Source organism: Desulfatiferula olefinivorans (assembly GCF_054657895.1).
The window spans coordinates 1-57,671 of sequence record NZ_BAAHXV010000026.1 but is presented as its reverse complement, the minus strand read 5'-3'; the positions used below and the strand labels follow the sequence as shown (position 1 = coordinate 57,671).

At 56.3% G+C, this 57,671-nt stretch carries 41 protein-coding genes (1 of these 41 running past the window's edge); 10 read left to right on the top strand and 31 right to left on the bottom strand.

The window, feature by feature from the left end; translation table 11 throughout:
* From ACYQ11_RS16275 to bamJ, 4 genes are all read right to left on the bottom strand, one after another.
* On the bottom strand, positions 1–845 hold the 5' portion of the coding sequence (locus tag ACYQ11_RS16275; RefSeq protein ID WP_459924869.1) for an MFS transporter. It extends 325 nt beyond the left edge of the window; 845 of the gene's 1,170 nt are visible here — the first part of the coding sequence; its start codon is at positions 843–845; its stop codon lies off the left edge, out of view.
* Between the two features lie 15 nt (positions 846–860).
* Positions 861–1,328: an N-acetyltransferase gene (locus ACYQ11_RS16270; protein WP_459924868.1), complete on the bottom strand. Its 468-nt coding sequence runs from the start codon at positions 1,326–1,328 to the stop codon at positions 861–863.
* A gap of 284 nt (positions 1,329–1,612) precedes the next feature.
* Positions 1,613–1,951: a hypothetical protein gene (locus ACYQ11_RS16265; protein WP_459924867.1), complete on the bottom strand. Its 339-nt coding sequence runs from the start codon at positions 1,949–1,951 to the stop codon at positions 1,613–1,615.
* A 175-nt stretch (positions 1,952–2,126) separates the two neighbouring features.
* On the bottom strand, positions 2,127–2,741 hold the full coding sequence (gene bamJ, locus ACYQ11_RS16260; RefSeq protein ID WP_459924866.1) for a BamJ family beta-barrel-assembly machinery protein: 615 nt from the start codon (positions 2,739–2,741) through the stop codon (positions 2,127–2,129).
* 455 nt (positions 2,742–3,196) lie between these two features.
* Between bamJ and ACYQ11_RS16255 the strand changes: the two genes are divergently transcribed.
* Complete coding sequence (locus tag ACYQ11_RS16255) at positions 3,197–4,951, top strand: ABC transporter substrate-binding protein (RefSeq protein WP_459924865.1); 1,755 nt, start codon at positions 3,197–3,199, stop codon at positions 4,949–4,951.
* Between the two features lie 71 nt (positions 4,952–5,022).
* Positions 5,023–5,799 carry a substrate-binding periplasmic protein gene (locus ACYQ11_RS16250; protein WP_459924864.1) on the top strand — a complete coding sequence of 259 codons (777 nt, stop codon included), beginning with the start codon at positions 5,023–5,025 and terminating at the stop codon, positions 5,797–5,799.
* Positions 5,800–5,823: 24 nt separating this feature from the next.
* Here ACYQ11_RS16250 and ACYQ11_RS16245 read toward each other — a convergent pair whose 3' ends face one another.
* The 3 genes from ACYQ11_RS16245 to ACYQ11_RS16235 all read right to left on the bottom strand — a co-directional run bounded on the left by ACYQ11_RS16245 (position 5,824) and on the right by ACYQ11_RS16235 (position 12,544).
* Positions 5,824–9,096, bottom strand: a complete 3,273-nt coding sequence (locus ACYQ11_RS16245) for a PAS domain S-box protein (protein ID WP_459924863.1) — start codon at positions 9,094–9,096, stop codon at positions 5,824–5,826.
* A 110-nt stretch (positions 9,097–9,206) separates the two neighbouring features.
* The gene (locus ACYQ11_RS16240) at positions 9,207–10,916 is read right to left on the bottom strand and encodes a methyl-accepting chemotaxis protein (protein ID WP_459924862.1); all 1,710 of its coding nucleotides are present in this window, start codon (positions 10,914–10,916) and stop codon (positions 9,207–9,209) included.
* A 542-nt stretch (positions 10,917–11,458) separates the two neighbouring features.
* Positions 11,459–12,544 carry a murein transglycosylase domain-containing protein gene (locus tag ACYQ11_RS16235; RefSeq protein WP_459924861.1) on the bottom strand — a complete coding sequence of 362 codons (1,086 nt, stop codon included), beginning with the start codon at positions 12,542–12,544 and terminating at the stop codon, positions 11,459–11,461.
* 411 nt (positions 12,545–12,955) lie between these two features.
* Here ACYQ11_RS16235 and ACYQ11_RS16230 point away from each other — a divergent pair, with 411 nt between their 5' ends.
* The 3 genes from ACYQ11_RS16230 to ACYQ11_RS16220 all read left to right on the top strand — a co-directional run bounded on the left by ACYQ11_RS16230 (position 12,956) and on the right by ACYQ11_RS16220 (position 16,670).
* Positions 12,956–13,789: a hypothetical protein gene (locus tag ACYQ11_RS16230; RefSeq protein WP_459924860.1), complete on the top strand. Its 834-nt coding sequence runs from the start codon at positions 12,956–12,958 to the stop codon at positions 13,787–13,789.
* Between the two features lie 30 nt (positions 13,790–13,819).
* Positions 13,820–14,209 carry a YajD family HNH nuclease gene (locus tag ACYQ11_RS16225; protein WP_459924859.1) on the top strand — a complete coding sequence of 130 codons (390 nt, stop codon included), beginning with the start codon at positions 13,820–13,822 and terminating at the stop codon, positions 14,207–14,209.
* A 283-nt stretch (positions 14,210–14,492) separates the two neighbouring features.
* Positions 14,493–16,670, top strand: a complete 2,178-nt coding sequence (locus ACYQ11_RS16220; protein ID WP_459924858.1) for a hypothetical protein — start codon at positions 14,493–14,495, stop codon at positions 16,668–16,670.
* A gap of 204 nt (positions 16,671–16,874) precedes the next feature.
* On the opposite strand, the gene ACYQ11_RS16215 is transcribed toward ACYQ11_RS16220, so the two are convergent.
* The 5 genes from ACYQ11_RS16215 to ACYQ11_RS16195 form a co-directional block, all read right to left on the bottom strand.
* Positions 16,875–17,753 carry a radical SAM protein gene (locus ACYQ11_RS16215; RefSeq protein ID WP_459924857.1) on the bottom strand — a complete coding sequence of 293 codons (879 nt, stop codon included), beginning with the start codon at positions 17,751–17,753 and terminating at the stop codon, positions 16,875–16,877.
* A gap of 205 nt (positions 17,754–17,958) precedes the next feature.
* Positions 17,959–18,324, bottom strand: coding sequence for a heavy-metal-associated domain-containing protein (locus tag ACYQ11_RS16210; RefSeq protein WP_459924856.1), 366 nt, complete (start codon positions 18,322–18,324; stop codon positions 17,959–17,961).
* A 181-nt stretch (positions 18,325–18,505) separates the two neighbouring features.
* A complete protein-coding gene (locus tag ACYQ11_RS16205) occupies positions 18,506–20,293 on the bottom strand; it encodes an efflux RND transporter periplasmic adaptor subunit (protein ID WP_459924855.1) in 1,788 nt (595 codons plus the stop codon).
* The gene (locus tag ACYQ11_RS16200; RefSeq protein WP_459924854.1) at positions 20,277–21,521 is read right to left on the bottom strand and encodes a TolC family protein; all 1,245 of its coding nucleotides are present in this window, start codon (positions 21,519–21,521) and stop codon (positions 20,277–20,279) included. The genes ACYQ11_RS16205 and ACYQ11_RS16200 overlap by 17 nt, the downstream gene beginning before the upstream one ends.
* Complete coding sequence (locus tag ACYQ11_RS16195) at positions 21,518–25,342, bottom strand: efflux RND transporter permease subunit (RefSeq protein WP_459924853.1); 3,825 nt, start codon at positions 25,340–25,342, stop codon at positions 21,518–21,520. Before ACYQ11_RS16195 ends, ACYQ11_RS16200 begins: the two co-directional genes overlap by 4 nt.
* A gap of 402 nt (positions 25,343–25,744) precedes the next feature.
* On the opposite strand from ACYQ11_RS16195, the gene ACYQ11_RS16190 reads away from it, so the two are divergent.
* Positions 25,745–26,353: an L-threonylcarbamoyladenylate synthase gene (locus tag ACYQ11_RS16190; protein ID WP_459924852.1), complete on the top strand. Its 609-nt coding sequence runs from the start codon at positions 25,745–25,747 to the stop codon at positions 26,351–26,353.
* Between the two features lie 151 nt (positions 26,354–26,504).
* Here ACYQ11_RS16190 and ACYQ11_RS16185 read toward each other — a convergent pair whose 3' ends face one another.
* The 13 genes from ACYQ11_RS16185 to ACYQ11_RS16125 form a co-directional block, all read right to left on the bottom strand.
* Positions 26,505–28,841, bottom strand: coding sequence for a hypothetical protein (locus ACYQ11_RS16185; protein WP_459924851.1), 2,337 nt, complete (start codon positions 28,839–28,841; stop codon positions 26,505–26,507).
* A 41-nt stretch (positions 28,842–28,882) separates the two neighbouring features.
* A complete protein-coding gene (locus ACYQ11_RS16180; RefSeq protein WP_459924850.1) occupies positions 28,883–30,481 on the bottom strand; it encodes a vWA domain-containing protein in 1,599 nt (532 codons plus the stop codon).
* A complete protein-coding gene (locus ACYQ11_RS16175; protein ID WP_459924849.1) occupies positions 30,474–31,289 on the bottom strand; it encodes a thrombospondin type 3 repeat-containing protein in 816 nt (271 codons plus the stop codon). The genes ACYQ11_RS16180 and ACYQ11_RS16175 overlap by 8 nt, the downstream gene beginning before the upstream one ends.
* A gap of 66 nt (positions 31,290–31,355) precedes the next feature.
* Complete coding sequence (locus ACYQ11_RS16170; RefSeq protein ID WP_459924848.1) at positions 31,356–32,855, bottom strand: hypothetical protein; 1,500 nt, start codon at positions 32,853–32,855, stop codon at positions 31,356–31,358.
* Between the two features lie 49 nt (positions 32,856–32,904).
* Positions 32,905–36,411 (bottom strand): hypothetical protein, encoded by a 3,507-nt coding sequence (locus ACYQ11_RS16165; RefSeq protein ID WP_459924847.1) that lies wholly within the window; start codon positions 36,409–36,411, stop codon positions 32,905–32,907.
* Positions 36,408–37,988, bottom strand: a complete 1,581-nt coding sequence (locus ACYQ11_RS16160; protein ID WP_459924846.1) for a tetratricopeptide repeat protein — start codon at positions 37,986–37,988, stop codon at positions 36,408–36,410. Before ACYQ11_RS16160 ends, ACYQ11_RS16165 begins: the two co-directional genes overlap by 4 nt.
* Positions 37,989–37,991: 3 nt before the next feature.
* Complete coding sequence (locus ACYQ11_RS16155; protein ID WP_459924845.1) at positions 37,992–38,702, bottom strand: porin family protein; 711 nt, start codon at positions 38,700–38,702, stop codon at positions 37,992–37,994.
* Positions 38,703–38,718: 16 nt separating this feature from the next.
* Entirely contained in the window at positions 38,719–41,064 is a 2,346-nt protein-coding gene (locus ACYQ11_RS16150) for an AgmX/PglI C-terminal domain-containing protein (RefSeq protein ID WP_459924844.1), read from the bottom strand.
* Between the two features lie 35 nt (positions 41,065–41,099).
* A complete protein-coding gene (locus tag ACYQ11_RS16145; protein ID WP_459924843.1) occupies positions 41,100–41,402 on the bottom strand; it encodes a hypothetical protein in 303 nt (100 codons plus the stop codon).
* A gap of 5 nt (positions 41,403–41,407) precedes the next feature.
* Positions 41,408–41,887 carry an ExbD/TolR family protein gene (locus ACYQ11_RS16140; RefSeq protein WP_459924842.1) on the bottom strand — a complete coding sequence of 160 codons (480 nt, stop codon included), beginning with the start codon at positions 41,885–41,887 and terminating at the stop codon, positions 41,408–41,410.
* Between the two features lie 8 nt (positions 41,888–41,895).
* The gene (locus ACYQ11_RS16135) at positions 41,896–42,411 is read right to left on the bottom strand and encodes an ExbD/TolR family protein (RefSeq protein WP_459924841.1); all 516 of its coding nucleotides are present in this window, start codon (positions 42,409–42,411) and stop codon (positions 41,896–41,898) included.
* A 4-nt stretch (positions 42,412–42,415) separates the two neighbouring features.
* Entirely contained in the window at positions 42,416–43,045 is a 630-nt protein-coding gene (locus ACYQ11_RS16130) for a MotA/TolQ/ExbB proton channel family protein (protein WP_459924840.1), read from the bottom strand.
* A 283-nt stretch (positions 43,046–43,328) separates the two neighbouring features.
* Positions 43,329–44,612: a nickel pincer cofactor-dependent isomerase, group 22 gene (locus ACYQ11_RS16125; RefSeq protein ID WP_459924839.1), complete on the bottom strand. Its 1,284-nt coding sequence runs from the start codon at positions 44,610–44,612 to the stop codon at positions 43,329–43,331.
* A gap of 262 nt (positions 44,613–44,874) precedes the next feature.
* Here ACYQ11_RS16125 and ACYQ11_RS16120 point away from each other — a divergent pair, with 262 nt between their 5' ends.
* From ACYQ11_RS16120 to ACYQ11_RS16105, 4 genes are all read left to right on the top strand, one after another.
* Positions 44,875–46,356: a hypothetical protein gene (locus ACYQ11_RS16120; RefSeq protein WP_459924838.1), complete on the top strand. Its 1,482-nt coding sequence runs from the start codon at positions 44,875–44,877 to the stop codon at positions 46,354–46,356.
* A gap of 136 nt (positions 46,357–46,492) precedes the next feature.
* Positions 46,493–47,374, top strand: coding sequence for a hypothetical protein (locus ACYQ11_RS16115; protein ID WP_459924837.1), 882 nt, complete (start codon positions 46,493–46,495; stop codon positions 47,372–47,374).
* Positions 47,375–47,516: 142 nt separating this feature from the next.
* A complete protein-coding gene (locus ACYQ11_RS16110; RefSeq protein WP_459924836.1) occupies positions 47,517–48,818 on the top strand; it encodes a helix-turn-helix domain-containing protein in 1,302 nt (433 codons plus the stop codon).
* A gap of 169 nt (positions 48,819–48,987) precedes the next feature.
* Positions 48,988–50,922, top strand: a complete 1,935-nt coding sequence (locus ACYQ11_RS16105; RefSeq protein WP_459924835.1) for an aminotransferase class V-fold PLP-dependent enzyme — start codon at positions 48,988–48,990, stop codon at positions 50,920–50,922.
* A 63-nt stretch (positions 50,923–50,985) separates the two neighbouring features.
* On the opposite strand, the gene ACYQ11_RS16100 is transcribed toward ACYQ11_RS16105, so the two are convergent.
* The 6 genes from ACYQ11_RS16100 to ACYQ11_RS16075 all read right to left on the bottom strand — a co-directional run.
* Positions 50,986–51,783 (bottom strand): ABC transporter ATP-binding protein, encoded by a 798-nt coding sequence (locus ACYQ11_RS16100; protein WP_459924834.1) that lies wholly within the window; start codon positions 51,781–51,783, stop codon positions 50,986–50,988.
* Complete coding sequence (locus ACYQ11_RS16095; RefSeq protein ID WP_459924833.1) at positions 51,774–52,667, bottom strand: ABC transporter ATP-binding protein; 894 nt, start codon at positions 52,665–52,667, stop codon at positions 51,774–51,776. Before ACYQ11_RS16095 ends, ACYQ11_RS16100 begins: the two co-directional genes overlap by 10 nt.
* On the bottom strand, positions 52,636–53,472 hold the full coding sequence (gene nikC, locus ACYQ11_RS16090; RefSeq protein ID WP_459924832.1) for a nickel ABC transporter permease subunit NikC: 837 nt from the start codon (positions 53,470–53,472) through the stop codon (positions 52,636–52,638). Before nikC ends, ACYQ11_RS16095 begins: the two co-directional genes overlap by 32 nt.
* On the bottom strand, positions 53,469–54,416 hold the full coding sequence (nikB, locus tag ACYQ11_RS16085) for a nickel ABC transporter permease subunit NikB (protein WP_459924831.1): 948 nt from the start codon (positions 54,414–54,416) through the stop codon (positions 53,469–53,471). Before nikB ends, nikC begins: the two co-directional genes overlap by 4 nt.
* Entirely contained in the window at positions 54,413–56,017 is a 1,605-nt protein-coding gene (nikA, locus tag ACYQ11_RS16080; RefSeq protein WP_459924830.1) for a nickel ABC transporter substrate-binding protein, read from the bottom strand. The genes nikB and nikA overlap by 4 nt, the downstream gene beginning before the upstream one ends.
* A 73-nt stretch (positions 56,018–56,090) precedes the next feature.
* Positions 56,091–57,671, bottom strand: a 1,581-nt coding sequence (locus ACYQ11_RS16075) for a TonB-dependent receptor (protein WP_459924829.1), incomplete at its 5' end; no start/stop codon positions are given.

Sequence of the window (57,671 nt, the reverse complement as noted above, 5' to 3'; positions counted from 1 at the left end):
ATGATTCCGCCCCCGATGACCAGAAGGGGCTTGTTCATCCGGTCTGCCAGATATCCCATGGGCGTGTGGAATATCCCGCCGATCAGAACCATGAGCATGACCAGTGTCCCCGTGGCGGAACTGTCCAACTGAAATTCCGTGGCGGCGAACAGGGGAAGAAAACACCAGATCACCCCCACACAGGTGGTGTACACAAACCGGAATGAAAAAAGGCCGAGCATCACGCGGTCGGACAGAATGACCGACCAGGATTCGGCTTTACGGGGGGTCGTCGACACATGTTCCAGATGCACAGGAGGAAGAAAAATAAAACTGAACAAAAAGGCGACGCCGGCCAGAATTCCCATGCCGAGGAAGGCGGCGTCCAGCCCGAATCGGGAATGAATCACGCCGCCCATGAAAGGCCCCAGACTGAGACTTAAAAACATGGCCATGCTGAACAGGCCCATGTAGAACCCTTCTTTGCCTTCGGGGGTGATGTCACCCACATATGCCTGGGCCACGGGCATGATCATGGCCGATGCGATGCCTTGAAAGAATCTCAGAAAAATCAGGGTGTCTACACTGGATGCCATGATAAATCCCAGTGAAACCACGGCGTAACAGAACAGGCCGAAAACAATGTAGGGTTTTCGCCCCCGCCGGTCGGACATGCGTCCGAAATACGGCAGAAGGAAGGTGCGTGAGATGGAAAAGGAGCCGAAAATCAGGCTGATGTAAAGACCGCTGGCGCCAAGGTCATGGGCGTACACCGGCAGAAGCGGAATCACGATCCCCACACCGGTCACGGCGGAGAAGATCGAAAAAAACAACACGCTGAATATTCTGAGTTCCTTTCGTCCCATACCGTCAGCCTGAGATCAGGAATGGGGATCGAGGGACAGCATCATGGCCGTCTCATCGCAGTCCGGAAATTTGACGCAGGAAATGCAGTCGGACCAGATTTTCAGGGGCAGCTCGGCACGATCGATCACGCTGAACTGAAATTTTTTGAAAAAATCCGGGCGGTAGGTCAGGGTGAACAGTTGTTTGATTCCATATGCCCGGGCTTCGGCGATGACCGATTCGACCAGATAACGCCCGATGTTTCGGCCCTGGAATTCCTTTCTGACCGCCAGGGACCTTATCTCCGCCAGGTCTTCCCAGCAGAATTGCAAGGCCCCGCACCCGCCTACGCCGCCCGTTTCGGGAATTTCGAAGACAAAAAAGTCTCTCACATGGTCGTAGAGCTGACTGAGAGGACGGGACAGCAGAACCCCCCTTTCGCCGTAATCGGAAAGAAGGGCGTGAATGGCCTTGATATCCTTGATGGTTGCCTTGCGTATCATGGAGGATCCGTTTCACCTTGTTGTTTGACGGCTTCCTAAAAAGTCCGATTTCTGCGCTTTCGCTTCATCCCTCGTCACTGCGGCGTACCCTAAGTACGCCTCATTCCTTACGGATTCGCGACGCCGTAAGCTCGAACTTTTTTCTTTGCCGTCCTTTGATGACTTTTTACGAGTTCATCATTGTTTCGTGGATGCCAAATTAAAAACGCCCCCCCGGAGGGGGACGTCGACCTGACGCTATAAATGGTAAGTTCATGGACGGACCCATGAACGGTCTTTCCGGATCAGATCTCATCGAGGAAATCGATTTGATCGTCATCCACCGTCTTTTTCGAAACCGAATCATCGATGGACCGGTAAATCGTACCGTTGACCTTGAAGACGGTAATGTTCAGTTCTTGTTTTCCGGGGACAAGGGGCTCCATTTTCACGGCGAAGCTGTCATCGTCGTCACTGATCAGGATCTGATAGTCATCGGCCAGAGCCCCCAGTCCTGCCGTCAGATCCGTGCCATCGTCAAATCGCCCCTTTTCCTTGAGGACGGCATCGATCTGGGCGAGTGACGCATCGCGTTTCACCTGGTTTCCGATATACTTGACATTTCTGTTCTGCTCGTCGGTCACGGATCACCTCCCGGTTTCACATCCCATGTCACGAGAACGGCTGCGGTCTGTTTCGACACCATCCCCCTGCCCCATCCTGATTTGAAATGACATGTCACTGATCTTATACACCATCTCAAATCGGTCAACAACCTCTTTTCCCCAGGGCTTCCCCAGCCTGAGGAAAACAGGCATCCTACATCACATTGATCAGTTCAACGGTGAAGACCAGGGTGGCGTTGGGCTCGATAGCCCCGCCGCTGCCTTCACTGCCGTAAGCCAGGTCGGAGGGGATGAACAGTTCGTATTTGGAACCCTCGCTCATCAGTTGAAGGGCTTCGGTCCAGCCCTTGATCACCCCGTTCAGGGGGAAGGTGGCCGTCTGCCCCCGGCGGTAGGAGCTGTCAAAAATCTCGCCGTCCAGGGTTTTGCCTTCGTAATGGGTCTCAACCGTATCATCGGCGTTGGGTTTTTTACCGGTCCCTTCTTTGATCACCCGGTACTGGAGGCCGCTTTCGGTTTCCACGACCCCCTCCCGACCTTTGTTCTCCGCGAGAAAGGCCTTGCCCTGTTCAAGGTTGGCGTTCGCGGCCGCCTGACCGGCCGCCTGTTGTTTTTCCCGCATGGAGGCCTGAAACTGCTGGATGATCAGCTGCATCTCGCCCACAGACATGGTGGGTTTCTGCCCCTCAAAGGCTTCTTTGAACGAACGGCAGAACACATCCGCGTCCACGTCGAACCCCTGCCGTCTGAAATCACCGCCGATGCTTTGTCCGAGAACATAGCCGATCTTTTCACTGTCGTTTTTCATACTCCCTCCATGTGGGTGTTTAAGATTTAAAAAGTCCGGCCTTTATACACCAGGTGTTATCGAATTGCATGGAAAAAATCCGAAATGTCCTCCTGAACGGAAGGCCTGAACATCGCGACGCGATAAAATCGCAAGGATCAGGCGCCGCACCGTGTTTCCGCTTGACAATGATCCATTTCGTGGTAACTTAGAAAGCATAAATTCCAACCGTTTCATTCGTTTCAGAACCTTATTCTCATTATCGACAGACGTTATTCATTGTAAAACAGGATTCCCCCTGTTTTCCGAGCCCCTGACTTAAAAAGGGTCCCTGTATTGCTTTACCCGCATCGATCCTGCGGCCACTCGGACGTGGACCTGGCCGCCGTCCCCGGTTGCGCTTGACCTGCCGATCCCACCCATGGCGACGGCCGGTTATCGCAACCCTACCCTTACCCGTTTGAATGGAGGTATGTATGAAACACCCGCGTCTGATCAAACCTGCTGACAGTCTGGGCCGATGGGCCGCTGCCCTTGCTGCCCTTGCCCTGCTGGTCCCGGCCCAGGGATTTTGTGATTACAAGGCTTCTGCACAGAAATGGGTCGACAGCGAATTCCAGCCGTCGACCCTGGGTGCGAACGAGCAGATGAACGAAATGGAATGGTTCATCAAAGCATCTGAACCGTTTCGCGGCATGTCCATCAAAGTGGTTTCAGAAACCATCGCCACCCATGAGTATGAGGCCAAGACCCTGGCCAAGGCCTTCTCTGAAATCACCGGCATCAACCTGACCCACGAGCTGATCCAGGAAGGGGAAGTCATCGACAAGCTCCAGACCCAGATGCAGTCCGGTCGGAATATCTACGACGCCTACATCAATGATTCGGACCTGATCGGAACCCATTTCCGATACGGCAAGGTCGAGGCCCTCAGCGATTTCATGGCAGGCGAAGGCAAAAGCGTGACCCTGCCTTCCCTGGACCTCGATGACTTCATCGGCAAATCCTTTACCACGGGCCCGGACGGAAAACTCTACCAGCTTCCGGACCAGCAGTTCGCCAATCTCTACTGGTTCCGTTACGACTGGTTCAAGCGGCCCGATCTCCGGAAGAAATTCAAGGACATTTACGGCTATGAACTCGGGGTCCCCCTGAACTGGTCGGCCTATGAAGACATCGCGGATTTTTTCACCAACAAGGTGGGAACCATCGACGGGGTGCGTGTGTTCGGTCACATGGATTACGGCAAGAAGGACCCGTCCCTTGGCTGGCGGTTCACCGATGCCTGGCTGTCCATGGCCGGAACGGGTGATCCGGGTTTCCCCAACGGCAAGCCTGTCGATGAATGGGGCATTCGCGTGGACGGATGTCGTCCGGTGGCATCAAGCGTGGAACGCGGAGGAGCCACCAACGGACCGGCCGCCGTCTACGCCCTGACCAAATACATCGACTGGATGAAAGCCTTCGCTCCGCCCGAAGCCATGCAGATGACCTTTTCCGACGCCGGTCCCGTTCCGGCCCAGGGCAACATCGCCCAGCAGATTTTCTGGTACACGGCCTTTACCGCAGACATGACCAAACCGGGTATCCCGGTCATGAACGCGGACGGCACACCCAAATGGAGAATGGCGCCCTCCCCCCATGGCCCCTATTGGCACGAGGGCATGAAACTCGGGTACCAGGACTGCGGTTCCTGGACTCTGATGAAAAGTACGCCTCTCAAGCAACGTCAGGCGGCCTGGCTGTATGCCCAGTTCACCGTCTGCAAAACCGTCAGCCTCAAGAAAACCCTGGTCGGACTGACACCCATCCGTGAGTCGGATCTCAATTCCCAGACCATGACCGACATCGCTCCCAAACTGGGCGGCCTGGTCGAATTTTTCCGCAGCCCGGCCAGGGAAGCCTGGTCCCCCACGGGGACCAACGTTCCCGACTACCCCAAATTATCCCAGCTCTGGTGGCAGAATGTGGCGGAAGCGGTGACCGGTGAGAAAACGCCCCAGGAAGCCCTGGACCGTCTGGCCGAGCAGCAGGACCGGATCCTGATGCGTCTTGAAAAAAGCGCAAGCCAGGGAGACTGCGGACCGAAAATCAACGAGGCCAAAGGAGCCGACTACTGGCTGAGCAGGCCCGGATCACCCAAACCCAGGCTTGCCAACGAAAAACCCAAAGGGGAAACCATTGATTACGATAAGCTCATCCAGGCATGGAAAGAAGGTCGGGTGAAATAAGGAGCACGTGAAAATCATACGTCCGTCCCCGGGGGCGGACGTATGATCATCCTTAAAACATGAGGTGCAGCATGAAAATCAGATTGTTTTCTCTTGGATTGGCAATTTCATTTTTTACGTTCTTGAATCATTCGTTTGCAGAATCAAGAACCATTACGATTGGTGCGGATGTCTGGTATCCATTTAACGGCATCGCTCAAACGAGCGACCTTGGGTTTATGATTGACATTGCTGTCGAAGTCTTTGGGGAAAAAGGCTATGTCATTGAATATACGAACAAGCCCTGGAATCGCGCCATCTCGGAATGCCGCGAAGGGAAAATAGATGCCATTGTCGGCGCGTTCGTAGCCGATGTGCCTGATTTTGTTTTTCCTGAGATTGAACAGGGCGTCTCCAGAACGTTATTCTGGGTAAAAAAAGGGAGTCAGTGGAAATATGACGGCATCAATTCTCTTGGCAATTTTCCGATAGGGGTTATTGCCGATTATTCATACGGTGAGGAGTTTGACAACTATGTCAAAAAGTATAAGAACGACTGCAAACACGTACAGGTTGTTTTTGGCGACAGTGCTCTCACATCCAACATCAACAAACTGATGAAAGGACGGATTGAGGCCTTTGTTGAAGACATGATGGTCTGCCGCATTGAATTAAAAAAGATGACATTATCAGATGAGGTTCAACCGGCGGGACTATTGACCGAGAACAACGTGTATATCGCCTTTTCACCCATATTGGAAACCTCACCGGCCTATGCAAAAATTCTCACGGAAGGAATGACAACCCTTCGAGAAACAGGAAAATTGAAAACGATATTGGACAAATATGGCTTGTCGGATTGGAAGTAGGATGGTGTGAAGGAAGGATAGGCCTCAGGTTCGATCGAGGGATTCCCGGACTTTGGCGGCCAGTTCTTTTTTGGTGAACGGCTTCTGGAGGAAATTCAGCCCATCGTCCAGGATGCGCCGATCGGCGATCACGCTGGCGGTGTAGCCCGACATGAACAGCACCGTCACTTCCGGTTTGATGCTTCTGATCTGATCGGCCAGTTCACGGCCGTTCATCCCGGGCATGATCACGTCGGTGATCAGAAGAGGGATCATCCCGTCATGTCCGCGGGCAAGGCCAATCGCTTCGTCGGGCGTGGATGCCTTGAGCAGAAGGTATCCCTGACGTTCGAGCATCATCGAGGTCATGCGAAGCAGCGCAGGATCATCTTCGACCAGAAGCAGGGTTTCACTGCCCCCGGACTCTTTCTCGGCCTTCCTTGCTTTCAGTGCCTTATCCTCGTGCGCCTTGTTTCGCGGCAGATAGATCCTGAAAACGGTTCCCTGCCCCGGTTCACTGTAAATGGTTATAAATCCTCTGTTCTGTTTGACGATTCCGTAAACCGTGGCGAGACCGAGGCCTGTTCCCTTTCCGGCGGCTTTGGTGGTGTAAAAAGGCTCGAACACCATGTCACGGGTACCGCCGTCCATGCCGCATCCGTCGTCACTGACGGCCAGGACCACATAGTCGCCGGGAAGAACATCCGCATGCTGGGCGCAGTATGCGGCATCAAAGGACATGGAGGCCGTTTCAATGACGATCCGGCCAACGTCGTCAATGGCGTCCCGGGCATTCACGCACAGGTTGACCAGGATCTGGTCAACCTGGATGGGGTCCATGTAAACCGGAAAGAGCCGGGGGCCGGGCCGCCAGACCAGATCGATATCTTCTCCAATCAGCCGCCTCAACATTTTAAGCATGCTTTCCACGGTATCGTTCAGATCAAGCCTTTGCGGTGCAATGGGTTGCTGTCGTGAAAACGCCAGAAGCTGTCGCGTGATGTCCGCCGACCGCCGCGCCGCCATGAAAATTTCATTCAGATCCTCACGGAGTTCGCTGTCCGGCTCCAGTTTATCGAGAAGCAGCTCCGTATACCCGATGATGACCCCCAGCATGTTGTTGTAATCATGGGCCACCCCGCCGGCCAGACGCCCGACGGACTCCATTTTCTGTGCCTGGAGCAATTGGGTTTCCAGCTTTTTCCTCTCGGTGATGATTTCAATATAAAGAATGATGCCGCCAATGGCCCCGTCGGCTTCGAACCAGGGGCGGCATTCCCACTGACTCCAGTCCACCGTGCCGTCCGGTCGATCCAGCCGGTCTTCCTGACCCTGTTCCACATTTCCTGCGAGCACGCGCCGGTGAGCGTCTTTCCATTTTTGGGGCAGATCCGGAAACACGTCGTAATGATGCCTGCCCACGATCGATTCGTCCGTGATCCGGAAATCGGAAAGATATCGCTGGCTGACGTAAATATACCGGAGATCCTTGTCGAACACGGCGATGGCGCTCCGGTTGTGCTCGATGATGTAGCGCATCAGGTCATGGGTGTGTGCCAGGGCCTGTTCGGACCGTTTGTGATCGGTGGCATCCATAATAATCCCGTGCCAGAGGGTGCTTCCATCGGGCAGACGCTCGGGGTGGCCCTGGGACCACCGCCAGCGAAGGCCCTGGGTCGGCAGAATGACCCTGAACTCACACTGGAAGTGCCCGAGGGTTTCGGCCGAGGCCTTTATATCCGCCACCACGCGATCGTGGTCTTCGGGGTGGATGCGTCCGTAGGCCGGTGTGGCGTCTTCCCTGACATCGTCGGGAAACAGTTCGTAAATATCATAGATACCCGGACTGGCATAGGGAAAGGCCGAGCGACCGTCCGGATAAAGGCGGAACTGGTAAATCACGCCCGGTACCATCCTCGCCAGGTTCGTCAACAGGTCCAGGCTTTCGGCCCGGTGCTCCTCTGCACGACGCCTCTCGGTGATGTCCATGATGTTGCCCACCACTCGCTCAATCCGTCCCTCGTTCCACAGGGCCCTGGCCGTGGTCCGCACCCAGAGCCGGCGGCCGGCGACGGTGGTGAACGGCAGTTCGAAGTCGTATGGCTCCCCGTGGTTGGCGCAGCGGTCAAAGGCCTTCCGGATACGATCACGATCATCCGGATCATAGCATTCCAGGCTTTTGGCGATATGCTCGGGCGATTTGGGGTCGAATTGGTCAGGGTCGAGGTCGTGGATGCGGTAGACCTCGTCGGTCCAGCTCATTGCCCCGTCGGCCTTCTTCCATTCCCAACCGCCGATTTTGGCCAGGCTCTGGGTCAGGTTCAGCACGGCCTGCCTGCTCTGAAGCTCCCGCTCGGCCCGCTTGCGATCGGTGATGTCATGAATGATGGAATGGAGGACCTCCCTGCCGTCAACGGTGACGGGACTGCTATAGACCTCCACATCGCGGAGCGACCCGTCGGAAAGGCGGTGGATAAATTCGAAATAGGTCCGACCGTCTAAACGGGCTTTGACCATCATCTCCTTTATCCGGTCTTTGGAAAGGGTGTTGATCTCCTTGATGTTCATGGAGCGAAGCTGGTCGACCGGCCAACCGTAAAATATTTCTGCCGCGTTGTTGGCCTCGATGATTCTCCCCGTTTCAGGATCCACCAGAAGTTTGACCGCGGAATGATTTTCGAACAGATGACGGAACACCTGTTCGCTTTTCAGAAGTTCGGAAGACGCCCGGCGATGCTTCCACCGGTTGACCATCAGTGTTCCCAGGGCGGACGTTGCCAGTGGATAAATAATCATGACCGGCAGGCTGATGCGTGAAAGGACCCCCATGGCCACATCCCGGGGCAGGGTCAGCATCCAGGCCAGCATGACGGCGTGAACCGCCAGACCCATCAGGTATAGTTCCTGTGAGGAGGTCTGGTGGCGACGGACACGGCGGACATGCCCCCAGATCAGCCCGATTGCCCCCGACGACAAAATCACCGCCACCCCGGTCCAGGCTCCGGCGCCGCCCTGGCTCAGTCGAAAAGCTCCGGTCATCGCCATGGCCACAGCCGACGGCAGAAGACCGAAAAAGAATCCCCCGACGCACAAAAGGACCGATCGGGTGTCAAACACCACGCCCTGGCCGAAATCCCAGGGATTCAGCATGATCGCCATGCCGATAAGGCCAAGAACAACCCCGACCGAGAGTCGTTTTAAAAAGCCCTGCTCATCATGACGGTCCGGGCGCGACATATCGTACAAAAGTCCCAGAGCCAGCAGCAAAGCGGCGTTGTTGATGAGACCGATCATGCTTGATGAATCAAGTCCTGTCATGGAGGAACCCTGCGGGGATGCCGACACGTCTCAAGAAATCAGACGGATCGGCTGCAGCCCCTGGGAATCGATGTGATACCCCAAGGGCCGGAAATAAACGGTTAAGAGGGTCAGAACCGGTATTGTCCCACTTGTGTGCTGAGTGTGACCGAAAGGTCGGACAGTTTCTCGGCACTTTCATTGACTTTCATGCAGCTTGCAGACATATCGGTGGCCGCTGAATTCACCTCGGCGATATCTGACGCGATGTCCGAGGCGACCTTCGAACTCTCGGCCATGCTGTGATGGACATTCTGAATTCCCAGAGCGGCCTGTTCGGTATTTCGGGCGATTTCATTGGTCGCCACATCCTGCTCCTTGACGGCGCTGACGATGACGGACACGATGTGATTCACCGAATCGATCACCTGACTGATATCGCCGATCTCGCTGACCGTCCCGTCTGTGGAGGCCTGGATGCCTTCGATTTTCTTCTTGATGTCCTGGGTGGCCTCGGCGGTCTGCTTGGCCAGTTCCTTGATCTCGTTGGCTACCACGGCAAACCCCTTGCCCGCTTCACCGGCCCGGGCCGCCTCGATGGTGGCGTTCAGGGCCAGCAGATTGGTCTGTTCGGAAATTTCCGTGATCACCTCGGTGACTTTGCTGATGTCGGCTGCGGCCTTGCCCAGTTCATTGACTTTTTCCGACGCACTTTTCGCTTTTTGTACCGCATCGCCGGTAACGGCAACGGCTTTTTCAGAATTGGTGGATATTTCCGTAAACGTGGCGTTCATCTCCTCGGTGGCCGCCGCGACCATCGACACGTTGGAGGTGGCGTTCTCACTGGCCTGGGCCACCTGGGACATATTCGAACTCATCTCCTCGGTGGCCGCAGCCACGGACCGGGACTTTTCCGAGACGCCGCGCGCATGGCCCGTCATGGTTTCGGCCACGTCGGTCAAGGTCATGGACGAGGTGTTCAGAACCTCGACATTTTCCGAAAACCCTTTGATCAGGGTCTGCATCCGCTCGATGAACCGGTTGAACCAGTCTGCCAGTTCGCCGATCTCGTCCTTGGTTTCGATACGTAGCCGTTTGGTCAGATCCCCCTTGCCCTGGACCAGATCGATAACCATATCCATCAGATGACGCATGGGACGGCCCATGATAACCCTGAGGCTGATGGTGACGGCGCAGACCAGAACGAGCACCACGCAGAAAAGTATCCCCACCTGAATCAGGGTGGCGCGTCCCGACTGGGCGTCCACGGTTTTGCGGAAGCTCGCCACGGTTTTGGCGGCATGGTCCTTTTTCGCGGCGATCTGCGTGATAATGTCCGCTTCCGAATAATAGGTCCGAACCGAACCGATCTTGTTGTTTTCGTAAATTGAATCAATGGCGTAGGAAAATTCTTTGTCAAGGACGACGGACTCCGGAATGATTCTGCCGTTACTGAGGTCCTTCCCCTTTCGCCAGATGGCCAGAAAAGGTTCGTTGTTTTCGTCAAACACCTCGATGGCGATCAGGCCGTCGAAATCCATGTACGACATCAGAACCTGCTCCAGCGCCTTGGTGTCGATGTTGTAAAGGAAGGTCGACGATGCACTGGCGCAAACCCGTGAGATGATCGCGATCCTGTTTTTCAGGGCGATTTTCAATTCATCCCCCTGGTTGTCCAGGGTGCGTTCGACCTGGCCGACATACTCGGTAAAAATCGACGAGACCAGCCCTGCGGTGATGCGATTGACAATCACCGTATTCAGCGAAAGAATCAGCAGAACGATAACACCGCAGATGATCGATATTTTGGCCGACACACTGAGTTTTAACCGATTCAACATCGCACCTCCATGTTCGTTAGCAAAATGACGAAAAGAAACTTATCTCGGCTCGTGGATACAACGTCCGATTGCCCACCCGGCAGCAGGTAAGGGAGGATGTGATCAAAACGGCTCGAGGCTCGCAAGAACACGCCTGCTCCGGAATATCAACTCAGGTTGTTCGTTTAAAAATAGTACCAGGCAAATGATAGTTTTATTTATAGCCTTCCACGGGCCATTCTGTCCAGAATTTTATCAAAATCGGCGGACGTTTTCCGGATGGTAAAAAAAGAGCGTCCGACATGGCCCCCGGCGTTCGTCGCCGCGAAGCGATATCACGACGATGAACGCCGGGGGGCAGATTTATTCGACAATCAGTATTGATGGTCTCGTAAAAAGTCGAATTTCAGACGGCTTCGTAAAATGTTCGAGATCCCCCTGAAGGGGATTTACGCTCCGCTCCAACAAGCTTTGCGAATCCGTCAGGAATGAGGCGTACTTAGGGTACGCCTCAGTGACGAGGGATGACGCGTAACGCAGATATCGGACGTTTTACGGAGCCGTCAGTATTCGTAGTGCTTCATGCGATCGGTAACGCGGGCCAGATAGTTCCGGGTTTCTTCATGGGGCAGTTTTTCGATGAGCGTGGCATACACCTGGTCGGGTTTCATTTTGTTGATCACCTCGGCTGCTTCACTCATGCCCACTTTTCCGATGAAGGCCCTGGCCACATTGCCCGTGCCGGTGTTGTAAGCGGCAATGGCGCAGTAAGTGCGGCTCTCTTCGTTTTCAACGGCCCGAAGGTACCGGCTGGTCAGCACCTTGAGGTAGGCCGTGCCCATCATGATATTGTTTTCAGGGTCGAACAAAAAGGACGGCGCGAGAATCTTGGGCGTGCCGTACACGAATTTGGTCGCGTCCTTGCCGGCACTCCGGGGGACGATCTGCATCAGGCCGTAGGCAGGCACGTAAGACTTGGCCAGGGGATTGAAATGACTTTCGGTGTGCATGATGGCGAACACCAGCGAGGGGTCGAGTTCCCGCTCGCTCGAGTATTTCCTGACGTTGTCGACGTGCTGCAGGGCCTTGATCTGAAGTTTTTCGTCGGGAATCCTGATGGTGATCGTCACGATGGTGTCGTCGTCGCCCTTGCCGGGACGTTCATCGATCACCGCCTGGGCACGGAGTTCCTTGACGGTTTTATTCACCTGGGTCTCCGTGGGGGTAGCCGTTCCGGTGAGCACATCGGTCACGATGGGCGCCACGGCCATGCTGTCGGAACGCTTTACATCATCCACGGCGGCAACCAGACGTTCTTCGACCCTCTGGGCCAGGACGTCCCGCTGAAAGGCGGTCCGGTTGGTTTCGGTGATAAGGTCCTTCAGTTCCCGGGTCATCGCCTCATCCGGACGCCCGTCGTTTTTTTTGCGGATCATCTGAATGTTGATGGTTCCCTTTTCAAAATCCACGATTTTTCGGGTTTTGAAATCTGCGGAATATTCCACCCACCGGGAGGTCCCGGCCATTTCTCCATCGGCCCAATGACGGGTGATTTCGTCTTTGTAGCGCGAAAATTCTTCATGGACGATATGGCGATAGGTCTCGAATTCATCGGTCACCTGTTTCTTGTACCGGCTGAACTCATCCATGTAAGCTTCTTTGAACGCTTCGCTTCCGGACGGATCTCCGATTGAACGGGACGAAAAAGGGCCCAGGGCCAAAAGGACAATCACGATCAATACAAAAGCATTCGGTTTCATAACCATACCATCACATTCCGGTGAGTTTAACGCATTGAAATCGAGCCGATGTCCTCGTCCCGATATCCCCCCTGTCAAAAACCTCCTCTGCGAAAAAAGGCAGAACGATCACGATCTATATTTTTACAAAATCCCGGAGAATTCAAGTCCTAAATAGATGCCCGGATCTGTGAGGGAACCTGAGAAAGGGGTTTTCCCGATGATTGCCCGTTGGCTTGGGGAAACATCCATTTGAAATTGCAGTCGGCCCGGGGACTATGGTATGGTACTTTTTTGTTTACGGTCACAGGAGACAAAACGGTGGTACAGAGCGAAACACAAACTCCCGGCGGTGTGTATCTTTGCCAGGTTGACGAAAGCATTTCCTGCGGAGCCTGCTGCGGCCTCTACAACGTGGCGGACCCGTCCTTCGAGGGCCTGACCGCCCTGCTCGAGCGCCGGACCGACCTGTTCGAGAAAACCCCTCGGGATTTCGACTCGCTGGAGCGATTCGCAAGAACAGTCGAATCCATGGAAAACCCGGAACGGCCCTACCCCGAATTTCACCACTGCCCCTACCTGGGCCTGATCGGCGAGAAAAAAAGCAGGCCCGGCTGCCTGCTCCATCCCCTGGGACATGGGAACAACGGCGTTGACCACCGTGGACTGAGCCACTGGGGAGGCATGGCCTGTGCCGGTTATTTCTGCCCGACCTGCCACGATCTTCCGGCGCGATACAAAACCCTGCTCCGGGGATGTTCGGGGAACTGGCATATTTTTGGGCTGATGGCGACGGAGTCCAACGCCCTCTCCTCGTTTTTCGGCCTGATCGAGGCCCGGACCGGAGCGTTGATCAGACCCGCTGAGGCGCTCAACCGTCCCGATTTCATCCGGGCCGTCAACGATTTCTTCGAACTGAAAATCACCTGGCCCCATCGGCCGGCCCCTTTCAACCGGCTGGGAAACTATTTTTTCAAGGACGATCTCTATCCTCGTCCGGTGCTGGATTATCAGACTCTGGGCCTTTCCGTTCCGGCTGTCGATGCCATATTAAGGTCACTTCATACCGCCTGCAACACCCGGACGGAGGCCAAGCGCGCCATTAACATCATCGAAACAATCATTGAAAGGGCGGCTTTCGCCCTTTCGGCATAAATCAAACCCACTCATGCAAGGACACATGACATGGCACTGATCAAAAAAGCATCCACATCCGGCAAGCTGGATCAACTGCTTGCCGAATCCCGGGAAAAAGAAAAAGGATACAGGGAGAGGGCCTTGAAACTGTTCCCCTGGATCTGCGCCAAGTGCGGCCGGGAGTTTGACGGCAAACGGCTCAAGGAACTGACCGTTCACCACAAGGACCACAACCACGACAACAATCCGCCCGACGGCAGCAACTGGGAGCTGCTCTGCCTTTATTGCCATGACAACGAACATGCCCGTGACCAGGTGGCGGACTGGTACGACGGCGCGGAACGGGAGCCGGACCACCGGGACGCGTCCTTCGGGAACAAGCCCTTTGCCGCGCTCGAAGCCCTGCTCAAAAAAGACGCAAAACCCAAAAAAGACTGACTCCTTCTGGAGCCGCACCGGAGCCCCGTGATCCGGTGCGGCTTCTTCATACCCCCGCCATATTCCCTCTAAGGTAAAAATCGCATTGACATCCCCCTGAAGCCTCTGGTATAGCATCGTTACCTTTAAGAAACATTTTAGTCTCACATATTTATTTTTTTCACCAACAAATACGGACACACCATCTGCCGATGATATCGGAATCATGTTACGTCATAATTGATGACGAGACACAGATTCAGATCATCGGCGTCACCCACCAACCATGAAAGGAGATCGAAAAATGACGATTTCCATGCAGGGATCATGGACCGTATCGGTCCACAGCAAACAGGCCTCCTGGGCACAGAGGTACGTCATTCAAGGGTCTGCCAACAGCGTCGACGGCGAATACTATGACACCAGCCCCCCCTTGTTCGTATCGGGCAATGAGTGGGGCATCACCATTCAACACAATCCCAGCGGTCCCGTCAGCTGGATTCAGAGCCGAACCCGGATGGTCCGTCACCGGGTATCCGCAGGACAGTTTCTCTTTGACATCGAATCCAACGACACGGGAGGGGATGAGGATTTCAACGATCTGATCCTGACCTGCGCCATGACTCTGTCCCCAGCCGACTATGTGGTTTACGGCACGGTGCGAAGTTACAGCGGCCTTTGTCCGTTCAATCCCTGTTTCCCCAGGGATTTCCATGTCATCGACACGCCGTTTCAGCTTTCGGAACTGCTCAAGCACAAAAAAACCCGGGCCATCCTTGAAAAAATCTACCCGGAACGGGTCAGGGAATTCGAGGCTGTCAAACCCTTTCCAAACCCCGATCCCCCGCCCTTTGTCCCTCTGATGATTCCAAGCGGCCTCGGTGACAACACAGGGTATGCCGTCTCACACGACGCAGCGATCGGCGATGAAAACCGTAAGACCATTGTTAGCCGTGCCCAACCCCTTACCGTCGCTTCGGGCAAAACCATCGTCAATATCAAAGAAACCGCTGCCGACACCCTTTTGACTCAAGACGACCGGCTGATGCTCGGACGCATCCGGGACGCCTTCAGGGTCAAGCCCTGCACGGTGGATGACGTTTCACAGACCCTGCTCAGGTTCATGGAATACGATCGGACCGATTCGGAAAAACTGGGCGGGCCCTATACCGGAGAGGGGCATCGGCATGCCCTGGGCATCAGCGCCACCGATGAGTTCGGATCCTTTCTGTTCCGCTTTACCCAGTCTTATGAGCAGCTTGCCCAGGAAAACGAGGATATCGCCGCCGGTGAGTCCCTGGAAACCGAGCTTCGCCCCGATGTGATGATTCAGCTTCTAAACGAACTGCCCGCCGGAATCATGTACGAAACCGCGCCCTACTACAACATTTCCAATATCAAGCGCATCAACCTTTGTATCCCGTCACGCGAACTGGAAGCGCCGAAAACGTCCTGTCAGGGAGGACGGGCCATCCAGGCCCTGGGCAACCTGTCCATCATCACCGACGGTACAACCCTCCACAGCGACGGCACCGTCTCCAACACCAGCAGCACCGGCCCCCTGGTCAGCCGCGCCGCCTGGTACGGAACCCTTGATCTGTACGCCTGCTTCCTGGATACGGACCCCCGGGTTACCCATTACACCCTCAGGTATCGAAGCCATGACGGCCTTTCCTGGAGCGGATGGAATTATGTCAGTGAAGAATACCGTCATCCCCGGCAGCAGACCGACGGAACATGGCGAAACGAACGCATCGGTCCGGACCCCCTGGCCCTTCGGGTCAACGGCCCCTCCCAGCCCAAGGTGGTGGTGGGCGCCTATGTGAACATCGAGGATCAAGCCGTGAATGTGGACTGGCAGAACTGGAACCGTGATCGAAAGCTTCAGATTCATACGTCATTGTATCAGTCCGCCTCGGGTCAGGTTGAATTCCGGATCGACGGGTTCGACGCATCGGGGGAGAAGGTCGCTGCGGCCCAGGATACCATCCGCCTGTTCATTGACAACACCTGGACAGAGGGCGATATCGATACCATTCAAATGGGCTCGGCCGATCCTGGCGAATGCGCGTTCTTCGACCTGCCCACCCCCGGACAGCCCCTCTCGGTCAGATACCGGGCCACAGACCCCGAGGGGTTCATGGACCAATACACCCTTTGTGTGTATCGGGGATCGAACACCTTCGTTTCAACCAAAAACCCTGTAACCGATGCACCGGTAAATTTCTCCTATCAGCCGGTCCACCCGTTCCGGTTCCACGGGACGCTCGATGAAACCCTGGACCCGTCCGGGTACGTCGAAATCACCCTGGTTCCCTCCGGAACGGACAACAGCTGGCTGTCGACAGGCGTAGGGTTCTGTGCGTTTTCCTTTGAACTGTCGGCCCGGGACCGGAAAACCAACGGCTACAGCACACCGTCGAACCGTATTTTGTGGCGCGAACTGGTGGGCATGTCTTACGACTGGTCCGAGTCGTCCTGACCGGCCTGAAACGAAAGGACCTGTGGACATCATCCGTCCACAGGTCCTTTCACCGTTGATGAACCCGTTAAAAGCATCAAGGGGCGGCAAAGAAAAACGTTCGGGTTCAAGGCGTCGCGAATCCGTAAGGAATGGGGTGTACTACGGCTACGCCGTAGTGACGGGAACTGACGGGTAACTCAGAGATCGGACGTTTTCGAAGCCCTAAAGCCCCCGCATGGCATCCTGGCGCAGGGCACCCATATCCCGGGAGACCAGAATCCGGTTGACGGTGTCGATCATGGCGGTTTTGTCTTTCTGGAGCTTCCCGCTGACGGGCAGGTAGTTGGAGGCATGGGAGCCGATGAAGGTCAGGTTGTCGATCTCGATGTTCTCGAACATCACCTTCATTTCTTCCAAGGTTTCGAAGGGATCGGGCAGCACGAATTCACCGGCCTCGACTTTCCTGAACAGGGCGGTCCGGGGAACCGGTGTGTAGGTCAGGGCCGCCAGATACCGGGGTTTCATCAAGTTGGTGATCTCGGCGGTGAGAATCGCGTGGCGACGGGCGCTTTCACCCCGGCCGGCGATGCCGAGCAGGACCATGGACGACAGGTTCATTCCCGCGTCAACAAGATATCGTCCGGCATCGAGCATCTGCTCGGCCGTGACGCCCTTGTTGACGGCATCAAGGACCCGGTCATCCCCGGATTCAACACCCAGGTAAACTTTCGTCAGGCCGGCGTTTCGAAGGCGTTCCAGGTCACGTCGCCCTTTGGCCAGGGTACTCTGGGGCCCCACGTAACTGCCCACATGGCGGAGGGATGGAAAGGTTTTATACAGGGCCGTCAACAGTTCGATGAGAATATCGGTATCCATGGATACGGCATCCCCGTCGCAGAGAAACACCTTTTCAAGATCACCGTAATAATCCGCAGCCATGCGAATATCCTCAAGGATCTCGGTTAAGGGGCGCACCCGGAAGCGACGATCCTTGTACATCCCGCAGAAGGTGCAACCGTTATGCGAACAGCCGATGGTACACTGGAGAAGGTAGCTGTTCGCTTCGGAAAAGGGCCGATAGATCTGTCCTTCGTAACGCATGGGCACGCTCCTTGGGGATGGGGAAGTTTCACACATGCATATAATCGGATGGGCTGTCCTGTCAAGGATTTAGGGCCGAAACCCCTTGTTTTTAAAGAATCTCTAACGTCAACGTCAACTTCTCCCCCGTCACCGGCCCGTCCGAAAAAACATTCCTGAACAAGACAACTCCCGACGGCTGAGTGCCGGCGGGAGTTGTTTCAACTCAATGGTTATGGCCCTTCCCGCTTTGTCTTTCTCCGCGTTCATATTTACAGCAGGCGGGCAGTTTGTTGTACACATCGTCATCGGCTTTGTGCATGGGGGTATCGTGCCCCGCACCTGCGACGGCGTTCTGAATCCGATCCGTATCGGTTTTCGAAGTGTCAAAAACGACCGTGAGCTGCCTGGTTTCAAGGTTCCAGTCCGCTTCGGAAACACCGTCCACCGACCTTGCCGCCTTTTCAATGCGATTTTCGCACATGCCGCAGAGACCGGGAACCTCAAAACGTTGCGTCACGGACGCCTGTGCAAAACACAGGGTCGAAACCAGAGCAAACACAATCACGTAAGGTATGGTTTTGGTTTTCATGGTATCACTCCTTGATAGTCTCGTAAAAAGTAAGTTTTTGGACGGCTTCGTAAAATGTTCGAGATCAAGGCTTGCGAATCCCGAGGAATGAGGCGTACTTAGGGTACGCCGCAGTGACGAGGGATGACGCGTAACGTTGATATCGGACTTTTTACGAAGCCGTCACTCCTTTGGTTGATCATCAGTTATTGGCGTTGTCCGTCGACCCGATGGTCGCCGTGACTTCGCCGCAGGAAAGCATGGATTTTCCATAATACGGGTTCCGGATTTCCTTGTCCGCGCTCAGCCAGTCCGCACCCTTGTTATCATCGGCCATGGGGCAGTGCTGAACATAGAGCGTCCGATCTGCCGGGCCCAGGCCCCGGGCCATGTCGACCATGGACCGGGACACGGCCTGAAACGTCTTTCGAAGGTCTGCCAAGGACTCCTGATGGGCCGCATGGGCCAGGGTTCCGACCAGGGCCTCCCGGACCTTCAGCCAGGTCCCGTGCAGGGCCGAAGGCGACGTGTCCTCGATCCGGGCCTTGAATGCAGACGCCCGGGCCCGGGCCGTGTCGATGTCATCGGCCGCCAATGCGTCCTTGAACGCCAGATAGTCGTCATAGACGGCCTTGAGCAGGCGTCTGGATCCTTCATCCAAAGCCTGCGGCGCAGAATCAGCGTGAACCGTTTCCCGTTCCTTCAGGCCGGGAAGAAGAACCCCGCCGTGGGAATGCGCGACGGCCGGTGAGCCCCTAAGGCTCATCATGCTCGGCTTTCCGGCAAGCTGAGCCGCGGCATCGACACTGAACGTGCCGTGGACGGCGATGGTTTCGCCCTCGGCCAGGCCCTGTCTCACGACATAATCATCGGAAAGGGCCGGTCCGAGGACCACCTCCCGCAGGCGGAATCGGGGCGCGTCGCCGTCATTGTCACGGACATAGACCAGCGACCTCCGGCCCGTCCACATCACCGCCGTTTTGGGAACGATCAGGGCCGGGTGATCCAGACGGGCGCCGACCGCCCCCGAAACGAACATATCGGGCTTGAGCGCCATGTCCGGGTTATCCAGTTCCACACGGGCGCGGGTCACCCGGGTCCGGGGATCGATGATGGGATCGATGTAGACGATGTCTCCGGAAAATCGTTCTCCCGGGAAGGCCTGAACCGCCACATCGACCCTGTCTCCCGTACGGATCCACACAAGATCGGATTCATACACATCCAGCATCACCCAGACCCGGGAAAGATCGACCGCCTCGAACAGCAGCGATCCCCGCCCGATATAATCACCGTCGCGTACGTTCAGCCGGATCACATGCCCCGAAACATCGGAATGCATCCGAAACAGGTCGCCTGCCGTTTTCGACGACACGACGGCGTCGATCTGGGTCTCGGTCAGCTTCCAGTTCAAAAGCTTCTGCCGGGCCGACTCAATCAGTTCCGGGCGGGGCTGTTTCATGCTCACGGCTTCGATCAGTTCCTCCTTTGCCCGCACCAGTTCGGGTGAATACACGGTCGCAATCGCCTGCCCTTTTCGAACAAACGCGCCAATATAATTCACGGACAGTGTCTCAATCCGCCCGGCGACGTGGGAAGACTGACGGAAAACCCGCCTGGGATCGGACTCGATTCTGCCGGTGAGCCTCACCTGTTTTTCCGGTTCCGCCATCCGGACCCGGGCCGTCTTTACCTCGGCCAGGGCCATGGCGTGCGGTGACATGCGAACGGCTCCGGCATCCGCGGCATTTTCGCCCTCATCGATCAGGGGGATGAGATCCATTCCGCAGATGGGGCAGTCACCCGGTTCGCCCTGCCGGATCTGGGGATGCATGGAACAGGTAAAGATACTCTGCTCCGTCATGACCGGCCCGGAGGTTCGATCCGCCTCCGGTTCCGTGCCGCCTCCCATCCACATACCGGCCGCAAGGCCCGTGATCAGGCAGAAAGCGGCGATGATGATCGTTTTTTTGTCAACGGAAAGGCGCATCGTTTTCTCCTGTCAGATAATCGCGTTGGGCCAGGGCGATCCGAAGCCGGACCCGGGCCGTGATGTTCTTTTTCTCGTAATCGAGGAGCTGTCGCTGCATGTCCAGCAACGCCTCGATATCGGCTCCCGAATGCCGGTACGCCGAACGAACAAGTTCGAGCGTCTGCGTTGCGGTTTGAATCTGCCTGTCATAAAGATCGATCAGGCGGCGTTGCCGGGTCGCCTCAAAAAGGGCCGATTCATACCGTGACCGAAAATCGTTTACGAAGGCCTCCTTTTCAAGGACAGCTTTGTGTTTAAGCTGCAGGGCCTCGCCTTCGGACGCACGGTAGGCGGGCCTAAGCAGGGGAATGCTCACGGTGACCATGGCCGCCAGCGCGTCTTTTCCGTTATCTTCAACCGCCATATCGTCCCGGCGGTCCACCATCACATAGTCCAGGCCCAGCCCCAGTCTGGGGAATCCCTGGAGCCGGGCGGCCCGCTGCCCGGCTTCGCCTGCCCTGATCTTTAAATCGTAGGCCCGCAGAACGGGATGATCGGCCGGCGGATCCGTTATCGCCCTCATGGGAGTTTGAATGTCGGCATCCGAAAGCGCGTCAACCGTCACCTTTTCCCTGCCCGGCCTGTTCAACAGGGCGTTCAACGCCGCGACCAGGGACACGTCTTTGGCTTCGAGAATGGACAGCTCGGCTCTCTCCTCCTCCAGCCGGAGGTCCACACGCAGTACGTCCGCCATCCCGGCCCTGTCCTGCTCGAAAGCACGAAGGGCCATATCCCTGTATTGTTCGAGAAGGGCGATCGTTTCCGTTTGGACGGCCAAAAGCCGTCGTACTTCATAAAGCGAGTAATAGGCGTCCGTGACCTTCAGGTACAGGCTGTTCCGGGCATCGACAAAGGCCTGAAACAGGGCCTCGGCGTTGAACGCCGCAGCGTCTTTTCGGTTTTTAAGGGTGCCGAACCATGGAAACGTCTGGGTAAGGGATAAACGCGCCTTCTGGGGTCCGATGCGGGTTTCCACCGGCGAAATGAAATACCCGAACGTCAACGCGGGGTCCGGCAGGGCACCGGCCTGAGGAATACGGTGAAGCGCCGCTTGGTATTCGGCGTATCGGGCCTTGAGGCCGGGATTGTTTTCCGCCGAAAGCACCAGATAATCCTCAAGTGTCCCGGCCTGCACACGGTGACCGGCAGCAAGAATCATCGCGATACAAAAAATGATACGTGTCATGGCCGCCCCTTTCCGATGCGACGTTCCTCACGCAGGCAATACAGCGTGGGAACGATAAAGTATGTAACGGCGGCCACCAGCATCCCCCCGAACTGGGGAATGGCCATGGGGCCCATGATGTCCGCTCCCCTACCGGTCGAGGTGAGTACCGGCAACAGGGCGATGACGGTGGTGGCCGAGGTCATGACCGCCGGTTTGATCCGCCGGCACCCCGCGTCGATCACGGCGGCCCGGACCCCGTCGATGGTTTGGGGCCGATGCCGTCTGAAACTCTGGTCGATATAAGTCCCCATAACCACGCCGTCGTCGGTTGCAAGGCCGAACAGGGCGATAAATCCCACCCAGACCGCCACACTCAGGTTCACGGCGCCCATGTTGAACAGCTCCCGGAGATGGGTTCCAAACAGGAACACATCGGCAAACCACCCCTGTCCGTAGAGCCAGAGCAGAATGAATCCGCCGCTGAACGAAAGGGCCACCCCGCTGAAAATCATCAGGGCCGTGGTGACGGAACGGAACTGGAAATAAAGAATCAGAAAAACCACGGCAAGGACCAGGGGAATGATGACAGTCAACCGTTTTTCCGCACGGACCTGGTTTTCATAGCTGCCCGAAAATCTAAAATTCACTCCGGGCGGGACCGACAGGGTCCCTTCGCCAATGCGGGCCGTTATGGCGTTTCGGGCGTCATTGACCACATCCACCTCGGCATGGCCCTTTTGTTTGTCAAACAGTACATAGCCGACCAGAAAACCGTCCTCGCTTTTGATCATCTGGGGGCCGCGATGAAACGTCATGGAGACCACCTGGCCCAGAGGAATCCGGGCTCCGTCCGGTGTGGGGACAAGAATGCGCAGCAGCGATTCGGGATCATCCCTCAGCTCCCTGGGGTAGCGGACTCTCACAGAATAACGCTCCCTCCCCTCGACGGTTCGGGTCAGGGTCATGCCGCCCACAGCCGTTTCGATGACCTGCTGGACATCCTCCACGCTCAGCCCGAAACGGCCCATGGCTTCGCGATCAAGGTCGAGATGAAGGTAGGGTTTGCCGATCACCCGGTCCGCGAACACCGCCTCGGTCTTGACCGCCGGCACCTGTTTGAGGATGGCCTCCAGTTCTATGCCGAAGGCTTCGATGGTCGAAAGATCCGGGCCGTAAACCTTGATGCCCATTGGCGCGCGCATGCCGGTCTGCAACATCACCAGCCGGGTTTCGATGGGCTGGAGTTTCGGGGCGGACGTGACCCCCGGAATGGTGGCGGCCTCAACGATTTCGGCCCAGATATCGTCCGGAGACCTGATATGGGACCGCCAGTTTCGGAAATAAAGCCCGTCCTCGTCCGGAATCAGTTGCGCCGGACCGATACTCATCGACAAGGCCTCATCCTGGGTAAGGGCCTCCCCGTCTGTCGTCAGAAAACGGCCTTTTCCGTCGGTGCTGAACCGGATGCGGTGCCCCCGTTCATTGACGGCGTATTCCGGCTTGTAGGCGATGACATTTTCAAACATGGACACCGGTGCCGGGTCCAGGGCGGATTCCACCCGCCCCAGTTTGCCCACCGTGCCGTCCACTTCCGGGATACTCGTAACCGCCATGTCCAGCCGGCCCAGCACCGTTCGATTGTACTCCATGCCCGAATGGGCCATGGATGTGGGCATCAGAAGGAAACTTCCTTCGTCGAGGGAGGGCATGAACTCCTTGCCCATCCCCGGAAGGGCATGGGCAAGCCCTGACCAGACCCGTGTGGTCCTTATATTCCAGCCCAGATAATCCGTCCCTTTGGCCAGAGGGCCGAACAGGACGGGAAACCCCAGCCAGATGGTCAGGCCCAGCAGCACGAGAGCGCACGGGAAGGCCAGAAAGGTTTTCTTGTATTCCAGACATACGGCCAGAAGCGGGGCGTAGAAATACTCCAGAATCGAAAAGAACGCGAGAATCAGCCCGACCAGCAGGGCGACAAAAAGCATGTTGACCAAAAGACTCCGTCCCGGTCCCAGAGGAAGCCAGTATGACGCCAGAAGCCAGATCACCGCCGCAACGGTAATGATCATGTTCGCCTTGGAGGTCAGCCTGTGATACCACCGTTGAAACGGCGCATCCGGAACGGGAAAAATTTTTTCAGACACCGAGGAAAGACCAAAGGCAGTCAGGACGACGCCGCCCCACGCCGCGCCTGATACAATCGCCGTAATTCCCGCCATCACAAGCAGACTGCCAAAAACGATTCCGGATCGCCTTGTTTTCAACCGGAATCCGAAAAAAAACTGGGCCATGACGGGCAGGATAAACAGTGAAACCATAAGGGCGGCGATCAGGGCGAAGGTCTTGGTGAAGGCCAGGGGACCGAACAGTTTTCCTTCGGCCGCTTCCAGGGTGAACACCGGAATGAAGCTGACGATGGTGGTCGACACGGCGGTAATGATGGCCGATGAGACATCCGAAGCCCCCTGGTAGACGGATTCCATCAGGGGCCGGCCTTCGGGGGCTTCCCGGATGCTCCGGATAACGTTTTCCGACAGAATGATGCCCAGATCGACCATGGTGCCGATGGCGATGGCGATGCCGGACAGGGCCACGATATTGGCGTCCACCCCGGCATAACGCATGACGATGAACACCATGAGGACGGCCATGGGCAGCAGGGCCGATATCATCACCGAGGCCCTGAGGTTCCGGATCATCACGATGATGACCAGGATGGTGGTCAGAATCTGAAGGGAAAGAGCCTCTTCAAGGGTCCCCAGGGTTTCGTAAATCAGCGTCGATCGGTCGTAGAAGGGAACGATGGTCAGACGGCTTTCCGTGCCGTCGGGAAGCGTCTTAACGGGCAGTCCCGGGGCGATGTCGCGAATTCTGTCCTTGACCGCGTCGATGGTCGAAAGGGGATTGGCCCCATATCGCGCAACCACCACGCCGCCCACCACTTCCGCCCCGTCCTTGTCCAGAACGCCGCGGCGAACGGCCGGCCCGAGCGACACGTTTGCCACGTCACGGATACGAATCGGCACATTGTTTGACACGGACACCACGATCTTCTCGATATCGGCGACCGACCTCAGGTAGCCCAGGCCCCTCACCAGGTATTCGGCCTGATTGATCTCGATGGTTTTCGCACCAACGTCCCGGTTGGACTGCCTGACGGCCGACACCACAAGGCTCAGCGGCACGCCGTGGGCACTCAAGGCATCGGGATTGACATCGATCCGGTATTCCTGAACAAATCCGCCGATGGACGCCACCTCCGACACACCGGGCACGGCGTTCAAGGCATAGGTGACATAATAGTCCTGAACCGACCGGATTTCATGGAGATCCCATCCGCCCGACGGACGACCCTGCGCGTCCCGGCCTTCTATGGTGTACCAGAACACCTGTCCCAGGGCCGTGGCATCCGGACCCAGCGTGGGCTGAACCCCGTCGGGCAGAAGAGAAGGCGGGATGGCGTTGATTTTCTCGAGAATCCGCGACCGTGACCAGTAGAATTCGACGTCTTCGTCAAAAATGATGTAAATGCTCGAAAATCCGAACACCGATGAACTTCGGACGCTTTTCACCCCCGGAAGGCCCAGGAGGTAAGTGGTCAGGGGATAGGTGATCTGGTCGTCGATGTCCTGGGGAGACCGCCCGGGCCATTCGGTAAAGACAATCTGCTGGTTCTCGCCGATATCTGGAATGGCGTCCACCGGCACCGGGTTGGACGGAAGAGGGCCCAGGCGCCAATCGAAGGGAGCCGTGATCAGCCCCCATCCGATGAACCCCAGAGCCGCCAGAACGGCAACCAGCTTGTTTTCCATGAAATACCGAATGATACGATCAACCATAACCGGACCTTCCCCGGCGTGACCCGCGGCGGAAAAATGTTCAATAATTTTGGAACAACGAATACGCCCATCGCTATCGGCGATCAGAACAATACACATCCGACAATGAATCGTCATCCGCTCGCGAAGCGGATGACGATGATGACGAGAAAAAACGAAGAGATGAACTCAAAATAAAAGGAGAGCGGCTGAATGTCAAGGAGACCGTCCGGATAAGGGGAAATCGCCTTGCCGCGTTCTTGAAACTTGATGTTGATTTTAAAGGGCCGGCCTGCTAAAAATCATCTGCTCCGTTTGCCCGGCACCCGCCCTCTTCTCAACATTCGATGGCTGTCAACACAGACATGGCCCATGGTGACCGGGTGTTCAACACGACAGGATTTTGAAACAAGGAAGGTTAGCATGCTGATTCCCATCAACCCGGACAATCCCCAGGCCCGCCTGATCGACAAGGTCGTGGCCTGCCTGAAAGACGGCGGCATCATCGCCTACCCCACCGACACCTACTACGGCATCGGCTGCGATATCATGAACAAGAAGGCCATCGAAAAAGTCTATCAGATCAAACGGCGCGACCCGTCCAAACCGTTCAGCTTCATCTGCTCGGATCTCAAGCACATCAGCGACTACGCCAAGGTGTCCAACTACGCTTACCGGACCCTCAAGCGCTGTCTGCCCGGGCCGTATACCTTCATCCTCGAAGGGTCCAAGCTGGTGCCCAAAATCATGCTGACCAAACGAAAAAACGCAGGGATCCGGGTGCCGGACAACGCCATCTGCATGGCCATCATCCAGGGCCTGGGCAACCCCGTCATTTCCACCACCGCCACGTTTGACGACGACGAACCCATCCTGGACGCCTGGATGATCAGCGACACCTACCCCCACCAGATCGACATCGTCATCGACGGCGGCCCCGTTCCCAACCGCCCGTCCAGCGTCATCTCCCTGGTCGACGACGAACCGGAAATCCTCCGCGAAGGCGCAGGCGACATCAGCTTTTTCGAATGACGCAAAGGGGGGGATGACCATAGTCATACCCGCCAAAGTCATACGATGATGATGGATTTTTCCCCGTCATCATCCCAAACACACGGCCGCATCCTTAGAAAGAATGCGGCCGTGTGTTTTTCAAAGTGCCCCCGGTGAGAAGGGCGGTCCATCAGGGTGCGGGGGGCTGCAGCGCGCCGCTGTAGTAGCGGACCGTCAGGCGGAAATAATAGGGTGCGTCGAAGCCCCAGTCATTGTCCGGGTCGGGGTTCAACACATCCGCGGCGGTTCTCAGATAGTTGAAATCACTGATCCGGAAGAAAACGTTGCGGTCCCAGACGGACCCGCTTACCTCCCCTTTTCCGATCCAGAGACTGCCGGTGTTGTAGCCCGTGGCCGTAAGGGCGTTGTCCACCAGGTCCGCCGTCGTGGAGGCATCGCTGTATCCGGCCAGAACCCCTTCGTGACAGGTCAGCGGTGTGGCCTGACACCACTGGGTGGACACGCGGTCATCGCCGTTTGAATCGGGCATGAACTCCCACATGTATTCCACCTCGCTGCCGTTCGCGTAGAGTTCCACGCTGATCGTGTAGTACCAGGCCTCGTCTGCGGGGTTAAGGGGTTCGGTGAGATCCAGGTTGAACCAGTCTTCATCGCCCTGGTAATCGATGTAGCCTGCCACCCATGGGAAATGAAGGGTCACGGGGTCGGCAAAGGTGCCCGCGCCGGTTCGGGTCGGATGGGTCTCATCCACGATGGCGAAGGGAACGGTATTGACCTTGAACACGGCCTCGCGGGTGTCGGGATACTCAATGGTCACCGATTCGGTCAGGCCGGATTCATCGTTTTCATTGTGATACAGGGTATCGCCCCCCTTCGGGCAGGCGGCAACGGCGGTCGGAACGGAAGCCACGCTCCAGGAAAGGGTGTATTCTCCGTCGGAGTCACCATTGTCGTTCTGGAAATCATGGACCTTGACGGCATAGGACACATCCCCCGCACCCGGAGACACCAGGATGCCGGTGGCCAGATCCACGTCCCGCTGATCGGCCGCACTGTTGAACACGATTTTTTCAAACAGTGGTTCTGACGGGCAGGTGATGCGCATGGCGTACTGAACCTTTTCGGAAACGGGGATATCGAGATCCAGGCTCAGAACCCTGTGGACCGAAGGATCACGCGGGAACGTCACCGTGAACCAGTCCGCATCCCCCCGATAGGCGATTTTTCCGGTATGAGCCGGCACGCCGGTCAGATCGATGGCGTCGGATTCCACGTTGTTGCCGTCACCGGCTTCGTCCGCATCGGTGACGCCGACGACGGTCATGTCCACCGTGTAGGGGCATCGGACGGCCACGGAGGCGCCGTCAAGGGGCCGGACCACGAGGTGGTATTCGGCCGCGCTATCCAGCTTGAGGGTGGCCTGGTACTGGCCGTCACCGTTGTCGCCGCCCCGGTATTGATGGGAAAAGGCCGTGGTGGTGACACCGCCTTGGGTTTCATGCAGTTCGACTAGATAGCGAAGGGGAATGTGGCTGAAAAAACCCAGGTCCATGACCTTGATGGTTCCGGCCACGGCGGTATCCACGGCGTAGATGTCCAGGTCTTCAAAATAATCGATGGATCCGTCGAACTGAACGCCGGCCGGGGCGACGGCGTCGGCGTATGTATCGTTTGCCATGGCTTCCGCCCCGTCAACTTCTTCCACGCTGATGTCATAATAGGACAGGTTGTCGAAATCGTCCTTGCCGTCATCGTTCACCACCACATAGTAATCCCCGGCGGCCAGGAAATGAATCAGATGACTGCGGGTGGCCGCGCCCTGATTCCTTGCCTCGATGAGGGACCCCTGGTCGTCGAAAACCTGGATCTGAAGGGTCACGCCCGAACCCGCGGCCCGGTTGAAATCCACATCGATGTCATAGACCCCGTCATCGGCCGCCTGGATAAGAAAACAGTCCGCATCGTCCTGGGACCCGATCACGTCCCGGATCGCGTCACCGCCAACCACAAGGGCATCGGCATTGGCAAAGGAGCCGTTGCCGTCGGGTGCCGCTTCGTAACTGGCGGACACATAATAGGGTTTATTGTTTGAGACGTCATCGTCCATCAGATCCCGCACGTTGATGTACAGCCGCTTGGGCGTGTCCACAAACACGTTGACCTTGAGGTCCACGTCCCCGGGCCCGTCTTCGAGGGCATGGTCCCCGGCCACCATGACCAGCTCGCCCTGGGCGTTCTGCTCAAACACGTTGACCAGAAGATCCACGTCGGGCCGCATGGTATCGCTGGTGCATCGGATCTGGACCGTCCGGTTCGTTTCGGCGAGGTTCACCACATAGCGGTCCACCTCACCCACCGTCGCGATTTCACCCCGGATTCTGCTCGCCGAAATGGCGCCGCTGTCCGTCACGGTGATTTCAATGGGACCGGTCCCGTTGGGGTCCGAGGAGTCGGACGAACATCCGACCACACAAAGAGCCATGATCAGCACAATCAGTTTTTTCATATCATTCACCTGGTCTTTTCCGGTTATGGGTTTAATATGCGTTACAGAGCCTCGAAACTGTCCACCTGGATGGTTCGGTTCTCCGTATCGTAATAGTTGACAACGATATCCGCCACCCGGTACACGGGGTTGGAATCGGGCATGTCCTCGGGCACTTCCGCAATGAACATACGGATCAGATTGTCTCCGGGAAGGAGCGTCTCGCTGCCCAGGGTCGCCATGATATCGATATTCGAGATATTGAAAGAAATCCGCCGACGCCGGGACTGGTACTGGGTGCCCTGGTTGAGTTCGATGAGCCCCAGGTCCCTGATGTCGTAGTAATAACTGTAACGTGCCCGGATCTTGTCGTCGTTGACCCGGACGTTGGTGTGACGCTGAACTTCCAGCCAGTCCGGAACGCCGTCGAAATCCGAATCATCCATGGCCTGGACTTCCAGAGGATTGGTTCCCATGTAGAATTCGATGCCGTCGGGTATTCCGTCGCTGTCCGTGTCCGGATTGTTGTAGCTGGTGCCCTTGATCACCTCTTCACAGTCCGTGAGACCGTCCCGGTCCCGGTCCATGGCTTCCGCGCCGTAGGGGCATCCGCTGTCCGCCGGGTTCAGGGGGTCCAGGGCATTGTCAATGGTACTCATCTTGCGTTCGAAGTAATCGCTGAGGCCGTCGTTGTCCGTATCACGCAGCATGGGGTTGGTCGCCTGCCCTTCTTCCACAGGGTCGATGCGCCCGTTGTGGTTGAAATCCACATCCAGCTCTTCCTCGTCGGTGAGCCCGTCCCCGTCACTGTCCACATAAACGATCTCGTTGCCGGGCCGCACGTTGGTGTTGAAGGCGATGATGAACTTGACCAGATATTCCACAGTCAGGCGCATGTCCACGATATTGATGAACTCGATGTCGTCGTCTTCCTCAAACTCCGTGTAGATTCCGTTGCCGTAGTTGGCCATGTTGGTCATCAGGTTCACGGCGGTGTTGTAATCCGCCACGTTGGCCTGAAGCAGGGTCGACAGGAAGAAGGTATGGAAGTTGAACAGGGCGACGCCCTGCTCTTCGACCAGATGTTCTTCCATGTCCTCCACGGCGTTGTAGATCTGATTGATCATCAGGGAACCGCCGGGATCGGGAAGACCGTCGCTGAAGAACATCACGATGCACTTCATGCGGGCGATGTTGGCGCTCTGGGCGTTGTCGTTCCGCATGTCCGCGATTTCCGCCAGAAAATGCTGCTCGGCGGTCTGGATGGCCGTGATGTAGCTGGTGGTCGACGTGTTGTTGTAGTTGAACAAAACGTTTTCAATGGCCGTCAGGTCGCGGGTGAAGCCGCCGGTGGTGCCGCTGACCGTGTTGTTCCATAAAATCACGTCGAACTTGACGCTTTCATAATCGTGGTAGGTCTGGATGAAATCCCAGGCCTCCTGGATACGGGCGCCGTCGGGATCGGACCCCATCATGGACCCGGAGCAGTCGATGGCCAGCGCGATCCTTATGGGGAAATTGATCACGTCCGGATTTTCCGTGAGGAAATTCCCGGCGAGTGTCACCTTGCTGCGGGACTGGGCCCGTTCCAGATCGGGATCGGAACACCCCGTAACCAGGACGGCCAGACCGGCAACGATGGCTGTCAGCAGTTTAGGCATCACACGCATCACCTTTACCGTTTCTGTCCGTATCCTGCTGGTCGGGGTTGTCCGTGTTCGGGCAGTTGTCGCAGACATCGCCCACACCGTCCCCGTCGGTATCCCTGTTCTGGGTGCTTCGGCAGAAGGGGCAGTGGTCCACATTGTTGTCATAACCGTCCCCGTCCGAATCGTTGCAGCTCGCTCCCGGTCCCGCGTTGGGCACCTTGGGGCACTCGTCGATGCTGTCGGGAATGCCGTCGTTGTCGTCGTCATCATCGCAGGCATCGCCCATGCCGTCACCATCCGTATCCAGCTGGTCCACGTTGGCGATGGTCGGACAGTTGTCGTCTTCATTGAGAATAGCCGTCCCCGGGTCGGCAACGCCGTCTTCGTCCAGATCGACTTCGCCGTCGCCGTCGATGTTGGGATCACAGGCATCGCCGATGTTGTCCCCGTCCCGGTCGGCCTGGTCTGGGTTAGTCACGGTCGGACAGTTGTCGCATGCGTCGCCCAGATCGTCCCCGTCGTTGTTGGTCTGGTCGTTGGGGGCCATCACACAGTTGTCCACCCCGTCCATGGTGCCGTCGTCATCGCTGTCGTCGGAAAAATACGCGAGGGGCCCCAGGTTGTAGGTGACCAGCACGACGATACCGCCGGCGCCGCCGCCGCCCGCGCCGCCTGAAGGCGGTGCGCCGCAGAAGATATCGTCACATTCCTGCCAATAGGCCTCGGGATCAATATCCGCGGCAACGGCCGGTAAGGCTCCGATGAAAACCATCAGGAGCAACGCCGGCACCCATGTCACATGTTTTTTCAGTGTTTTCATAGCATCTCCCAGTTGAGGGTTAAAAGGTGTAGCCCCCCCGGACATTTCCCCGGCCATGACGCCCGGCTAAGGGTTCATGGCAAAAATAAACAGTTTCTTGTTGACCGTGGAATAGGACGCGAGATAGATCCGGTCATCCTCATCCAGCCACAGGTGATTGTACCTGCCGATATACATGGTATCCGTGCTGCCCGGCAGCACGTCATAGGGGCTGGTTTCGTTGCTCAGCCCCACGGCTTCGGGATCGATCACACAGACCTCCCAGGCTCCGGCGTCGTTTCTCCGGGACACCTTGACCCGGCTGAAAAACCGGTTGAGGGTGAAATTCATGTGATCGTAGTACGCCACCACCGGACGGTCGTTTGAATCCAGGGCCAGCGTCAGATCGGCGCCGCAGATGGTGTTGTAGTTCACGTAATTGTATCGCCACTCCCAGCCGTGGATCGCCTCGCCGTCGGGGTCGTAGCCCGTGATCACGTCGATCTGCTCGGCGTATTTCACGATGGAGGGCAATTCGGTCTGGTTGTCGATGAAATCGGGGATCTCGATGACGGTATAAGCCACAAAGATCCCGCCGTCGGACCGCACGGCCCCGCGAATATTGGACACGGTGATGCCGCTTTCAATCCACTGGGGCGCCTGCCAGACTCCGTCGACCTTGCGGGCAAAGCGGAGGCCCCGGTCCTGGGCGTTGCCGTTGACCGTGTCATCCACGTAATAGAACACCACCGGCTCACCCTCGCCGTCTAAGATCAGATGGTTGGCCCCCCCGTGGAAGGACTGTTGGCCCGAGGCGAAGCTCTGGTAGATATTGCCTTCCACATCCTCTTCCAGGTCGGCCACGGCGTTCACGTCAGCGTTGTCAAAGGCGTTGACCGGCTGTGCGATGTAGCGCAGGTCCGGATAATCGAAATTGTAGGAATCGATACCTTCGTAATAGAACTGAAAAGAAAGGTGGACCAGCCCGCCGCCCCCGGCCACCCGGAAATCGGACTGGGCCAGACCGTCACGGAACACGGGGTTTCTGTCCGGAGGCACATAGCCATAGGCCCCGATCTCATGACGCCAGGTGTTCGCTCCGTCGCGCACGGCGATCATCACATCGCCCTGGTTGTTCAGGTCGAAGTCGTCAAGCACGATGTAGAGCCGGGTCACCGGATAGGCGATCACCGCTTTGCCCCCGGCCACGGAGATGGACAGACCGGACCGGTTCCGGGGATCGTCATCGATCAGGAGCACCCGTTCACGGATGGTGTTCCCGGAGTAAAGATGACGGAAATCAACGGCGTTGAAAGACATGTACATCAGGCGGTAGGGATGATCGTTTCGGGTGACCGGATCGGGGTTGACATCGTAGTAGGCGATGTGGACGCGACCCTCGTGCTCAGCGACGCTGATTTGCGGTTCGATGTAGTCTTCGGCCATCCCGTCATCCAGATCGCTGCGGTCGGCCGGGTCCTGGGCAAGCACCGAATTGATGGTCCAGGACACGCTGACGGGGATGGTTTCATCCACATTGAGGGGTGCGCCGCCATCGTCCGAACAGCCGGAACAAAGGGCGAGCATCAGGAACCCGGCAAAAACCGGATGAATCAAGCGGCGCGCATAGCCCGATTTAGTTGGTCTTGACCGATGCATCATACATCTCCCTGGCCACCGGATGGAGGGCAAGACCGGCGTTCTGCAGTTTCAGTTCCCTGGGAAGGCGGAGGTAGAGGCCTGCGGCCTCCTCATCCTGACGGTAATGTTTGAGCAGTCCGCCCAGGTTGATCAGGGTTTCCATGTCGCGGGCATCCCGTTTCAGCACCTCGTTGAACGCATCCCGGGCCCGCATGTCTTCCCCGGTGTACAGATAGCAAAGACCGATCAGTTTGTAAGCCTGGAGCTTCAGGCTTTCGGCGGCGTCGGAATCCACCGTTTTCCAGGAAAGAAGCAGGGCCTGGCGGTAATCGGCGCGATCGTAGTACATGCCCGCCAGCCTGAACAAACGCTCGGAATCCTGGGGGGCGTGAAAAATCTCGTAGTGAAGTTCCTTGAGGGCCTCGTCCTTGAGGAACTGCTCGGCAATCTCCGTTGCGGAGCTCTTCCCGCCAAAGGGTTCGATCCGGGTCGGCTCGCCGGTGTAAAGCCCGGTGACGGCCGGATTGATAATCTTCCATTTATCCAGCTGGGCTTCACCGGTTTTCAGGTATTCGTCGGCCTTGTCCATGTAGCTGCGGGCCTTGTCGAAAATAATTTTTTTGTACTGGGCGCCCTGCTCCTCACTGAGCCCTTCGGGCAGGGGCGATTCCTTGAGGAACACCGCAAATTCCCGGTTGATCTCATGGGCGTAGTAACAGGCCTGAAGCACCCATTCCGGCGATTTGAGTCCGATGACCGAGGCGTAGCCCTCCTCGAGATTTCCCAGAAGCGAGGCCTTGGCCGCCACCACCTGGTTGTCGATGACGCTGCCCAGCTTGGTGTTCATGTAACGGTCATAGGACCCCTGAACCGCGTTGAACACCATGGCGGCATAGGCATCGTTCATGGCCGGGTTCTCGGGCGCATACCGGGCCTTGTAATCTTTGACGGCCTGCTTCCGGTATGAGAGGGCTTTCTTGTAATCCCCCTTCTTTCGATGGTATTCGGCCAGAAGTGCCCGGGCCCGGACCGCGTCCGGCGGTGACATCTCCCGTAGTCCGCGGTCGAGAATCTCCACGGCCCCGGCCTGATCTCCGGTCTTTTCAGCGTTTTCCCAGATATCGAACATCACCGGCACCCTGTCCGGATTTTTCCGGTCCGAACGGGCCAGGAACATCTCATAGTCCTGGCTGGAAAGGGCATACTGCCCCAGGGACTTGCGGATCCGACCGGCCTCTTTCATGAAGGCCGGGACCTTTTCATGTTTGGGCATCCGTCGGCCGAACTCTTCCAGGTACCGGGCCACCACCCGGTACTGGGAAGCCGATGCGGCCGAATCGATCATCACGGCCATCACGTCGGCCACATGGGCGGATTCGGGATAGTATTTGATCAGCTTGTATCCGGCGGAGAAAATCGTGTCGAGCTTGCCCTTGTCCTTGCTCGAAATGATCAGGGCATTTAGCGCCTGCTCGCCCAGACCGGTGGTCTTGTGTTTCTCGACCATCTCCTCGATGTTCCGGCTGCCCAGTTCCCAGTCGTTCATGGCGTCGATGGTCAGGTTGCTGACGATGCGGCTTTCCGAGGCCTTCATCACCTGGGCCACCTCGTTTCGGACCTTGGGAGAAATCCGGGTATCCTGGACGATCTTCCGACCGAATTCCACCAGACCTTCGAAATCCTCCCGCAGATGGTAGGAATCAAGGGTCAGGTGGACCGCCGATTCGGACGCCTTGCCCTGGGGGTACCGGTCGATAAAGGCGGTGAAGTTTTTGGCCGCCTCGACGTAGTTCCCTTCATCAAAGGTGATCCAGGCGATGTTGAACAGGATGTCCGGAACCTTGGGAGACTGGGGGAATTCTTTCACATAGAGATTGCCGTTTTCACGGAGGCCCCCCCGGGCGAAGGTGATCTGGTAATAATTGAGGTTTTCCTTGTTTTTGAGAGCGTTGTAATAGGAAATCACGGCACTGTTGATCAGGTCGATGCGTGCGGGCACGCCGCTTTTGGCCAGATCGGTGTTCCGGGCCGCCGCCGTTTTTTTGTCCGGGGCCGTTTCAGGCGCCGGTGCGTCGGCCGCCGTCTTCTCCGCAGGCGGACGCTCCATAAAGGCCATCAGCGCCTCGTACTGTTTTCCGGCTTCCAGATAGCGTTTGGAGGCGAAGAGGGTTTCGGCGTAGTTGGCCAGCATGTCCGGATACACGGAGGTGTGTTCGAAAAAGTCAAGGTAGACCTTGTAGGCATCGGCGGCCCGTGCGAAGGCCTCGGCCTCGGACGTTTTCAGGGCCTGTTTGTGCAGATGGGTCACGATGTTCCGGGCGTAAAGCTCGTAATCCGTCAGGTTTTTCTTTTTTTCATCGTCGGGGATATGAATGGAGTACGTCTGTTTTTCAAGGGCGCGGACAATGATATCCACGTCCTTGTCCGCGTTCTTGAAGTCGCCCAGTTCCTGGACGCATTCGAAGATATTCCGGGCATATTCCAGGAGTTTTTTCTCATCGTGCTGAAGGGTGGCGAGCTGACGGTAGATTTCAACGGCATGCCGGTATTTTTTCTTGATCAGGTAGCGGTAGCCGAGTTTTTCGAGCACATGGGTGTATACCTGACGGGACCAGGCGTATTTCCTGAAATAGTCGATGGCCTGGGCCGGGGTGTTGTCCTTGTAGACTTCGGGATAACAGTAGGCCATGTCCACAAGCGATTCCATCTTGATGTCCACCCGCTTGTAGGTGTCCACGTCGATTTCCTTGTCCGCGTCGTTGGCCGTAACCGATTCCTCGAACAGCTTGATGGCCGCCGCGAAGTCCCGGTTGTTCACGTGGCCCCAGGCCAGTTTGTACCGTGCGATCACGATGGCCGAGCTGTCCGGATAATTCAGCACCTTCTTGTAATGCCGAAGGGCCATCTCCAGATCCTGCTCACTGATAAAGTGATCTCCCAAAAGCAGATAACACTCCGGGGTGTAGGCGCTGTCCGGAAAGGTCTTGATCAGGGTCCGGTACTGGTCCACCATCTCGGGGATCTGACCCAGCTCACGGTATTCGTGGGCCAGGAAAAACCGGATTTTGTCGTTGTCCGGGTAGTCCGGAAAATCGTTCAGGATCCTCAGGTAGGTTTCGATGGCCAGGTTTTTCAAGGTATTGGTTTCAAGACTGTCCAGGGCCTTGGAGGTGGCCTGGGTCTCGTTTTTGCGGATAAAATAGACGAACCGGGACTTTTCGATATAAAGCTCGGCCAGCCGCAGGTAGAGTTCGGGCAGGTAGGGCATGTTTCGGGACTTGTCGATCAGCATCTTGGTGTTGCCGATGGCAAGATCCACCTTGGCCTTGTCGCTCTGAAGCTTTTCAAGGAAACGCTGCTGTTCTTTTTCCTTGTCCTTTTTTTCGAATTCATAGCGTGTTTCCGCCTTGGCCGTGTCCGCCTCTTCGGCGAACGAGAGGGTGCAAAGGCCGAGCAGGGCCAGGACAGCAACGATAAGCGATAGCAAGCGGTGACGTTTCATTTGAAAAAGATATCCCATTCTTCCATGCAGGCACATTTGTCTTCCAGGGTCACCTTGTACATGTTGAGTTCATCGTTCCAGAACTCACCCTGGAAGGGATAGACGGCCAGATAACGTCCGGGCGCAACGGTTTCGGTTTTGCCGCGGTCCGCCCCTTCGGTGTAGTGGTACTGATACACCCGCTGGTACATATCCAGGCCCACCTCATAAGCCATCAGGTCCGCTTTTTCCTCATATTCCAGAAGGTCGTTGGCCAGATTCACGTATTTTTCGTCCACACGCAGCCGGAACTCCCGCCGGGCCTGCTCCAGACGCAGATCGTAGATGGTCCGGAGATAGTCCGACAGACCCGGGTCCTCCAGCCTTTGAATTCTGCTGTGCTCCGTGTCCAGAAGACGGAGAAAGGCCCAGGTTTCATTGATTTTACGGTGGCCCAGAAGGGCCAAAAGCAGGGCCTGGTTGTCCGTGGGGTCTTTTCTGCCGTAAACCGCATCCAACGCCTCCCGGTAATGGTCACGGAATTCGTCGATGACGGCAAGGGCGCGCTGGTAATGACAGACATCCTTGTAAATGAAGGATTTGAGCAGAAAATACTCGGGGGTGAAATAATTCCGGTACACGGGGGCCTTGAAGGCATAGAGCAGGCCCATGGCCTTTTCCGCATGGCCCATGCGGTACTGGGCCCAGGATCGTTCCATCAGGTTCTGGGCCTGAAACACGATGTTGTGGCTGATGCTCTGATAAAGCTCATCGGCCCGTTCGTACTCTTTTTTCTCGTACAGCAGCCGGGCCAGGGTCTTACGGACCTGATTCTTGAGATCCTCGCCGTCGAAATCGGCCCCGTTGATTTCCTCGAGCACGGTGACGGCCTCATCGATCCGGTCCCGGCTGATATCGTACAGGGCTTTCCGGTAACGGAACATGAAGTGGTAGTAGCTTCCCTGCCGGATCTTGGCAAAATGCTTGTCGCCCCAGTCGTCGAACCCGTTTTCCCAGTCAAACAGCCCCTGATGGTAATTGATGAAATCGGTGAGGGAACTGTCCACGAAACCATAATCCTGGTCGATGATGGCCTTGTGGATCACCTTGTCCCGGTCATAGGGCATGGTCCGGGACATGGTCTCGAACAGCTCCAGAATGTAGGTGACGATGCGCGTGTTGGGTTTCCGCGTGACCAGATGGGTCAACACGTCCACGGCGGCATGGGAATAGCCGCTTTTTTTCAGGGAAATGCCCAGGAAAAACGCGGCCCAGTCGTATTCATCGGCTTCGGGACCGTTTTCGGAAATATAGCGGTAAAAATATGGCGCCGCATCGATGAAGTCGTCCTTTGAAAACAGGGCGTACCCCTGATCGAAGAGGTCCATGGGGTTCTGTTCGGGCTCCGCCGCCGGGTCGACCATGGACGGATCGGCCGGGGCGACAGAGGCCGGCGCAGGGTCTTCCGAAGGCGTCGGCGTGACCGGGGCCGTCTGCTCTCCGACAGCCAAGGCACCGTCTTCAGCGATGACGGCGCGCGGCCCTGCGACCAGGAGGGCAAACAGCATCATGAGTATAAGCGATCGTCGTGTCATCATGGCCTACTTGTCTTTCAGGTACCCGTTCAGGATGGAAATGGTCTCGTCGGAATAGGACGGCCTGCTGCCCAGGTTGAAACGGAACCCCAGATTCATGCCGAACCAGACGGTGTTGACCATCTCCCTGTCCCTGAAGGTCACGAAATCACGGACCTCGAAGGCGATGTTGATATCCTGGTTGATGAAATACTTGATGCCCACCCCGGAGCTGATGATCTGGGCCATCTTGTTTTTGCCCGGGGTGAATCCGTCGGAATAATTCTTGGTGTAAAAATCAAACCCTCCGCCCATGAAGAAATAGGTTTCATGATTGAGGATGGTTTTATTGATCACCGCATCCTTGCCGTAAAAGGGCCGGACCACCAGATGGGTAAGGATCTGATATTTGGGCTCACAGAAGCTGACCGGAGCGGCGCCGAAATCGTTGAGCAGGGTTTTGAGGATGTCCTTCTCGCGTGTGAAGTTGGCGTAGATCCGTCCCACTTCCCAGGAAATGTTGTCATCGAAATGGAAGGTGTAGGACAGGCCCAGGGGAAACACCTGGTAAAAATCCTCCCCCCCGTTGTAGCCCGCGATGACGGCCAGCTCGTGGTATTTGTGAAAAATCTTTTCCTGGATGGCGAAAACCGGTTCGTCGGTTTCCGCGCTCTGGGCATGTCCGATGGTCACCAGTGAGAGAATGACCAGGATCAGTGTGATGACAAATCGTCTCATAAACGCCGTGCGCTCCTTAAAAGCCTGAAACATCGAAAACAAAAGGATAGGACACTTCCACCGCAGAGCCCTGGGGTTTGGGGAAGACCCAGGTTCTGATGGCGGACTTGATGCAGGCGTGAATCTCGTTGGATTTCACCGTCGAGGATTTGATCCTCACTTCGCCCACCTTGCCTGAAAGCAGAATCACCCACTCGAACTCGATCTTGCCCATCAGCGTGGGATCGCTGATCAGCGCCGTTTCGTAACAGTAGTTGATTTCATCGATATGGTCGTTGATGACCTTGGCCACGGCTTCCCGGCTGATGCCGCCGCCCTTGAATTTCACTTTTTTGGTGAGGGGTGCGGACACGGCGCCGCTGACGGCACGCTGCCCGGTATTGCCGCTCTCAAGGGCCGCAACGGACCCTTTGCCGCCGATGCCTGCGCTCCTCAATACGTCGGCCGCGCCCTTGTTGTTGATCACCCCGCCGCTGGGAATGGCGATACGGCTGTCACCCAGATCACCGATGAGCCCGCCGACCTTGATGCGCGCTTCACGGGCATGGGTGCTGGTGACGGCGTCCATGTTGGTCACCGAGGCCAGGGCTTCGTTGGGCTTGATCTCGATGCCGGTTTTCATGCCCAGGGTGGCCAGAAGGCCCATGTCGTTCACGTTACGGTTGACCACGGTCCCCTTGTGGCCTCCGCCGGCTTTGGGTTTCTCGGCTTTGACGGGCTGTTTTTTCGGATTGAGGGCCGCCACCTGGGTGCCCGGTTTGGGTTCTTCTTTTTTGGCCTTTTCAATCTTTTTCGGCGCGGGCGCAGGGATCACGGGCTTGGGTTTGGGTTTCACGGGTTTGTGAATGTTCTCGGTTTCCACCATCACGAAATAGGTTTCCGGATCCTTGAATTCGGATTTGTCCGGCATGGTGATGGAGTAGGATAAAATGATCATCAAAATGATGTGAAAGCCCACGGCCCGTGAGGTGTACTTGAAGGCGGTGGACCGAAGGAGGCGCTTGGGCATGGGCGCCGCGTCTTCGGGGCGTTTTTTCTCTGCGGGCGCTGCGCTGACGAAACTCTGGCGCAGGACATAGTCGTAAAAGCCGTCGGAAAGGACCAGCTCGCCTTTGGACGGAAGCAGGCTGCTGTAAGTTTTGCCGCCTCCAAGAAGGGCCTTGGGTGAAAATTTTTTCTCGGCGGGAAACAGGGTGTCGCCCTGCCGGTTGATGGTTCCAAGGAGCGGCTCGCTGAAGGTCAGACGGGTGCCGTGTTTTTCATCATGATCGACCCGGCAGAAATGCTCCGCGTCATCGATCAGCACATGGCCGCCCTTTTCCTTAAGGTGGGTGATGCCAAGCACGTTGTCCTTGCGCAGGGTAATGACCTCGAGGACCTTTTCGCCCCGGGCGGACCGCCCCAGGTTTCGATCCTGCCCAACCAGCTTGTCCCGGAGGGAAAAGGCTGCGGGCATGTCGTCGTCGTCATCGTCTTCCTCATCCTCGATCACGGAAAAAAACGAGGCGGGAAAGGTGTTTTCAATAACGGGTTCAGCGGCTTCGGGCGTTTTCGCCTCACGGGCCTCAGGAGCCGGCTCGGGAGCCGGGGCCACGGGGTCGATGTGATCGAGCTGATCGGGCTGAAGCTCGTCCGTGCATTCATCCCAGTCGACGGCCACAGCGCGCGCGCTCAGGGTTTCATCGACCGCAAGGTCAAAGGCGGCACCGCAGGGTTCTTCTTCGAAAAGATCAAGATCGGTCAGATCCTCCGTCGGATCGTCCATGCCGTCCCAGGCGAGGTCTTCGGCCTCAGGTTCCTCAAGGCCCAGAAGAGCGTCCACGTCCACAGGTGCAAGGTCCGTTTCATCCATGACGGAAGGAAGGTCTTCGGACAGCCGGGCCAGGGACTCGGACGAAACAACCGGATCGCTGACCGCGGACGGCCCATCAAGGGGGGCATCGTTCAGGTCACGGACGCTCTCGGGGAAGGGTTCGACAGACTCCATGGCCTTGATCTTGGTCTTGATCGTATACGCTCCGATCCTGACCACATCAAGGGGCCCCACCAGACCATGGGTCAGCGGTTTGTTGTTGATGAAAAGAGCCCCGTTTTTGCCGCGGTCGGCCACCATGATCCTGTCGCTCTTGAGGCCGCCGACCAGAAATTCGGCCTGAATATCCGCAAGGGCCGTATCATCGAGCACCAGATCGGCCGACGGGGACCGGCCCACCAGGATTTTTCGGGTGTCGAAACAGTCCCATCCCAGGTACCGTTCGCCCTTAAACACGTAAAGCTGGACGATAAACCCGCCCGGGGTTCCAACCGGCACGGCCTTTTCGTCAGTGGTTTCCGCAGGCTTTCTTTTCAATGAAACAGTCATGATTCCCAACCTTTGATCGAGGTAAGCGTGACACCTTATTGTTCAGTATCCTTTTTACGGATATCGTGATTTTCGAGAATTTCCTTCCGGTAGTCCTCACGGTAGGTGAGCATGGTCTTCACGTCGCTTTTCTTGCGTTGAAGCAGATACACCGCCCCGGATTTCAGCGTCTGGCCGGTGATGTAAGAGTTGCCGAAATCGATGCGGGTCAAAAGCTCGCCCGAATTTCCGGCGGTCGTTTTCTTCTCCTCGGCCGCATAGGCCGTGGGCGATCCGAAAATCACCTCGAGAAAAAGCAGGGTCGAAAGGGCCCCGGCGATGGTGATAAGACGTTTCATCCTTCCTACTCCTTTTCCACCACGGCGAACTGGAAGTTGGGGTATCCCGCCCGACCCGCCGTTTTCACGATGGCGTTGACCACCTTGAATGAATGCTGCTTGTCGCACAAAAACAGGATGTGTTCCTTCCTGGTTTCTTCGGATTCATTTTTCTTCAGCTCGTCGGCCACGTCCCGGTATTTTTTCAGTTCGTCGTAGAGGGTCTCAAGGCCCGTCACCTGATCGCCGTCCAGGGTGGCCACCACCTTGCCGTCAAGCTTGAGCTGGTTCTTGCTGAGGACCAGCCGGATGCTGTCCTTGTAGTCGAGCTTGGATGTGGACTGGGGAAGCGTCATCTCGCTTTCAAGATCCATCTGCTCTGGATTGTTGGAAAAGGAGAAGAGGAGAAAAATCAGGATGATGGTGAACATGTCCATCATCGAGGTGATCTGGAGTTTGGGCGGTATGAACGGCTTGACCGCCTTGCGTCGTTTGCCTAAAGCCATGGCTCCCCCTAACCCACCTTTCCGGACAACACCACATTGGGAAACATTTCGATATTCTCCGATGATCTGGCCATGTCCATGGTTTCGATGATGGTGCCGTAGACCACCGACGAGGCGGGCACAAGAATCAGGGTGTCGCTCTTGGGGTAGGAGTCCTTGATGTATTTCAGATGGGCGGCCAGCTGGTCCATGGGATAGGCGGCGCCCTCTTTCACGGGAATATCGGCCTCCAGCTTGACCAGGTCGTCGTATTCCAGTTCGTCGCTCATGGCCGACAGGGCGATGACCGCATCCTTGATTTCCACGATGACCGTAACCTTGATCTGTGCTTTGGGATCGGACGGTTCGGATTGCGACGCCTCACTCGACGACAGCACCGGCACCGAGGTATTGATGGCCTTGATATGAAAAAACGAGGCGGATAAAAGCAGAAAGGGAATCAGAACCAGGAACATGTTCATGATGGGGACCATGTCCAGTTCGATTTCCTCGTCGTCCATGCGTCGTCGTCTGCCGAGTGCCATGATGTTACTCCTTTTCTTCCCGTTTCATGGACGTCAGAAGGTTGTACAGGGAAAGTGCCTTTTCCTCTAACTGGCCGATGATGTGCTCACCCCGGTTGTTCAGAAGGTAGTAGCCCACGAGGCATGGGATGGCCACGATCAGACCGAAGGCCGTGGTCAGCATGGCCACGGAAATACCTTTGGCCAGGATCTCCTGCTTCATGGCCGCGTTGGCGCTTGACACCCCCTTGAAAGCCGAGATCAGGCCCAGGATGGTTCCCAGAAGACCCAGGAGGGTCGAGATGTTTGCGAACAGGGTCAGGTAGTTGATCCGGGCTTTTACATGGCCGATTTCACGCATGATATTCTCTTCCATGACCAGCTCGATTTCCTTGTCCCGCTTGTCGGCCTTCATCAAACCGGCCTTGAGAATGCGGCCAAGGGGATGGTGCTCGATCTTGGTGCATTCGTCCAGTGCGCCTCTGTAGTTCATCTTCTCGAGGAGGGTGACCACGCGTTTGTAGGCGCTGTCCGCATTGAGGTTGAGCCGGAAATACAGATAGGCCCCCCGCTCGCAGAACAAGGCAAAGGCCGTGATGGACACCACGAGAATGACATACATGAATGGGCCGCCGCTGTTGAAGATTGCAAACACAGATACCTCCTGATCGTTGCTGTTGCTCGTGTACGTTATGACATCAATTGATTGGGCACGCCGAGGCGATGACCCGAAAGTCTGCAATTGATATGCCATCGAAAAAAACACCGGAGGCGAAACGAAAGGAGGGGCTCAGGCCGTTATAGACCGCATTGTTTCAGCATTTCGGACGCGACGTGACGAGGAAACCGGATCGTATCCGATAATGTCATTTGGAATGGAGTGATTGTATTTAACCGGACAATTGTCGAAATATAAACGCTTTTTTCTTGCCGGTCGTTCAGGAAAGCGCCAGGTCGCCCGACGGAGAAAAGGTCAGGGCAAACGGCCCCTCCACCCGGACACCGGGCAGGCGCGACACCTCGTCAAGCAGAGCCCGGCTGGCCCAGAACGGTGAAAGGTCCCGGGTATTTCGGATGATCACGGCCCGAAGCGCGCCGGGGTCGTCCACGCCCGCGGTCAGCATGGCCGCCTGGATCACGCAGCGATCGTCCCGAAGCCGGATGGGAATGAAGGCCTTGCGAATGGACAGGCTGGTCAGGGCGTTGGTCAGGGTCTTGCCGTAATCCATGCGCTGATAGAGCTTTTCGGTAATGAAGTCGGCGTTGCCCAGACCGATGGCGTTGCCGTCGCCGGGTTCGCTCAGGTCCAGCAGGCCGATGCGGGTCACGGAGAGATTTTGGGAAAAATCATCTTCCTTCAGATCAAAGGCCCGTCCCGTCACGTTGGGGTCCATGCCCGACCCGCTGATATCCTTGCCGATCCGCTCGATGATCAGGGCATCGAGACGTTCAAAGGGCAGCCGGGGAAAAAGCGTCTTCGCCGTTTTAAGAAGGTTGGCTTCCTCATCGAACAGCCGATAAGCCGGAACGGCCCGGATGACCGCCGGACGATCCTGCCTGTTTTCCACCACGGCCAGGGCAAACCGAAGGTTGGCGGATCGGAGCAGAAGGTCCCCCGCCCCTTTGATCACCGCATTGAAACCGTGGCGCAGGGCGGCCCGATGCAGGGCCAGGGCCCCCTCGTGCTTGCCCATCCCGATGCACAGCATTTTATATAAACCGCTTTCCACCGGTCCTTTGAACTTGGTGTGTGGCTTGATGCGGTTGATCAGAATGGCGTGGTCTGCGGAAAGGCAGTCCCGGGAGTAATAAACCGGCACCCCGTCGAGAATCGCTCCCATGCAGTCGACCGCCATGGACGAACACACCGGCGCGCCGCAGGTCGCTTCGGTCACCCCCAACGACGCCAATAGGGCAGCCTGTCCAGGACCCGTAGCCCCGCCGTGACTGCCCATGGCCGGTATGATCACGGGAACTGCGCCCATGCCCCTGAGTGCCCTGCACAGGGCTCTGACCATCAGGGGAAGATCGGTGATACCCCGGCTGCCCACGGCCACGGCGACACGGTGTCCGGGTTCGATCCCGCTTCCGGGAAGCACACGGTCCAGTTCGCGGCAAACCGTCGTTTCCACATCGTCCACGGCCGTGGCGGAACCGATGTCGGTCACCCGGTAGAAATCCGGGAATGCCATGGGCTGTTCAATATATGGCGGGTATATCATGGGTCTTCCTTTCATGTATGATTCCGGCATATCCCATGGTCGTGCGATGGCCCTGGAAATCGACGTTTGACATATAACCAGGGTTGATCATATATCACACCTGATCAAAAAACATTTAAAAAAATAGCCCTGAAGACGCAGGGGTGAAACCGGGTTGATTTATATAAAAATCCATAATTTTAATTAATTGGAAAAATAAATCCGACCTGGCACGAATCATGTTTACGATATAATCATTCTGATTAATTATTTTGGAGACGTCATGACCGTCATACAGCTGCTCAATATCTGGACGCCCTACGAGGCCCTGAACGTCATCATCTGGCTTGTTCTGTCCATCGCGATTCTTTACCTGGCCCGAAAACCGGCCCACGCCGCCGTGCAGGCCTCATGCCGTCTGGTCCGGCACGGACTGGCCCACACGGCCCGGGCGATCCTCTCCGCCGAAACGGCGGTTCAACAGCGGAACCGGGAGGTCCTTTTCACCGCAGGCCTGGACGCAGCTGAAAAACAGATCGAAAAGGAATTTTTCCGGATCAATACCGCGGTTGAACGGGACCTGGGCGGATTCCCCTCTCTCAGACGCCGGATTCTGGAACAGATCGACCGCATCGACGCCGATTACCGGCAAAGTTCCGACATCCCGCCTTCCCCGCCCGAATGGGTGGGCGCGCTGAACGCCCTTGCCGGGCTTCCCAGGGAAACCCTTGAAAACAAAGCGGTAAGCGCTATCATGAAAGACATTCACCAAAGCACCTGTGCCCAGCATACACAGGCCATGGAGGAATACCGGAGCGCCGTTGCAAAACACCATGACGCGCTGCATCGTCTCTTGCCCTACTGGCGATCGCTCACGCGGACCCTTGATTCCGTGGGTAAAATCGTCTCCGGCATCCGTGACCGGTCCACCCGAATCGATCGGAAGATGGACGAATACGAAGCGATCCGGAACCGAACCAACCGGGCCGAACGAGCCCTCAGCGCCTCGTCCATGACCCGGTTTTTCATCTCCGGTCTGGGGCTGTTCATCGCCGTCTGGGGTATCGTCGTCAACGTCCATCTGGTCGCGCCGTCCATGGCGGAACTGATGGACCCCAATGGCCTTATCGGTCCCTTGAAGTCCTCGGATGCGGTAACGCTGATCATTATTCTGCTCGAGGTGTCCATCGGTGTCTATCTGATGGAATCGATGGGAATCACCGATCTGTTCCCGGTCATCGGACAGATGGACGACGCAACAAAGCGACGCATGACCTGGGTCATGCTGTCCTTTCTTGTGATCCTGGCCGGTATTTCATCGTCCCTTGCCGTGCTGGGCGCCCCCCCCGTACTCAGCCGGGAAGACATGATCCAGGCTCTGTCGGGACAGGCATTGCCTGTTCCCGAAGACACCCTGATTCCCACCCTGGGACGGATGGCCCTGACGTTCATCCTGCCGTTTATCCTGGCCCTCACCGCCATTCCCCTTTCGGCCTTCGTTCTGGCGAGCCGGACCGTTCTGGGCATTGTCGTCGCCTTTGCCATGCGCCTTGCCGCTTTTTTCCTGACTCTTTCCGGAACCCTTATCATGGGCATTGGCGACCTGATGGTCCGCTTGTACGACCTGCTGATTTTTCCGCCCCTCTGGGTGGAAGAGATTCTGACTGGAACCGTGAGCCGTCGGGCCGCGGTTCCCGCCGCAACGGAAACGGTCACGCCGTCGCCCATTGGCGATCAGCCCGAAAACGGGGAGAAATCGTCATGACGATCGCGGCAGCCGACATCGTTCGGAATCACAGGGCGGGTGAGCCGTCAAAACACCGTAATGAATTTGGCTGCCCCGACACCGGGAGCGGCCGCCGTCATAGACACGAAGACCACTGAGTTAAAGGAGAACGGTTATGGAAAAATACTGCGTCAATCATTCTTTCAGCGAAGCCCACTGGTATTGCAAAAAGTGCGACACCTCATATTGTTTTACCTGTGTCGAAAAAAAGAACTTCCGCTTTGCCAAGGATGAACCCATCGTGCATATCTGCCCCACCTGCAAACGCATGGTCGAATGGACGGGGATTCAACATATCAGCGACAACGTCCTGGTCGGCACGGCCAAGGCCCTGATTTACCCGTTCAGCTCCTTTTCCCTGATCGTCATCGCCGTGCTGACCTGCCTGGGCATGCTGTTCACCGACAATATCTATTTAAACGAAGTTCTTTTCACCATCATCTGGGGCCTGACGGCCAGTTACGGACTCAATGTGCTCACCCACACCGTCAACGGAAAAAACCAGGCACCCAATTTCACCCATATCCCCCCCCATGAACTGATGAGTCACATTTTCATGGTCGTCAAACAATCCTCGATCCTGCTTGTGGCTGCGGTTCTGTTCATCGGAGCCCTGGAGATCGGTCATCCGGTTTTGGCTTACGCCATCATGATCTGCCTGGCCGCCATTCTCCCCATGGGCATGATGAAAGCCGTCACCAGCCGATCGTTCAAAGCCTTTTTCGACCTGACCCGGTTCACGGATATCTTCAAAAAAGTCGGTACCCAGTACCTGATGCTCTCGATCCTTTACATGCCCGTCATTGCCGTCTTTCACCTTTACATCAGCCAGTCGCCCAGGCTGGCCACACCGCTCATCTGCTATCTGATGATCGTCATTCACCGGCTGCTCGGCCAGATGATTCTTACCTGCCACAAGGAGCTGGATTATTCTCTGAATTACGAGCATTTCAAAAAACAGTATTCCCTGGAGGCCCTCCACGGTTTCAAGGCCTGACCCTCCCCCTCCCCCGAAGGCCTGAAACAAAAAAACGCCGGGACCCCTTCCCCGGCGTTTTTATTTTTTCGGATCTGTTGACAGTCTTTCCCTGTTTTTTCTATACTTGACGCCTTACAAAACCCAACACGGAAAGGTTTTTATGTTTTCAGAAAAAACACGCGTCTCATCGGGCATCAGCTCTCTCGACCGCCTGCTCGGCGGACTGTTCATCGGTGACAACGTCATCCTTTACGATGATGCGGGCAGCCTGGCCCTGCCCTTCTGCATGAACCTGATCCAGACCTCCCAGGCCCAGAACAAGGCCATCATCTACGTCAGTTTCGACCGGTCCCCCAAAAGCCTTCTCGAAATGCTGGGGCCGCTGGCCGAAAGCAAACACCTGACCATTCTGGACTGTTTCACCCAGGGCAAGGGGGACGGCTCCGAAATCTTTGAAAAATTCTACGAAAAGAACGGGGCCCAGTGGCCCTACCAGATCATCCGGGTCAACGAACCCGCCAAACCCGAAAAGGTCATGGACGCCATCTACGGCATCCATAAAACCATGGAGGGCGACGTCCGTTTCGTGTTCGAAAGCCTGACGGGCATGCAGGATCTCTGGGGCGGCGAGGACACCATCCGGAAATTCTACTCCCATTCCTGCCCCCGGCTGTACGATCTGAACACCATCGCCTACTGGATCATCGAAAAAGGGGCCCACTCCACCCAGCTCAAGGCCCACATCAACCAGATCGCCCAGGTGGCCATCGACCTCGCGAATGTGGGTGACACGTCGGCCCTGACCATCCTCAAGGCCCAGGGCCGCAACCCCGGCACCCAGAACCGGCCCTTCACCTTCACCAAAACCGGCATGACCATCGAATTCGCCGACGACAAAAGCGCCAGGAACCGCATCAATATCGGCCTGCGTCTCAAGGATCTCCGAAAAAAACAGGGCGTGACCCAGGCCGAACTGGCCCGCCTGGTGGGGGTCACCCCCAGCAACATCTCCCAGGTGGAAAGCAACCTGATCTCCCCCTCGATCAGCGCCCTGCTCAAAATCGCCGAGGCCCTGTTCGTGGATATCGGTTACTTTTTCCAGGGCCAGGCTGAAATCGACAGCCGTCTTGTGTTCCCGTCCGATCAGGGCGTCCCCGTCAAGTTCAGCGATCTTCCGGCCAAAAGCCTCAGCGGTGTCCTGCTGACCCCCATGGATTTCGAACCCAAGGCCGAACCCTACCTGATCGACATACCGCCCAAAACCAAACTCCCGTCCCATTTCTTCGTGCACAAAGGCGAGGAAATGGGTTATCTGCTTTCCGGTAAACTGACCCTTGCAACCGGGAAATCCACCTGCACGGCCAAAACCGGCGACGTGATCTACCTGAAAAGCGAAATCCCCTCCCAGTGGGAAAACCCCGGCCCGGCCACGGCCCGGCTGCTGTGGATCAAGGTGAAATAAGGGGCGCATCGTCACCGTGATCGTTCATCTTGTATCATGGCCCTGTCCGACGGACCGTCATGATAAAGACGTGTCCCGTCGCGTGGGATTATGATATGTAAGTAAAGACACGCGCCAGTGCGCACAACCTGTTTCAGATTGATCCTCACCCGAACCCCAGGGGGCAGCCATGACCCTTCCCGAACTCAGAATCCTGGTGATCGATACGGACCAGGCCAGGCAGGAGCGGATCTCATCGAGCATTATAACCTGCGCCGGTAATTTCGAACGGACGGATATCATCATTGAAGTACTCGGGGCCTCATCGGTCGCCGAAGCCTTAGGGCAGGTCGAAGCCGACGGCGACATCCAGGCCGTGATTCTCAGCTGGGATCCCGAACGACGTGCCGACGACCGAAACGACGCAGGGCCCCGTCAGACGGCCGGCATCACCCGCATCATCGATCGGATCAAAACCATCCGTGTTTCCGTGCCCATCTACATTCTGGGGGACGAGCGTATCGGCCTTTCCATTGTCAACGAATCCGAGGATATCGACGCGTTCTTTTTCATGGACGACATCATCAGCGACCCCGAATCCATCCTCGGATACATCCTCAACGACTTTGACGACCGCGCCCAGACCCCTTTCTGGACCGCTTACCGGAAATATGTCACGGAAAACAACGACTCCTGGCACACCCCCGGCCACAGCGGGGGATCGAGCTTCCGCCACAGCCCCTACATCCAGGATTTTTATCAGTTCTACGGCCGGAATGTCTTTGCCGGGGACCTCTCGGTTTCGGTGGATTTTCTGGGTTCCCTTTCCGAGGGCAGCCACATGATCGGCAAGGCCCAGGAGGCGGCGGCCTACACCTTCGAGGTGACCAAGACGTATTTTGTCACCAACGGTTCCAGCACCTCCAACAAAATCATTCTCCAGACCCTCCTCCGGGACAACGACACGGTCATCGTGGACCGGAACTGCCACAAGTCGGTCCACTACGGCATCATTCAGGCCAGGGCCAACCCCATTTACCTGAACAGCATCCTTCAACCGGATTACGGTATCTTCGCGCCCCCCTCCCTTGCCGAAATCCGCCAAACCATCGACGCCCACCCCCATGCAACGCTTCTCATCCTGACCGGATGCACGTATGAAGGCCTGCTCATCGACCTGAAACAGGTTGTGGATCTGGCCCACGCCCGGGGCATGAAGGTGTTCATCGACGAAGCCTGGTTCGCCTACTCCCTGTTCCATCCAAGGTTCCGCCCCTATTCGGCCATCCATGCCGGAGCGGATTACATCACCCATTCGGCCCACAAGGTCGTTTCCGCCTTTTCCCAGGCCTCGTACATCCATGTGAACGACCCGGAGTTCGACGCCGATTTTTTTCATGAAATCTACAGCATCTATTCAAGCACGTCTCCGAAATACCAGATCATCTCAAGCCTCGATATCTGCCGGAAGCAACTCGAAATGGAAGGATACCGGATCATCAACGCCCTGCTCGGCCACGTCCAGGTTCTCAAGGAACACATGGCCGCGTTCCGCAATATCCGCATTCTCGGCATCGACGATTTCAGAAAAGCCTTTGCCCATTTCGACGGGGACAACATGGGGCATGATCCATTGAAAATCCTCATCGACGTATCCGGCCTGGACTATTCGACCCAGGAAATACACCGGTTCCTGCTTGATGAAATCGGCCTTGAAATCGAAAAATACACCCATTCCACCATTCTGGTGCTGTTGACCTTCGGCGGCACCCGGTCCAAGGTCATCCGCCTTTACAACGCACTGAAAAAACTCGACCAGAAAAAGGTTGCCCTGCCCGTATCCAAGCACCGGCGGAAACTTCCCGAGATCATACCGAAAATCAGCCTGAGCTGCCTTCCGGCCTCGGCCTTTTTCGGCCCGAGGGAAGCCGTCGCACTCGAAGACAGCGTGGGCCGGATCTCCTCGGGACTGGTGTCCCCCTATCCGCCCGGCATCCCCCTTCTCGTCCCCGGCCAGACAATCGAAAAAGAGCATATCGACTATCTGAAGGCCCTTGGAGCCCAGAAACTCAACATTCAAGGGACATACGACGGAGACATTTACGTTCTCAAAAAGGATTCGTGAACAAAAGGACGCCATTATGAAATGGAAACATGAAGCATTGCCTCATGTTTCCTTCCAGGGCATTTACCATTCCGCGCACGGAGGCATAGGCGGCAGAACCGATTCGATCAGTTCTGAAAAAACCGGATGCCGCACCGTCTCCTCGGACCGTTCCGGATCAATCTCATCGACGATCTTCCCATCTGAGAGCACGACGATACGATCCGCCATTTTCATCAGCACCCGGATATCATGAGAGATAAACACATAAGCGGTACCCATATGCTGTTGAAGATCCAGAAGAAGCTCGACAATCTTCGCCTGATTCAGCATATCCAGACTGCTGACCGCTTCATCCAGAACGATCAGACGCGGCTTGAGAGCAATGGCTCGAGCGATACAGATCCGTTGAAGTTCTCCACCGCTGAACTGATGGGGATATTTATATGCGTCTGCGACCGAAAGCCCGACCTGTTCCATCAGATTGCCGACAATCTCCCGGAGGGCGTCCTTGGAATGGACTTCGAAATTTCGAATAGGCTCGGCGATGATGTCGGCCGCCGTGAAGCGAGGGTTGACTGATCCCAGGGAATTTTGAAACACCACCTGAACATTTCGACGAAAGGTTCGATAGGCCTCCCCGTTTAGATTATGAATGGAAACCCCCTCATACATTGCTTCCCCCGCCTCGGGCCGTTCAAGCCCCAGAACCAGGCGCCCCAACGTGCTTTTCCCTGAACCGCTGCGGCCAAGAAGGCCCAGGCATTCCCCCGGCCTGATGGCCAGATCGACGGATTCAAGAACCCGATGAACCCTTCGACTTCGAAAAACACCTCCCTGACGATACGATTTACATACCCCCTTTAATTCAATCAGAGCCATGGGGCCACCTCCTGTTCCGATTGCTGGACAGATGATCGGATCTTTTGGAACCGATCGTCATAAAAACTGAGATGCGCCTCAAGAATTGCACGGGTATAGGGATGTTCCGATGAACGAAACAGCGAACCGACAGCTCCGCCGTCAACCCGATTCCCGTTCTGCATGACGACGACCTCATCGGCCAGACGGGCAATGACCCCGAGGTCATGGGTTACCAGAAGAACACTCATGTCATAACGTTTTCTGACCTGATCAAGCAGATCAAGTATTCGGGATTGAGAGACCACATCAAGGTCTGTGGTGGGTTCATCGGCGATCAGAAAAGGAACACGCATCAACAGAGCAAGGGCCACCATGACGCGCTGCAACATTCCGCCGCTCATCTGAAACGGATAAAGATCCAGAACATCATCGGGCTGATCGAACCCGACGGCTTTCAACGCTTCGGCGATCCGTTCGCCCGGTTTATCTTTCGACGCGCGTTCATGGGAATAATACGTTTCCATAAAATGATGGCGAATGGTAAATACCGAATCAAAACAGCTCATCGGGTTCTGGAGAATCATGGCCAGGTCCCTTCCCCTCATGGATCGGTGCATCACCGACAATCCTTGTGTCAACGGTTTGCCCCAAAGAAGAATCTCGCCGCCGGTCATACGGATGCTGCGAGGCAGGAGCCCCATAATAGCCAGACAGGTCAGCGATTTACCGCATCCGCTTTCACCGATCAGTCCCATCGTTCGATTTTCGCTAATGGAAAAACTCAGATTTCGAACCAATGTCCGTTCTTTACCGCCAACGGAAAAGGTGAGCGTCAGATTGTCAACAGTCAAAACATCTCTGCGAGTCATGTCACACCTCCTCGGAACGGATAACGGGATCAAGGCTGTCCCTCAGGGTATCGCCGGGAATATTGAAGGCAAGAACCGCAAGAAAAATCATCGCTCCGGGATACATGATCAATTCGGGTCGAGACCAGATAAACTGGCGGGCGTCATTGATCATCACGCCCCATTCAGGCGTCGGGGGCTGAACGCCCATGCCAAGGAAGGACAGGCCCGAGACGTGAAGCATCATGTGTCCGATGTCCAGAGTCGCCAAAATTACGAGCTGCGCAAGAACCGGGGGAGCCAGATGACGCAGAAACAGCGTCAGACCACCGGTGCCGGAGACCCTCGCCGCCAGAATATATTCCCTGTTTTTCATCGACAGCACCAGGCTGCGGATGATTCGCGCATACCATGCCCAATGGGTGAGTACGATGGCGATAACCACATTGGTCATGCCCATACCCAAAACACCGATCAGAAACATGGCCAGGATAAACGTAGGAAAGGTCAGAAACACCTCACAGACTCGCATCAGAACCGAATCCACAACACCTCCGATCTGCCCGGCGGCGCAGCCCACGACCATACTCAGAAGCATCACCAGATTAATAATCAGGAAAACCGACCCCAGAGACGTACGGGCTCCCCATATCAGACGGGAAAAAATATCACGGCCCAGATGGTCCGTTCCCAAAAAATGCCGAGAGCTTGGTGATTCGAGTTTCAGTTCCAGATTCACCTCTTCCGGATCATGGGGGACAATCGCAGGAGCGAATGCGGCCATGAACAGAAAAACAAATATCAGCGGCAGGGCCACCCAGTTGAGTTTGCGTTTGAACAGCGCGCGGAACACCATCATGACATCACACCTCCTTCAAAACGTATTCGCGGATCCAGCCAGGCATACAGGATATCGACAAGTAGATTGCAGATGACAAAGATAACGGTCATCATCAGGATAAAGCACTGCATCACGGGAAAATCCCGATTGTAAATGGAAAAAACGGCATACCTCCCCACACCGGGCCAGGCGAAAAGAATTTCCGCCACCACCGCCCCACCCAGCAGTTCGCCGATATGCATGCCGATGGCGGTCACCACGGGAATCATAGAATTTTTTAGGATATGCCGCCCCACGATCCAGCGTTCCCGGATGCCCCGAACCCTGGCATACAGAACAGAGCGGCTGTTCATCTGTTCAAGCATGGACCCTCGGATCAGTCTGGCGTTGATGCACAGTGACATCAACGCCAGGGTCAATGCCGGCATGATGACATGGGCAGGACCTCCCATACCCATGGCCGGCAGCCAGCCCAGCTTGACCGAAAACAGATAGACCAGAAGAAAGCCCAACCAGAAATTGGGCGTGGATACCCCGACAAAGGCCAGTGCCCTGACCAGATGATCGGGCCAGCGATCGCGGTAAAGCGCCGCTCCGATCCCGAGGGGCAAACTGAGTCCGATGGTCAGAAGCAGAGAGACGCCCGCCAGATAAAGCGTATTGGGCAGGTAGTAGAGAATTCGTTCGAGAACCGGTGTTCCCGTAACATAGGAATTGCCGAAATCAAGGTGAATGGCGCGCCATAACCAGTTCATATACTGAACAGCCAGGGGCCGATCAAGGCCCAGCGCTTGTCGGGCCGTATCAAGAGCCTGATCCGTGGGCGGAATGCCGGAAAGCCTCAGATAGGCCATGGCCGGATCGTTTTCGCCAAGCCGGAGCACCAAAAAAACCAGCACCGACACCGCCAAAAGAAGGCCAATCAGAGCCGTCAGCCGTCGTCCGATAAAATGTATCATCATAAACCTCGCTCGCTTAGAATAAACGTTTCATTTATTCTTATCCTCTCAAAGGGAATTTCATACTGGGTTGCACCGAACGAAACTCCCCCCAACGTATGCCGATGAACCATGAGCCCATTGATACTGCATAACGGGAAATACACGGCCTCGTCATGCAGCGTGGACAGTATATAACGGTAAGAGTCTTTTCGTTCCCGTTCATCGAGGGTTCGCAATGCCCTTAAAATGGCACGATCAATATCCTGCTTCATGGGCAGGCCCGACTGGGCCTGACAATCTCCGTGTGACGTGACGCGCATGGAACTGCAATACGAATGGGGCTCGTAGGGCGCGCCCCAGGTGTCGTTGAACACCATGTTAAACTCCCCGTTTTTCTGGATTTTTTTAAACAGATCCACTTCAACGCCGCGAAGAATCAACTGGATGCCTACCTTCTTCAGGTCGCCCTGCATCACCTCGGCGATGGATTTCTCGATGATATTATTGCCGACAAAAACGATATCCACCGAAAGGGTCTGCCCATCACGCATTCTGAAGGGACGGTCCGGTTCTTTTTTCCAGCCGGCCTTTTCGAGCAGCCGCCCGGCCTGATCGGGATCAAATCCGATAGGTTCAAGCTCCACATCACAATATGGAAGTTCTTGGGGCAAAAGGGTATCCACCTTTTCGGCCGTACCGAGAAAAATCCCGGACACTATATTATCTTTGTTGACCGCATGCTGAATGGCCCGGCGTACCGAACGATCCCGCGTTGGCCCCCGGTTGCTGTTGACGGCCAGATTCCGATAAGCCATCGGTGAAGACGTCCTTGAAATATATCTTGAATCGTTCCGAAAACGATCAAACGTGTCCAGACTGATCTGATCCTGCCCATAAATCAGATCAATCTCCCCTGTTTCAAAAGCCATCGCACAGGTGTTCGGGTCTGAAATCACCCGAATATCTATACGTTCGATGTCAGGCAAAGGCCCCCAGTAATCGTTGTTACGTTCAAATCTGTCATATTCTCCAAGACGGGTTTCAACCAACTTGAACGGTCCGGTGCCGACAGGAGCACGAAAAGACTCCGCCGTATTCCCGTTTTCAGGAAACGCCGAGGGAGACAAAAAACGAAAGGGTCTTATCAGAGACAAGTCTTCAAGGATCGGATAATACGGGTGAATCAGGGACAGCCGGATCGTGAAAGCATCAAGCGCCTCGACACGCCGTATCACGGTCGCCAACTCGAGCCATTCATGCCGTGAGCGGTTGGCCAACACGGCATCAAGATTCATTTTAACCGCATCGGCGTTAAACGGAGTCCCATCGGAGAAGCGAACGTTTTTTCTCAGATGAAACACCCAGGCCAATCCGTCGGGTTCCATGGCCCATGATTCCGCAAGCCAAGGTACAATCCGGCCATTTTCTTCATAACGCACCAGCGGTTCGTAGACCATCGCCTGACCGAACATCTGATTCGGTGAATAAAGATGAGGATTAAGTGGCCCCACATTGCCGGTATGGGAATAGATCAGCGTTTTCGGCCCGTTTCCAGCCTGAACGCCCGAATGAGGGGCAAGCATCCATAACGCAGCAAAAAAACACAACAGACGAATCATCATGGTTTTTCCTCCATGTTCATGTGAATCATTAACCCATCGAAAACCGTTGAAGCCGCCTTAAGGGGCGGCTGAATCAATATTCCAGCATGACCCAGGCATAAAGGCTTCGTTCGTCACCCGGAGAAAAACCGTATTCACTATCCCAGACGAAGGCGTTGTAAGTCTCGTCAAGAAGATTTTTGACTTCGATGCCGAAGGTCGTCCTGCCGGTTGTATAACCCAGGCTCATATTCCACACGTCGTAATCACCGACCTCAGGCTTGATATTCTGGGGATCCACATGGTATTTGCCCTGGGATTCAAGCCACAGGCTCGCGGTAATCCCTGATGGATGATCAACGTCGACCCCCAGCTTGGCCGTATAGTCCGGTATATTTTCGATATCTTTGCCGCGACGGTCATTCAGACCCGGCCCCGGATCGGTGTATTCGGCCTGAACCCGGGAATAGGACCCCCATACGGCAAACAGTCGATGGGGTTTGACCGTAAGGGCTATGTCCCACCCCTTTCGGTGTGTTTCACCGGTGTTGATATAATCCCCGCTTCCATCTCCCTTGTTTCGGACTTCATCGGTGGAAACCAGTTCCCAGTAATCAAGGCGTGACGAGAGCCAGGCAAAGGGGGAAACCTTGAGTCCCGCTTCCCACCCGTCGTTGATCGATTCGCTCAATGACCGTGAGATTTCATTGCCTGAAGTATCCTGTCCAAACAACTGGGGGCTTCCGGGAATCTGAAACGTCCGGCCCCAGTTCGCATAGACGCTGTAGCCGCGTTCAGGCGTCAGGATGAAACCGGCCTTGGGCTGCCAGATCAGATCCATATCCAGCATATCCGATCGGGTGCCGGTCAGGACATTTTTCATATCCCCGTCAAAGCGGTCTACCCGAAGCGCTCCGACCAGACGAAGCCATGGATTGATCGTTCCGTCGGCCTGTACGTAACTGCCCCAGTAAGACTGTGTCAAATCCCAATCCCTCACTGGTCCGCCTTGACGCACACGGTCAGCGGTGGTCCATCGCTGGTCCGCATTGTCCTGATACTGAACATCCAGCCCCCAGTCGACTTTCAGCCGATCGATCCCTAAATCTTCAACAACGTAGCTGAGTGTAGAAACAGCTCCGTACTGTTCATCGTCCGAATACCGTTCCTGCTGACTACCCGCGTCGCTCCAGCGACACCAGCGTGTTCGCTCAAGCTCCTGGGCGTAGGTTTTAAGGGAAACATTCACGGTGGGGGACAGTTTGTAATCCGCGTGGAGGCTCACATGTCTGTTCTCCTGAATGCCTCCATCGGTCCGGGCAAAAGACGCCGCTTGTTCGGGATCATTTTCAGCCATGGATTCGGTCAGATAGCCTGGTGCGTTAGCATCTATCCCGAAAAAACGGGCGATCAGCCCTACAGTGAGAGGGCCGTCGTCAGGGGTGTAAAACCACTTTCCCGAGGCCGCCCCTTTTTTCAGGTCCGAATGGTCCCGGTACCCGTCGGTCTGCCGGTAACCGACAAAATACGTCTGGGAAAAACCATCCCGCTCTTCACTGGTCAAAAGACTGCCGTCAAAGGTATTGAAGCTGCCCGTCAATAGTCTTACCTGAGTCCGATCACCACCGTTCTTCGTGTGAATATTGACGTTTCCGGCGATGTTGCCAAGGCCGTA

Coding starts and splice junctions, on each gene's coding strand:
- ACYQ11_RS16270 (WP_459924868.1), bottom strand. CDS start 1,328: ATGATACGCAAGGCAACCATCAAGGATATCAAGGCCATTCACGCCCTT.
- bamJ (WP_459924866.1), bottom strand. CDS start 2,741: ATGAAAAACGACAGTGAAAAGATCGGCTATGTTCTCGGACAAAGCATC.
- ACYQ11_RS16255 (WP_459924865.1), top strand. CDS start 3,197: ATGAAACACCCGCGTCTGATCAAACCTGCTGACAGTCTGGGCCGATGG.
- ACYQ11_RS16250 (WP_459924864.1), top strand. CDS start 5,023: ATGAAAATCAGATTGTTTTCTCTTGGATTGGCAATTTCATTTTTTACG.
- ACYQ11_RS16245 (WP_459924863.1), bottom strand. CDS start 9,096: ATGACAGGACTTGATTCATCAAGCATGATCGGTCTCATCAACAACGCC.
- ACYQ11_RS16240 (WP_459924862.1), bottom strand. CDS start 10,916: ATGTTGAATCGGTTAAAACTCAGTGTGTCGGCCAAAATATCGATCATC.
- ACYQ11_RS16235 (WP_459924861.1), bottom strand. CDS start 12,544: ATGGATGAGTTCAGCCGGTACAAGAAACAGGTGACCGATGAATTCGAG.
- ACYQ11_RS16225 (WP_459924859.1), top strand. CDS start 13,820: ATGGCACTGATCAAAAAAGCATCCACATCCGGCAAGCTGGATCAACTG.
- ACYQ11_RS16220 (WP_459924858.1), top strand. CDS start 14,493: ATGACGATTTCCATGCAGGGATCATGGACCGTATCGGTCCACAGCAAA.
- ACYQ11_RS16215 (WP_459924857.1), bottom strand. CDS start 17,753: ATGCGTTACGAAGGACAGATCTATCGGCCCTTTTCCGAAGCGAACAGC.
- ACYQ11_RS16210 (WP_459924856.1), bottom strand. CDS start 18,324: ATGAAAACCAAAACCATACCTTACGTGATTGTGTTTGCTCTGGTTTCG.
- ACYQ11_RS16205 (WP_459924855.1), bottom strand. CDS start 20,293: ATGCGCCTTTCCGTTGACAAAAAAACGATCATCATCGCCGCTTTCTGC.
- ACYQ11_RS16200 (WP_459924854.1), bottom strand. CDS start 21,521: ATGACACGTATCATTTTTTGTATCGCGATGATTCTTGCTGCCGGTCAC.
- ACYQ11_RS16195 (WP_459924853.1), bottom strand. CDS start 25,342: ATGGTTGATCGTATCATTCGGTATTTCATGGAAAACAAGCTGGTTGCC.
- ACYQ11_RS16190 (WP_459924852.1), top strand. CDS start 25,745: ATGCTGATTCCCATCAACCCGGACAATCCCCAGGCCCGCCTGATCGAC.
- ACYQ11_RS16185 (WP_459924851.1), bottom strand. CDS start 28,841: ATGAAAAAACTGATTGTGCTGATCATGGCTCTTTGTGTGGTCGGATGT.
- ACYQ11_RS16180 (WP_459924850.1), bottom strand. CDS start 30,481: ATGCCTAAACTGCTGACAGCCATCGTTGCCGGTCTGGCCGTCCTGGTT.
- ACYQ11_RS16175 (WP_459924849.1), bottom strand. CDS start 31,289: ATGAAAACACTGAAAAAACATGTGACATGGGTGCCGGCGTTGCTCCTG.
- ACYQ11_RS16170 (WP_459924848.1), bottom strand. CDS start 32,855: ATGCTCGCCCTTTGTTCCGGCTGTTCGGACGATGGCGGCGCACCCCTC.
- ACYQ11_RS16165 (WP_459924847.1), bottom strand. CDS start 36,411: ATGAAACGTCACCGCTTGCTATCGCTTATCGTTGCTGTCCTGGCCCTG.
- ACYQ11_RS16160 (WP_459924846.1), bottom strand. CDS start 37,988: ATGATGACACGACGATCGCTTATACTCATGATGCTGTTTGCCCTCCTG.
- ACYQ11_RS16155 (WP_459924845.1), bottom strand. CDS start 38,702: ATGAGACGATTTGTCATCACACTGATCCTGGTCATTCTCTCACTGGTG.
- ACYQ11_RS16150 (WP_459924844.1), bottom strand. CDS start 41,064: ATGACTGTTTCATTGAAAAGAAAGCCTGCGGAAACCACTGACGAAAAG.
- ACYQ11_RS16145 (WP_459924843.1), bottom strand. CDS start 41,402: ATGAAACGTCTTATCACCATCGCCGGGGCCCTTTCGACCCTGCTTTTT.
- ACYQ11_RS16140 (WP_459924842.1), bottom strand. CDS start 41,887: ATGGCTTTAGGCAAACGACGCAAGGCGGTCAAGCCGTTCATACCGCCC.
- ACYQ11_RS16135 (WP_459924841.1), bottom strand. CDS start 42,411: ATGGCACTCGGCAGACGACGACGCATGGACGACGAGGAAATCGAACTG.
- ACYQ11_RS16125 (WP_459924839.1), bottom strand. CDS start 44,612: ATGATATACCCGCCATATATTGAACAGCCCATGGCATTCCCGGATTTC.
- ACYQ11_RS16120 (WP_459924838.1), top strand. CDS start 44,875: ATGACCGTCATACAGCTGCTCAATATCTGGACGCCCTACGAGGCCCTG.
- ACYQ11_RS16115 (WP_459924837.1), top strand. CDS start 46,493: ATGGAAAAATACTGCGTCAATCATTCTTTCAGCGAAGCCCACTGGTAT.
- ACYQ11_RS16110 (WP_459924836.1), top strand. CDS start 47,517: ATGTTTTCAGAAAAAACACGCGTCTCATCGGGCATCAGCTCTCTCGAC.
- ACYQ11_RS16105 (WP_459924835.1), top strand. CDS start 48,988: ATGACCCTTCCCGAACTCAGAATCCTGGTGATCGATACGGACCAGGCC.
- ACYQ11_RS16100 (WP_459924834.1), bottom strand. CDS start 51,783: ATGGCTCTGATTGAATTAAAGGGGGTATGTAAATCGTATCGTCAGGGA.
- nikC (WP_459924832.1), bottom strand. CDS start 53,472: ATGATGGTGTTCCGCGCGCTGTTCAAACGCAAACTCAACTGGGTGGCC.
- nikB (WP_459924831.1), bottom strand. CDS start 54,416: ATGATGATACATTTTATCGGACGACGGCTGACGGCTCTGATTGGCCTT.
- nikA (WP_459924830.1), bottom strand. CDS start 56,017: ATGATGATTCGTCTGTTGTGTTTTTTTGCTGCGTTATGGATGCTTGCC.